The 57,671-nt window shown below is 70.3% G+C and carries 44 protein-coding genes and 1 pseudogene (2 of these 45 cut by a window edge); 14 read left to right on the forward strand and 31 right to left on the reverse strand.

Going from position 1 to position 57,671, the window contains the following annotated elements; genetic code table 11:
• The 6 genes and pseudogenes from ACYQ77_RS27660 to ACYQ77_RS27685 form a co-directional block, all read right to left on the reverse strand.
• A pseudogene (locus ACYQ77_RS27660) lies at positions 1 to 294 on the reverse strand (transposase); its annotated part reaches 21 nt to the left of the window's first position; the annotation flags it as partial.
• A 127-nt stretch (positions 295 to 421) separates the two neighbouring features.
• Positions 422 to 712: a transposase gene (locus ACYQ77_RS27665; RefSeq protein WP_459716316.1), complete on the reverse strand. Its 291-nt coding sequence runs from the start codon at positions 710 to 712 to the stop codon at positions 422 to 424.
• Positions 713 to 840: 128 nt separating this feature from the next.
• A complete protein-coding gene (locus tag ACYQ77_RS27670; RefSeq protein WP_459716317.1) occupies positions 841 to 1,074 on the reverse strand; it encodes a hypothetical protein in 234 nt (77 codons plus the stop codon).
• Positions 1,071 to 1,973, reverse strand: a complete 903-nt coding sequence (locus ACYQ77_RS27675) for a hypothetical protein (protein ID WP_459716319.1) — start codon at positions 1,971 to 1,973, stop codon at positions 1,071 to 1,073. The genes ACYQ77_RS27670 and ACYQ77_RS27675 overlap by 4 nt, the downstream gene beginning before the upstream one ends.
• On the reverse strand, positions 1,973 to 2,242 hold the full coding sequence (locus tag ACYQ77_RS27680) for a WXG100 family type VII secretion target (protein ID WP_459716320.1): 270 nt from the start codon (positions 2,240 to 2,242) through the stop codon (positions 1,973 to 1,975). The genes ACYQ77_RS27675 and ACYQ77_RS27680 overlap by 1 nt, the downstream gene beginning before the upstream one ends.
• Positions 2,243 to 2,266: 24 nt before the next feature.
• On the reverse strand, positions 2,267 to 5,899 hold the full coding sequence (locus ACYQ77_RS27685) for an FtsK/SpoIIIE domain-containing protein (RefSeq protein WP_459716322.1): 3,633 nt from the start codon (positions 5,897 to 5,899) through the stop codon (positions 2,267 to 2,269).
• 381 nt (positions 5,900 to 6,280) lie between these two features.
• Here ACYQ77_RS27685 and ACYQ77_RS27690 point away from each other — a divergent pair, with 381 nt between their 5' ends.
• The 4 genes from ACYQ77_RS27690 (at position 6,281) to ACYQ77_RS27705 (ending at position 10,281) form a co-directional block, all read left to right on the forward strand.
• Positions 6,281 to 6,958 carry an NADase-type glycan-binding domain-containing protein gene (locus ACYQ77_RS27690; protein WP_459716324.1) on the forward strand — a complete coding sequence of 226 codons (678 nt, stop codon included), beginning with the start codon at positions 6,281 to 6,283 and terminating at the stop codon, positions 6,956 to 6,958.
• A 44-nt stretch (positions 6,959 to 7,002) separates the two neighbouring features.
• Positions 7,003 to 7,743, forward strand: coding sequence for a hypothetical protein (locus ACYQ77_RS27695; RefSeq protein ID WP_459716325.1), 741 nt, complete (start codon positions 7,003 to 7,005; stop codon positions 7,741 to 7,743).
• Positions 7,744 to 7,967: 224 nt separating this feature from the next.
• Positions 7,968 to 9,296, forward strand: coding sequence for an endo-1,4-beta-xylanase (locus ACYQ77_RS27700; protein ID WP_459716327.1), 1,329 nt, complete (start codon positions 7,968 to 7,970; stop codon positions 9,294 to 9,296).
• 151 nt (positions 9,297 to 9,447) lie between these two features.
• The gene (locus ACYQ77_RS27705; protein WP_459716329.1) at positions 9,448 to 10,281 is read left to right on the forward strand and encodes an alpha/beta fold hydrolase; all 834 of its coding nucleotides are present in this window, start codon (positions 9,448 to 9,450) and stop codon (positions 10,279 to 10,281) included.
• A 485-nt stretch (positions 10,282 to 10,766) separates the two neighbouring features.
• Here the strand turns inward: ACYQ77_RS27705 and ACYQ77_RS27710 are convergent, their stop codons facing one another.
• The 3 genes from ACYQ77_RS27710 to ACYQ77_RS27720 form a co-directional block, all read right to left on the reverse strand.
• Positions 10,767 to 11,411 carry a lytic polysaccharide monooxygenase auxiliary activity family 9 protein gene (locus ACYQ77_RS27710; RefSeq protein ID WP_459716330.1) on the reverse strand — a complete coding sequence of 215 codons (645 nt, stop codon included), beginning with the start codon at positions 11,409 to 11,411 and terminating at the stop codon, positions 10,767 to 10,769.
• A gap of 27 nt (positions 11,412 to 11,438) precedes the next feature.
• Positions 11,439 to 12,806 carry a glycoside hydrolase family 6 protein gene (locus tag ACYQ77_RS27715; RefSeq protein WP_459716332.1) on the reverse strand — a complete coding sequence of 456 codons (1,368 nt, stop codon included), beginning with the start codon at positions 12,804 to 12,806 and terminating at the stop codon, positions 11,439 to 11,441.
• Positions 12,807 to 13,138: 332 nt separating this feature from the next.
• The gene (locus tag ACYQ77_RS27720; RefSeq protein WP_459716334.1) at positions 13,139 to 14,089 is read right to left on the reverse strand and encodes a glycoside hydrolase family 6 protein; all 951 of its coding nucleotides are present in this window, start codon (positions 14,087 to 14,089) and stop codon (positions 13,139 to 13,141) included.
• A 200-nt stretch (positions 14,090 to 14,289) separates the two neighbouring features.
• Between ACYQ77_RS27720 and ACYQ77_RS27725 the strand changes: the two genes are divergently transcribed.
• Entirely contained in the window at positions 14,290 to 15,270 is a 981-nt protein-coding gene (locus tag ACYQ77_RS27725) for a LacI family DNA-binding transcriptional regulator (RefSeq protein ID WP_459716336.1), read from the forward strand.
• Positions 15,271 to 15,326: 56 nt separating this feature from the next.
• On the opposite strand, the gene ACYQ77_RS27730 is transcribed toward ACYQ77_RS27725, so the two are convergent.
• The gene (locus tag ACYQ77_RS27730) at positions 15,327 to 17,918 is read right to left on the reverse strand and encodes a glycoside hydrolase family 9 protein (protein WP_459716337.1); all 2,592 of its coding nucleotides are present in this window, start codon (positions 17,916 to 17,918) and stop codon (positions 15,327 to 15,329) included.
• Positions 17,919 to 18,134: 216 nt separating this feature from the next.
• On the opposite strand from ACYQ77_RS27730, the gene ACYQ77_RS27735 reads away from it, so the two are divergent.
• Positions 18,135 to 19,169: a lytic polysaccharide monooxygenase auxiliary activity family 9 protein gene (locus tag ACYQ77_RS27735; RefSeq protein WP_459716339.1), complete on the forward strand. Its 1,035-nt coding sequence runs from the start codon at positions 18,135 to 18,137 to the stop codon at positions 19,167 to 19,169.
• A 27-nt stretch (positions 19,170 to 19,196) separates the two neighbouring features.
• Here the strand turns inward: ACYQ77_RS27735 and ACYQ77_RS27740 are convergent, their stop codons facing one another.
• A complete protein-coding gene (locus ACYQ77_RS27740) occupies positions 19,197 to 19,622 on the reverse strand; it encodes a hypothetical protein (protein WP_459716340.1) in 426 nt (141 codons plus the stop codon).
• Between the two features lie 248 nt (positions 19,623 to 19,870).
• On the opposite strand from ACYQ77_RS27740, the gene ACYQ77_RS27745 reads away from it, so the two are divergent.
• The 4 genes from ACYQ77_RS27745 to ACYQ77_RS27760 all read left to right on the forward strand — a co-directional run bounded on the left by ACYQ77_RS27745 (position 19,871) and on the right by ACYQ77_RS27760 (position 27,255).
• Complete coding sequence (locus tag ACYQ77_RS27745) at positions 19,871 to 21,817, forward strand: glycoside hydrolase family 9 protein (protein WP_459716342.1); 1,947 nt, start codon at positions 19,871 to 19,873, stop codon at positions 21,815 to 21,817.
• Between the two features lie 141 nt (positions 21,818 to 21,958).
• A complete protein-coding gene (locus ACYQ77_RS27750; protein ID WP_459716344.1) occupies positions 21,959 to 24,910 on the forward strand; it encodes a glycoside hydrolase family 48 protein in 2,952 nt (983 codons plus the stop codon).
• 175 nt (positions 24,911 to 25,085) lie between these two features.
• Positions 25,086 to 26,414, forward strand: coding sequence for a cellulase family glycosylhydrolase (locus tag ACYQ77_RS27755; protein WP_459716345.1), 1,329 nt, complete (start codon positions 25,086 to 25,088; stop codon positions 26,412 to 26,414).
• A gap of 271 nt (positions 26,415 to 26,685) precedes the next feature.
• On the forward strand, positions 26,686 to 27,255 hold the full coding sequence (locus ACYQ77_RS27760) for a dihydrofolate reductase family protein (protein WP_459716347.1): 570 nt from the start codon (positions 26,686 to 26,688) through the stop codon (positions 27,253 to 27,255).
• Between the two features lies 1 nt (position 27,256).
• On the opposite strand, the gene ACYQ77_RS27765 is transcribed toward ACYQ77_RS27760, so the two are convergent.
• The 17 genes from ACYQ77_RS27765 to ACYQ77_RS27845 all read right to left on the reverse strand — a co-directional run bounded on the left by ACYQ77_RS27765 (position 27,257) and on the right by ACYQ77_RS27845 (position 49,799).
• Positions 27,257 to 28,273 carry a LacI family DNA-binding transcriptional regulator gene (locus ACYQ77_RS27765; protein WP_459716348.1) on the reverse strand — a complete coding sequence of 339 codons (1,017 nt, stop codon included), beginning with the start codon at positions 28,271 to 28,273 and terminating at the stop codon, positions 27,257 to 27,259.
• Positions 28,270 to 29,178, reverse strand: a complete 909-nt coding sequence (locus tag ACYQ77_RS27770; RefSeq protein WP_459716350.1) for an ABC transporter ATP-binding protein — start codon at positions 29,176 to 29,178, stop codon at positions 28,270 to 28,272. The genes ACYQ77_RS27765 and ACYQ77_RS27770 overlap by 4 nt, the downstream gene beginning before the upstream one ends.
• Positions 29,178 to 30,128, reverse strand: coding sequence for an ABC transporter ATP-binding protein (locus ACYQ77_RS27775; protein WP_459716351.1), 951 nt, complete (start codon positions 30,126 to 30,128; stop codon positions 29,178 to 29,180). Before ACYQ77_RS27775 ends, ACYQ77_RS27770 begins: the two co-directional genes overlap by 1 nt.
• Positions 30,128 to 31,072, reverse strand: coding sequence for an ABC transporter permease (locus tag ACYQ77_RS27780; protein WP_459716354.1), 945 nt, complete (start codon positions 31,070 to 31,072; stop codon positions 30,128 to 30,130). Before ACYQ77_RS27780 ends, ACYQ77_RS27775 begins: the two co-directional genes overlap by 1 nt.
• The gene (locus ACYQ77_RS27785) at positions 31,069 to 32,061 is read right to left on the reverse strand and encodes an ABC transporter permease (protein ID WP_459716356.1); all 993 of its coding nucleotides are present in this window, start codon (positions 32,059 to 32,061) and stop codon (positions 31,069 to 31,071) included. The genes ACYQ77_RS27780 and ACYQ77_RS27785 overlap by 4 nt, the downstream gene beginning before the upstream one ends.
• 10 nt (positions 32,062 to 32,071) lie before the next feature.
• Entirely contained in the window at positions 32,072 to 33,796 is a 1,725-nt protein-coding gene (locus tag ACYQ77_RS27790) for an ABC transporter substrate-binding protein (protein WP_459716357.1), read from the reverse strand.
• A gap of 15 nt (positions 33,797 to 33,811) precedes the next feature.
• On the reverse strand, positions 33,812 to 35,695 hold the full coding sequence (locus ACYQ77_RS27795; protein ID WP_459716359.1) for a glycoside hydrolase 5 family protein: 1,884 nt from the start codon (positions 35,693 to 35,695) through the stop codon (positions 33,812 to 33,814).
• Positions 35,696 to 35,857: 162 nt separating this feature from the next.
• Entirely contained in the window at positions 35,858 to 36,631 is a 774-nt protein-coding gene (locus tag ACYQ77_RS27800) for a CPBP family intramembrane glutamic endopeptidase (protein ID WP_459716361.1), read from the reverse strand.
• A gap of 248 nt (positions 36,632 to 36,879) precedes the next feature.
• Complete coding sequence (gene mmsB, locus ACYQ77_RS27805; RefSeq protein WP_459716363.1) at positions 36,880 to 38,109, reverse strand: multiple monosaccharide ABC transporter permease; 1,230 nt, start codon at positions 38,107 to 38,109, stop codon at positions 36,880 to 36,882.
• On the reverse strand, positions 38,106 to 39,632 hold the full coding sequence (mmsA, locus tag ACYQ77_RS27810; RefSeq protein WP_459716365.1) for a multiple monosaccharide ABC transporter ATP-binding protein: 1,527 nt from the start codon (positions 39,630 to 39,632) through the stop codon (positions 38,106 to 38,108). The genes mmsB and mmsA overlap by 4 nt, the downstream gene beginning before the upstream one ends.
• On the reverse strand, positions 39,632 to 40,747 hold the full coding sequence (gene chvE, locus ACYQ77_RS27815) for a multiple monosaccharide ABC transporter substrate-binding protein (RefSeq protein WP_459716367.1): 1,116 nt from the start codon (positions 40,745 to 40,747) through the stop codon (positions 39,632 to 39,634). The genes mmsA and chvE overlap by 1 nt, the downstream gene beginning before the upstream one ends.
• Positions 40,748 to 40,764: 17 nt before the next feature.
• Positions 40,765 to 42,264, reverse strand: coding sequence for an L-arabinose isomerase (gene araA, locus ACYQ77_RS27820; protein ID WP_459716370.1), 1,500 nt, complete (start codon positions 42,262 to 42,264; stop codon positions 40,765 to 40,767).
• A gap of 20 nt (positions 42,265 to 42,284) precedes the next feature.
• A complete protein-coding gene (locus ACYQ77_RS27825) occupies positions 42,285 to 42,932 on the reverse strand; it encodes an L-ribulose-5-phosphate 4-epimerase (protein WP_459716372.1) in 648 nt (215 codons plus the stop codon).
• Positions 42,929 to 44,596: a ribulokinase gene (gene araB / locus ACYQ77_RS27830; protein WP_459716374.1), complete on the reverse strand. Its 1,668-nt coding sequence runs from the start codon at positions 44,594 to 44,596 to the stop codon at positions 42,929 to 42,931. The genes ACYQ77_RS27825 and araB overlap by 4 nt, the downstream gene beginning before the upstream one ends.
• A 188-nt stretch (positions 44,597 to 44,784) precedes the next feature.
• A complete protein-coding gene (locus ACYQ77_RS27835; RefSeq protein ID WP_459716472.1) occupies positions 44,785 to 45,771 on the reverse strand; it encodes a LacI family DNA-binding transcriptional regulator in 987 nt (328 codons plus the stop codon).
• Between the two features lie 87 nt (positions 45,772 to 45,858).
• Entirely contained in the window at positions 45,859 to 47,316 is a 1,458-nt protein-coding gene (locus ACYQ77_RS27840) for a family 43 glycosylhydrolase (RefSeq protein WP_459716376.1), read from the reverse strand.
• Positions 47,316 to 49,799, reverse strand: coding sequence for an alpha-L-arabinofuranosidase C-terminal domain-containing protein (locus ACYQ77_RS27845; protein WP_459716377.1), 2,484 nt, complete (start codon positions 49,797 to 49,799; stop codon positions 47,316 to 47,318). The genes ACYQ77_RS27840 and ACYQ77_RS27845 overlap by 1 nt, the downstream gene beginning before the upstream one ends.
• Before the next feature lie 261 nt (positions 49,800 to 50,060).
• Here ACYQ77_RS27845 and ACYQ77_RS27850 point away from each other — a divergent pair, with 261 nt between their 5' ends.
• The 4 genes from ACYQ77_RS27850 to yjfF are packed head-to-tail and all read left to right on the forward strand — an operon-like array spanning position 50,061 to position 54,486.
• Complete coding sequence (locus ACYQ77_RS27850; protein WP_459716474.1) at positions 50,061 to 50,978, forward strand: ABC transporter substrate-binding protein; 918 nt, start codon at positions 50,061 to 50,063, stop codon at positions 50,976 to 50,978.
• A 3-nt stretch (positions 50,979 to 50,981) separates the two neighbouring features.
• Positions 50,982 to 52,505, forward strand: a complete 1,524-nt coding sequence (locus tag ACYQ77_RS27855) for a sugar ABC transporter ATP-binding protein (RefSeq protein ID WP_459716380.1) — start codon at positions 50,982 to 50,984, stop codon at positions 52,503 to 52,505.
• Entirely contained in the window at positions 52,502 to 53,482 is a 981-nt protein-coding gene (locus ACYQ77_RS27860; protein ID WP_459716381.1) for an ABC transporter permease, read from the forward strand. Before ACYQ77_RS27855 ends, ACYQ77_RS27860 begins: the two co-directional genes overlap by 4 nt.
• Positions 53,479 to 54,486, forward strand: coding sequence for a galactofuranose ABC transporter, permease protein YjfF (yjfF, locus tag ACYQ77_RS27865; protein ID WP_459716382.1), 1,008 nt, complete (start codon positions 53,479 to 53,481; stop codon positions 54,484 to 54,486). Before ACYQ77_RS27860 ends, yjfF begins: the two co-directional genes overlap by 4 nt.
• A gap of 106 nt (positions 54,487 to 54,592) precedes the next feature.
• On the opposite strand, the gene ACYQ77_RS27870 is transcribed toward yjfF, so the two are convergent.
• The 3 genes in view from ACYQ77_RS27870 to ACYQ77_RS27880 are tightly spaced (at most 5 nt apart) and all read right to left on the reverse strand, a layout consistent with a single transcriptional unit that may run on beyond the window.
• Complete coding sequence (locus ACYQ77_RS27870) at positions 54,593 to 55,621, reverse strand: branched-chain amino acid ABC transporter permease (RefSeq protein WP_459716384.1); 1,029 nt, start codon at positions 55,619 to 55,621, stop codon at positions 54,593 to 54,595.
• Positions 55,618 to 56,490, reverse strand: a complete 873-nt coding sequence (locus tag ACYQ77_RS27875; RefSeq protein ID WP_459716386.1) for a branched-chain amino acid ABC transporter permease — start codon at positions 56,488 to 56,490, stop codon at positions 55,618 to 55,620. The genes ACYQ77_RS27870 and ACYQ77_RS27875 overlap by 4 nt, the downstream gene beginning before the upstream one ends.
• 5 nt (positions 56,491 to 56,495) lie before the next feature.
• On the reverse strand, positions 56,496 to 57,671 hold the 3' portion of the coding sequence (locus tag ACYQ77_RS27880) for an ABC transporter substrate-binding protein (RefSeq protein ID WP_459716388.1). 66 nt of this gene lie beyond the right edge of the window; 1,176 of the gene's 1,242 nt are visible here — the last part of the coding sequence; its start codon lies off the right edge, out of view; the stop codon is at positions 56,496 to 56,498.

Here is a 57,671-nt window from a genome sequence, read left to right on the forward strand (position 1 = left end):
GTTCTTGCGGTGACGGAGCTGGTCGACCGGTTGTGGAATGGTGGCCGCGATACCCCCTTCTCGCAGGTAGGCGCGGTTAGCGCGGGAGGAGTAGGCCCGGTCAGCCAGCACCCAGTCCGGGGTGGTCCGCGGTCGACCGCCACCGGTGCGGGGCACCCGGATCCCCGCGATCACGGCCCGGAACTGGGGACTGTCACCCCGCTGTCCCGCGGTCACCACCAGCGACAGCGGTTTCTGTCCCTGCTCGGTGGCCAGGTGGGTCTTGGTGGTGAACCCGCCCCGCGACCGGCCCAACGCGTGATCGTCGGGTTCGGTGTCAACCCCGCCCGGTGGCTCGTTCTGCAGATCCCCCTTTTCCTCGCGCCGGCCGCATGCTGATGCGCCCGCGAGATCGTCGAATCCACGCTCACGTCCCAGCAGATCACCCCGCCGCGTCCGCGCGGGCCTGCAACCCGGTCAGGATCCGTTTCCAGGTCTCGTCCCGCTGCCAGCGCCGAACCAGCCCATACACCGTCTGCCAGGGCCCATACCCCCGCGGCAGGTCCCGCCACGGCGCACCCACCCGCACCCGCCACCGGATCCCATTGATCAGCTGCCGCTTGCTCCACTTCGGCGGACGTCCTGACTTGTTCCCGACAGGCAGCAACGGCTCCAACACCGTCCACTGCGCGTCGGACAGATCAGCACGCCCCGCCACCACTACCCTGGCCACGAGGTCCCGGTAACACTGGTCTTCTTGGTCGTTGACCGATCTACCGGAGACCTCACCTATCTGATCAACGACACGCCGACACCACCCACGACGACCCGATCACCCAGCACCCAGCTTTGAAACACGCGCTAGGGGTCGGTGCCGAGGCTCCGCAGCCCGCGGAACACCGCGTCCACCGTGCGGTCCGCGCTCTCCACCGCGGCGAGCAGCCTGGTGGTCGCCGTGTCGACCGGCGTCGCGAACCGGTCGCGGAACGCCGCGCAGTGGCCGTCCCGCCACACGGAACCCAACCGGGACACCGCGGCCGAGAACGACGCGCGCGACGCGGTCACCGCCGCGGCGACCGCCGCCAGCTCGCTCACGGCCGGACCCGGGCAGGCAGCCGGTCGATGCCGAGCCGGCCGGCCAGCCAGATGCGGTGGTAGCCGTTGATCACCGTGAGCGTGCCGTCCGGCCCCGGCGCCAGCGTGATGCAGGTGTCGCCGAAGAACGCCTCGTAGACCCGGACGTGCGACACGGGAGCACCCACCCGTCCCGTCAGCTGGTCCAGCTCCCGCATCCGCGCATGCCCCGCACCGGAGCGCACCTCCGGCAGGACCACGCGTTCGAGCAGCAGGAGCCCGTCCCGCATCTCCTCGAACGGGACGTGCTGGAAGCTGCCGGGGCCTGCCACGCCGGAGTCCGACACGTCGATGTCGGCGAGGTCGACGACGACGTGGCCGACCGGCCCGGCACGCTCCGGCGCGGACGGACCGGCCGCGGCCGCCGGGCGTGCCGCGGCCGCGCCGGTCACGCCACCGCGCCCGAACGCGGGCGGCGCACCGAAGCGGGCCAACTGGGCGCGGAACGCGGCGTCGGCGCCGGTCAGCTGGTCCCAGAACCGGCCGAGCCGGTCGACCGCCTTCGGGGCCAGGTCCTCGACCGCGCGGGCGTGGGCGCCGACCGCGCGGGCCATCTCCTGGAGCGCGTCGTGCAGCTGCCGCCGCAACGCGACCGCCTGGTCCCGCCGTGCGACCGCGTCGCGGAGGCGGCGTTCCGCGTCGGCCCGCGCGCGCGGGTCCTGCGCGCCCGCCAGCGCGGCCTCGGCGGCCGCGACCTGGGCACACAGCCCGTCGATGGCCCGGTCGACACGGTCCCGCAGCCGGGCGGACGCCGGCCCGACGGCGTCGCGCGCACCGCGCACCGCCGTGGCGTGCGCGGCCAGCGCCGCACCCATCCTCGGCAGTTCGCCGGGATCGGTGAGGGTGATCGTCCCGGCCATCACCGGATCCGCATCGCGCGCAGGTCCTGCGCGAGCCTGCGCAGCGAGTCGGCTTGCCTGCCCACCTCCTCCGCCTGCTGCTGGATGGCGCGCACGAGCCGGTCGACGTCGCGTTTGAACCCGTCGGCGGCCTGCCCCCGGAAGGTCGTGAGCCGCCCGACCCCCGACCGCATCGCCGCCGCGCCGTTCGTGAGCTGGTCCCGGGTCTGCCGCAGTACGGCGGCGGCCCGGTCCAGTTCGTCCGGGTCCGCCTGGATCATGCCTGCCATGGCTCCTCCTCCGTCTCGGATGTGTCAGTCGCGGGTGGCGGCGGCCACCCACGCCGGCGCCGGTGACGGGAACGGGCGCACGGTCTCGCGCCGGTGGTCCTCCGGCTCGTCCAGGAGCGCGTACGCCACCCCGAGCTTGCTGGCGGCGGCCGAGCCGAGCACCCGCTGGGAGGTGTCCTCCGAGCACTGACCGAGCAGCCGGGCGCCGAAGTGCTCGAGCGTGCCGGGACCGAGCCGCCGCTCGATCGTCTCGACCGAGTCGGCGGTCACGAGCACGTGCACGCCCACCTCCGACCCGTCCGCGAGCACCGCGAGCAGGTCGTCCCGCGGCGAACCGGTGGTGTCGTAGGACGGCTCGCCGTCGAGTTCACGCGCGCGCTGGAGTGCGTTCACCACGACGAGCCAGGGCTGGGCCCCGTAGTCGTCGTCCTCGACGCGCCTGCGCACCTCGGCCGCCGCCGCCGCGAGGGTGCCGGCGAGCGCCTTGCGCCGCCGCCCCCACGTCACCGCACCGCGCCACGCGGCGAGCGCGCGCAACTCCTCGGCGTGGTCCTCGTCGTCGCCGAGGCATTCGACGATCGTCACCTGGGGCGGCACCGCGCTCGAGCGCACCGCGGTCACCGTGGCGACCATGGCCGCACCGGTGGCGTACGAGGCGTCCCGGTGCACGACCGCGAGGTGCCTGCCGCCTCGCCGGGACAGCTCCACGGCGCCGGATCCGCCGATCGCCACCGGCATCCCCACGTGCAGGCGGATCGACTTGCGCGCGGGCGTCGCCCGGCCGTCCAGCCACGCGGCGACCTGCTCGTCGTCGTCGACGGTGATCTTCCTGGTGCCGTCGAAGACCAGCGGCCGCCGGGTGAACCCCGCGGCGTCGGCCTGCTCACGCGACTGCCGCACGACGGCGCCCCGTGCCTCGTCGGTGGTGAACGCGACCTGGAACTCGACGTTGCCCTCCGGGCGGCCACCGTCCGCGTTGAAGATCGCCTCACCGCGCCGGGACAGGCGGGCGCCCGCCGGGTTGTCGTCGGCCAGGAAGAGCCGGGAGTCCGACTCGCCGGTCTTGAGGACGATGCGCACGGCGACCTGGTCCAGGGTGCTCCGCAACAGGCTCATGGTGCCCTGCCCGCGCAGCGTCTGCGTGCCGAGCACGGTGTGCAGGCCGAACGCGCGGCCCTGCCGGACCACGTGGTCGAGCAGCCGCGCGCACTCGTGCGCGAGCGCGTCGTCCTCGGAGAAGAGCACCTGGAACTCGTCCACGACGACCAGCACCCTCGGCAGTGGCTCACCCGTCCTCGCCCGGTGCTCGGCGAGGTGGTCCGACCCGGTGGCGCGGAACAGCGCGGCCCGCCGGTCGATCTCGTCCCGCAGGCCCCTGAGCACCGACAACCCGAAGTCCCGCTCGCTCTGGACCGCGACGACCCTGGCGTGCGGGAGCGCGCCCTCCGCGTAGGGCTGGAACTCCACGCCCTGCTTGAAGTCGAGCAGGTACATCTCGAGCTCCTCCGGCGAGTACCGGCGGGCGGAGGAGGTGATGAGGGTGTGGAACAGCGTCGACTTGCCGGAGCCGGGCAGGCCGCCGACCAGCACGTGCTGCGCGAGGTCCTTGCCGAGCCGCAGGTCCACCCGCGTCCCCCGGCCGCGCACGCCCAGCGGTATGTCCACACTGGACTGGGTGGTCGACGCGCCGTCCTCCTCGGCGGCGAGGCTGCCGGAGTGGATCACCACGTCGTCGACCTTGCCGCTCTCGAGCGCGTACCCGTTGACGATCTCGCTCGCCGCCGCGGCCGTGAAGACGGGGAACTCGCACCGCGTCCACGCGGAACTGTCCGGGCCGACCGTGATCGGGGCGTACGGACCGCCCGCGTGCCCGACGACCCAGATGCCGAACGGGAACGTGGCCGCGCCCCACCACGGCGGCAGCCCGGCGCGGTACTGGTTGACCCGGCCTGCGAACACCGGGTACGAGTGCGCCTTGGACACCGTCATGCCCAGTTCCGACCGGGCGGCCGGGTCGAGGACCGTCACCACGGAGATCCCCAGCCGGGCGCCCTGTTCGGTGATCTGCTTGAGCCGCTGCGCCGACTCCTCGGTGAAGCCGCGCGGGAAACCCGTCACGACGACGATGTGGTACGGCTCCGCGAGGGAGCCCGCCTTCTCGTTGTAGCTCTCGAGGTCGTCGAAGGTGTCCTTGAGGAAGCGCTGTTCCAGCTCGCTCATGCGGTCGCTGACCTTGCGCAGGGCGGTCGCGATCTCGTCGGGCTCCGACCACACCTTCTCGTCGATGAGCGACTTGTCGCCCTCGAGCAGTTCGAGGAACGGGCCGGCGCTCTGGCCCCGGCCGACGGGGTCGATCCAGGTGAGCAGCAGTTGCCCCGGCGCGGTCCTGGACATCTTGTCGAGCACCATGTTCCGCGCGCCTGTGCACGCCTGCTGGTACGGCAGGTCCTTCTCGTCGCTGAACAGCACCACGTTCGGGTGCTTGTTGGCGAGCTGGGGCAACCGCCAGTCCGCGTCCTCCAGCAGGATGTTCGTCCACAGCGTGTGCGGCGTCCGTTCGGACCCACCGCGCTCGGCGAGCACACGGCCGATGTAGGTCTGCTGCGGCCGCAGCTCGTCGGGCACCAGCGAGTACGGTCCCGGCGCGAACAGGTCGAGCGCCCGGGACAGCTCCCGCAGCACCTGCTCCCTGCGCGCCCGCGCTTCGGCGACGGCGGTGCGCGCCTGGTTGACCTTGTTCCGCCACAGCTTCGTGATGCGCATGCGCTCGGCGGAGAGATCACTGTCCGCCGCACCCATGACGAGCCGCTTCCACATGCCGCTGCGCTGGTACTCGGCGCGGTGGGCGATGACCGCCTTCAAGCCGGCCAGGGTGATCCCCGCGGCGGACAGCATCGACTCGGTGGCGGCGCTGAGTTTTCCGTTCTCGAGGTCGTTGAGGATGGCCGATGTCGACTCGGCCATCCGGTCGTGCTGCTCGGCCCGCGCGGCGATCTGCTCGCGCAGCCGGATCTCCGTGCGGACGATCTCCTCGGCGAGGTCGTTCGGCCACTCGTACCCCGCCGGTCTCGCGGCGTCGCGCGTGACCGTGCCCCGTTCCAGGTCACGCCACACCGGCTCCGGGGCGTTCACCGCGTGCGCCGCGACGCACAGCACGCGCAGCACCTTCATGAGGTCGTCGGTGATCGGGCCGCCGCCGAGGTACCTGTGCACCGCCGTGATCGAGGTGACCACGCCGAACACCGCGGCGCGCTGCCCCGCCGTGTCGAAGTGCTGGTGCTGGGGCGGCCGCGGGATGCCGCGCTTGTCGAACGACGCCAGCACCGCGTCGCCGTAGTCGTCCGGATCTTTCGAGAACGGGTCGATGACCGAGTACATCCAGTGTTCGGTCAGGTGCGGCAACATCTTCGTGCGATTCTCGGCGCCGGCGAATTCCAGGACGTCCAGCACGACCGTGAGCGCGTGGGCGATCTTGAAATAACAGCCGGCGTCGTCGAGCCAGCCGACGCGGTCGGCGAATCCCGCCCGCCATTCCGCGGCGAGCACCTGCTCGGAACGGTCCCGGAATTCCGCGCGCAGGCTGGTCAACGCGTCGGTCAGCGTCGCGGTGATCTCCCTGACCACCGCCGCCGGGATCTGCTTGTCGTCGTCCTGCACAGGGTCTCCTCGACATGACTGGGTGGGGTAGCCGGGCACGAACGACGTATCGAGAATGGGCGGGACGCCGTTAATGAACTCTTGATAACGGTCCGGACAACGTCCCACCGCGCGGATTTCCTGGCGTCAACCGGTAACGGAAACACGCGCCGCCTCGACGGATCAGCAGTCAGCCGAACCGGTCCGGAAGGAAATCACGCGATGCCCGAATTCTGTGCGACCTGCTTGCGCAGACGCGGCGCGGACGGGTGCTCGTGCACCGCGGCCGGCACGGGCCACACCGTCGCGTTCGCACCCCAGCCAGTCGCCGACCCGCGGCCACTCCCACCGGTGGTCGCGGTACTCGACACGCCTCCCCCGTTCCACTCCGGGAAGCGGCGGATGACGCGCGCTCTGGTGCTCACCGGTGTCGTGACCCTCGTCGTCGCGACGGCCGTGACGGCGGGCGTCCTGCTCGCACGCGACCGCACGGCGCCGGCCGGTGCGCCGTTCGCCGCGGGGGTGGTGGACACGCCCGCGGGCGGGGACGCCGACGACACCCCCGCCGCGGTCCCGCCGCTGAACAGCGGAGCACCGGCGGCCTCGGTCGTGTCGATCGCCGGCGCGACGGCCACCTGCACGTCGGGGCCCGGTGTGGACTCGGCGGGCAACCCGTTCACGTACGAGGCCACGAACGCGGTCGACTCCCGTGTGGACACCGCGTGGCGGTGCGACGGCGCGGGCACCGGGGCGCGGTTGCGGATCACGTTCGCCCAGCCCGCGCAGATCAGCTGGATCGCCGTGGTGCCCGGGTTCGCCAAGACCGATCCCTACGACGGGACGGACCGGTACGTGCAGGGCCGCAAGATCTCCGCGGCGCGGTTCGTGTTCGACGACGGCACGTACGTGGAGCACACGTTCGCGACGTCGTCGACCTCGCGCGAGCCGCAGGAGCTGCGTTTCCCGCCGGTCGTCACGGCGCACGTGGACCTGGTCGTCCTCGCGAGCGTGCCGGGCACGCCGACGAACGGCTTCACCGCGACCGACAAGATCGCGGTGTCCGAACTGGCGGTCGGCTGATGACCTTCTGCTCCCGTTGCTCCCGCCGCGAACCGTGCCTGTGCGTGCCCGAACCGCCGGCCGGGCCACCGCAGGCACGCGTGCCCGAACCAGAGCCCGCGTACTCGATGACGGAGCGGTTGCTGCGCCGCCGCAGGAACCGGCAGTTCCTGCTCGCGGCCACCGTCAGCGCGGCCGTGGTGCTGGGCGGCGTGGCGTTGTCGGCCGGCATCGACGACGCCGGACAGGACCCGGGGTTCGACGACGCGGGCGCGTACGCCTACCCGCCTGCCGCCGACCCGGCGACCGGTTGGGACACCCCGGTGACGTCCGGGCCCGCGCCGGACGGCGGCCTGCCCGGCGCGGGACTCGCACCGTCCGGCACCGCGTTCCCGGACTCGACCGCGCCGCTCGACAGCACGTCCGCCGACGCGGGCACACAGCTGCGGGAGCTGGCGGACGCCGACATGCCGGTCCTGCTGTCGGGTGTCGAGGGGCAGTGGGTGGCACAGCTCAGCTCGAAGCGGTTGGGCATGGTGGTCGACGGCGTGCGGTACGACGACGACGCGATCCTCGACGACCACATGGCGCTGCGCGCGTCGTACTCCGACGTCCGCCTGCTCTGGAGCGGCGACTGGGCCACGTTCTCGAGCACCGACTTCTGGGTGACGATCGTCGCGGTCCCGTACGCCACACCGGAGGCGGCCAACGCCTGGTGTGACGGGCAGGGGCTGTCCGCCGACGCCTGCTACGCCAAGCGCGTCGGCATGAGCGGCGGCGGGGACGGCAACACGTTACCCCGATAGTTTCACGAAACTCTCGGCTTTCGATCACGGCCCGATCGGCCTTGTGAAACAACAAAGGAACTTCTCGCAGCAGCCGAAACTTTCCGATAATGTTCCGGAAATCCATGATTGACAGCTCTTCGCTGGCGCACGCACAATCAGTTCAGCTGTAGCCGATCGCGATCGATTCGTTGCTCAGCGTTGCGCGGAAACCGCATCCTCTCACCGCCAGGAAACGAGCAGTCATGATCAGACAAACCGCCAGGAAGGTCCTGGTGCTGGCCGCCGCGGGCCTGGTGGCCTGCGCCGGGGTGGTCGTCATGTCCACCTCGGCGAGCGCGGCCACCACGCTCGGCGCGGCGGCCGCGGCGCAGGGCCGGTACTTCGGCACCGCCGTGGCCGCGAACCACCTCGGTGAAGCCGACTACGTGAACGTGCTGAACACCGAGTTCAACTCGGTCACGCCGGAGAACGAGATGAAGTGGGACGCGGTCGAACCGTCCAGGAACTCGTTCAACTTCGCGAACGCCGACCGCATCGTCACGCAGGCGCGCGGCCGGGGCGCGAGCGTGCGCGGGCACACGCTGGTGTGGCACCAGCAGCTGCCCGGCTGGGTCTCCGGGCTCGACACGGCGAACCTCCGCTCGGCGATGGTCAACCACATCAACGGGGTCATGGGCCACTGGAAGGGGCAGATCCACTCCTGGGACGTGGTCAACGAGGCCTTCGAGGAGAACGGCACGCGGCGCCAGTCGCCGTTCCAGCAGCGGCTCGGCAACGGCTACATCGAGGAGGCGTTCCGCGCCGCCCGGGCCGCCGACCCGGCCGCGAAGCTCTGCTACAACGACTACAACACCGACGGCCAGAACGCGAAGAGCAACGCCGTCTACGCCATGGTGCAGGACTTCAAGAGCCGCGGCGTGCCGATCGACTGCGTCGGCTTCCAGTCGCACTTCAACGCCCAGTCCCCCGTGCCGTCCGACTACCGGGCGAACCTGCAGCGCTTCGCGAACCTCGGCGTCGACGTGCAGATCACCGAACTGGACATCGAGGGCTCCGGCGCCGCGCAGGCGAACAACTACCGCACGGTCACCGAGACCTGCCTCGCCGTCTCCCGCTGCAACGGCATCACCGTCTGGGGTGTCACGGACAAGTACTCGTGGCGGCCGAACGGCACGCCACTGCTGTTCGACGGCAGCTACAACAAGAAGCCCGCGTACACCGCGGTGCTGGACACCCTCAACGGCGGCACGACCGACCCGCCGGACGACCCGCCGCCGACCGGCGCGTGCAGCGCGACCGTCGCCACCAACCAGTGGCAGGGCGGGTTCGTCACCACCGTGAAGGTCACCGCGGGCACGGCCGCGATCAGCCGCTGGACGGTCGCGATCACCCTGCCGTCCGGCGCGGCCATCGTGAACTCGTGGAACACGACGAGAACGGGCAGCAGCGGCGCCGTCCAGTTCGCCAACGCGGCGTACAACGGCGCGATCGCCCCGGGTCAGTCGACCGAGTTCGGCTACCAGGGCACCGGCACGGGCACGGGGGTGACACCCAGCTGCACGGCGTCCTGACCGGGGACGACCGCGGTGCGGGGGTGGGTCTGCCGCCACCCCCGCGCCGCGGCGTGCGCTGCGTCACGTCCCGGAATGCCCCGGTCGGCGACGCGGTTGTGCCGGACAGTCGGAGAACATCGGTTCTCCCAGGTCCGGTAAGGAAAGCGCGATGCCGTACATCACCGTCGGGACCGAGAACGACACGAACATCGATCTCTACTACGAGGACCACGGGAGCGGCAGGCCCGTCGTCCTGATCCACGGCTATCCCCTCGACGGCCACTCGTGGGAGAAGCAGAGCGCGGCGCTGCTGGCCGCCGGCTACCGCGTCATCACCTACGACCGGCGTGGTTTCGGCCAGTCGAGCCAGCCCACCTCCGGCTACGACTACGACACGTTCGCGCACGACCTCAAGGTCGTCCTGGACACGCTGGACCTGAACGACGTCGTCCTGGTCGGGTTCTCGATGGGCACCGGCGAGGTCGGCCGGTACCTGGGCACGTACGGCTCGGCGCGCGTCGCGAAGGCCGCGTTCCTGGCGTCGCTGGAACCGTTCCTGCTCAAGACCGACGACAACCCGGCGGGTGTGCCGCAGGAGGTCTTCGACGGCATCCTCGCCGCGGTGTTGGCCGACCGGTACGCCTACTTCACCGACTTCTACAAGAACTTCTACAACACCGACGAGAACCTCGGGACGCGGCTGTCGGAGGAGGCGCTGCGCAACAGCTGGCACGTGGCCGCGGGCGCGTCCTGGTACGCGTCGTCCGCCGCGGTGCCGACGTGGGTCACCGACTTCCGCGCCGACATCCCCAAGGTCGACGTGCCCGCGCTGATCCTGCACGGGACGGCGGACAACATCCTGCCGATCGAGTCCACGGCCCGGCGCTTCCGGGAACTCCTGCCGAACGCGACGTACGTCGAGATCGAAGGCGCGCCGCACGGTCTGCTGTGGACACACGCGGACGAGGTGAACGCCGCGCTGCTCGAGTTCCTGAAGGGCTGATGGTTGCCGGGAGGAGCCCGGGTGTGGTTCCTCCCCTTCCTTTACCTCCTTTTGCATCCCGTCGACCTCCCTGCCCGGGCCATCACATCGCGTCCACGGCTCGTCGCTTCCGGGAGCTGCCGCCGGATCGCGACGTACGTCGCGATCGAGTGCGGTCTTCTGTGGACACACGTGAACGACGTGAACGCCGCTCTCTCAGATTCCTGAAGGCTCATCGGTTCGGGGGAAGCCACGGTGTGCGGTCACACCGTGGCTTGTCTCTTGTTCGTGCCGCTTTCGCGACGGTGGGCTCTGTCCTCGCCGGACGGGCGTCCTCGCCGGAGGGGGTGGTCTCCGGGATGGCGGGGGGTTGGGCACGGGGTTGGGTTGGCAAGGACTGGTGTCCGTGGCTGCCTGCCATCCCGTCGACCTCCCGCCGCCGCTTCTTGTGGAGCGGCCACCTTCTCGCCATGGGGCGGGAAGGTGGCCGCTTTCCTTTCGGGGTGTCAACCGGTGATGTTGACGTCACTGCAGAAGTAGTACGACTGGTCCAGGTGGCTCGCCTGCCAGATCGTGTACACGATGTGTCTGCCGGTGCGGTTGCCCGCGTTCACCGGGATCAGGGTGTTGCTCTGCGGCGGTGTTCTGCCCACCGACGTGACCAGCTCCAGGTCCGCCCACCGCAGTGGCTGCGTGCGCGGGTCGAAGCCCTGCCTGGTGATGTACACCCGGTAGTAGTCGGCGCCGTGGAGGGCCTGGTCGTAGACGTTGACCGTGAAGTTCCTCGGCTTGTTCACCGCCTTCCAGTCGCCCACCGCGTCCATCGCGGCGTATCTGCCGTTCTGGGTGCGGCCCGCGGAGCACAGCTGGCCGTCGGGGATGGCGGCCTGGTGGTTGCCGCCGACGTTCTCGCGGTACAGGCCGTTCCAGTTCCACATGGCGTTCGTGTCGGCCTGCCATGCCTGCCAGCACATCGGGTCCTGTGTCGCCATGGCCGGGTTCTGGAAGTCGCTGCCCCAGCGTTGCCAGCAGCCGTAGTTGCGCGACGGCGGGTCGGTCGCGTTGCCGTGCGCGGACGCGGGCAACGCTCCCGCGACCACCATCGCGGCCGCCGCGGCCAGCACCGCCGCGGCACGCAGTCGGATGGACATGTCTCCTCCTTCACTCGCCGCGGCGCCTCACAGCGGCGGGTACGCGTTCGCCATCAGCTGCTGGAACTGGGCGGAGAACCAGTGCCCGGACAGCGGCGCGTCCGGCAGCGCACCGGACGGGTTGTTGCCGTTGAGCGGGTTGCCGCCGTAGGTCGGGTCGCACATCCGGTCGAAGCCCTTGCCCTCGTCGTTCGGGATCTCGCGGCTCGCGCCGTCGGACTCGCCCGGCGGCTTCATCCACACGTACGCGTCGATGCCCGCCGCGGGCGCCGCCGTCGGGCGCTCGCCGAGGCCCGCGCCGGACTGGTTGCACCAGTTGCCCTTGTGGATGCGGCGGTCGATCCGGCCGCCGTTCACGTACTCGTCGACCGACGTGCGCGGGCCGGGACCGGCCGGCCGGGCGCTGCCGCCCCAGCCGTTGCGCGAGGTGTCGATGAGCATGCCGACGCCCGGGTCGAACCCGGCCTGCACGAGCCGCTGGCGGAACGCCTGCGCGAAGGACAGCTCGTCGACGTACCGGTTCCAGTCCACCCACTTCGACTGGCGGACCGACGTGCCGTTCACCGTGTCGTCGATGGTGTAGTTCGGCTCGCGGGTCGGCGAGTAGTTCGCCGTGTTGGTGATGAAGCCGTGCACGTTGGCGGTCGTGCTGCCCTCGGCCCTGGCGGCCTGCGCGAACAGGTCGGCCGACGGGCCGAAGTTGTCGTCCCAGCCGATCCAGCCGTGGTGCGCTGCGTCGAGGTAGTTGTAGACGTTCTCGATGGGGCCGAACTTGGACAGCGCGTAGCCGATGCCCTTGACGTAGTTGCCGTTCTGCTTCATCACGTCGCACGCGGGCACAGCCGTCGGCCTGCCGGAGGTGTTGGTGACCAGGTTCGGCAACGAGTCGATCTCGACCACCGTGACGATCCGCAGGTTCGCGTACGCGGGGTCGGCGAGGATGGCCGCGATCGGGTCGATGAACTCCGACTTGTACCTCGGCAGGTCGTCCGGGCCCAGCTCACCGTTGGAGGCGAGCGCGGAGCAGTCGCGGCCGGGCAGGTCGTAGATGACGAGCTGGATCACCAGCGGCCGGCCGCCGGACTGGCTCACCGCCTCGTCGAGGTGGTCGCGCAGGCCCATCCCGCCGTTCACGCCCTCGATGGCCGCGATCCGGTCGAGCCACACCCCGGTCGGCTGGTTCGCGACCCGGCTGCCGCCCGGCTCGGCGGCCGCCTTGGCGGACCACTCGGGGTTCACGTACACCTTCGCGCCGGCGTACGGGTTGTCGACGCGCGGGGCCGGTGCGGCGGTCGCCGGGCCCGCCGACAGCGACACCGACGCGAGCGCGGCGGCGACGGCGGCGGCCACGGCCAGGCCCTTGCGCGGGGCGCCTCGTACCGAGGCAGAACGCATGATGACTCCTTTGTCACGGGAATTTCCGGGAGATTTTGGGAACGCTCCCAACATTCGACCTTAACGATGCGGTCGGCATTCGTGAAGGTCGTTGGACCGTCCGTGACGCGCCGCGCGCACGGAACGTGGTTCCGCTGTCTGGTAATACCTTTTCCCATTGCTCCGTTCAGGAGCCGTTCAGCGATCCCTGCGCACGGTACGAGCGGTTCCCGCGCGCCTGCGGCCGTTCGCCCGGCGATCTTAGGCCGATTGTGCGAACTTGGTCGAATTCCACCGGAACGAAATACCGGCGGCCGCCCGGGCAGGCGACCGCCGGTATTTTCGCTCGTATTTCAGGAGGTGGCGAGTTCGTACGCGCGCTGCGGCACGAACTGACCGGCCGGCGCGATGCAGCCGTCCGCCTCGCCGGGCAGCTTCACCCACAGGAACGCGTCGATCTGGCCGTCACCGGTGCTGGTGGTGCTCGGCGTGCCGATCCGGCGGCCCGCCGGGTCGCACCACTCGCTGCCCAGCGGCCCGTTGCCGTTGCGGCTCGTGTCGATGACCGCGTGCAGCCTGCTGTCACCGACGTTCGCGAGCACCGCCTTGGCGAAGGCCACCTCGTCGGCCGTGCGGCGGTAGTTCGACACGTTGGTCGAGATGCCGTCCGCGCTCCCCGAGATGTCCGCGGCCCGCAGGCGCGCGGCCGCCTCGCCCGGGGACAGCCACGCGGAGTGCCCGATGTCGAAGTACACCCTGGCCTGCGCGGACCCGGCCTTGAGCCGCTTGCCCGCGTACGCCATGGACGCACGCGTCTCCGCCTGCTGGTTCGCGTCCTGGCAGTTGGTCATCAACGGCAGGACGTCGGGTTCGAGCACGATGTACGCCGGCCGCCCGGCGAGCCCGGCCGCCACCTGGTCCACCCACGCCCGGTAGGCGCTGTGGGACGGGGCGCCGCCGGAGCTCGCGCCGCCGCAGTCCCGGTTGGGGATGTTGTAGACGACCATGATCGGGATCCGGCCCGCCGCGGCCGCCGCGCCGACGAACGCGTCGACCTCACCGCGGACCGTGCTGGTGTTGGTCGTGGTGAACCACCGCGCCTGCGGCACGTTCGCGATCCGGTCGCGGATGACCGCGGCCCGGCCGTCGTTGGGGTTGGCGGCGACCCAGCGGGCCGCGCTGGTCTGCGGGTCGACGTAGAACCCCGTCGGCGCGGCCTGCGCCGGGCCGGGGCTCACGGGGACCAGCGCCACCGCGGCGATCGCCACCACCCACGTTTTGCGTAAGTACTGCCTGAGCACCATCCATACCTCCGGAGAAATCCGTGTGGAACTGGATGGGAGCGTTCCCAAATGTACCCGCTGCCACAGTGTGCTCGGTCCGCCACGCCCAGTCAAGGAACCTCCGGGTGGGAAGGCTCCCAGTATCATGGCGGAATGCGGGAGTGTGCGGGGTGAGCGAGGGACGACGGTCGCGGGCGAGCGGGCGCCCGACTCTGGAACAGGTGGCGATAGAGGCGAACGTGTCACGCGGGACGGCGTCCCGCGTGGTGAACGGCTCGCTCGAGGTGAGCCCGTGGGCGCTCAAGGCGGTGCAGGACGCGATCCGCAAGCTCGGGTACGTGCCCAACCAGGCGGCGCGCAGCCTGGTGACCCGCCGGTCGGACACGGTGCTGCTGGTGGTGTCGGAGTCCGAGGACCGCGTGTTCGGCGAGCCGTTCTTCGTCAACCTCGTGCGGGGGCTGAGCCAGGAGCTGTCCTCCACTCCCTTGCAGCTGAACCTGATGATGGCCAACACCGCGCGGCAGCACGGCAAGGTCGAGCAGCAGGTCCGCAACGGCCACGTCGACGGCGTCATCCTGATCTCGCTGCACGGTGACGACCCGCTCCCCCGCAACATCATCGCCGCGGGCGCCCCGGTGGCGCTGAACGGCAGGCCGATGTCCGACGTCGGCGCGGTGCCGTACGTGGACGCGGACAACGAGTCGGGCGCGCGGACCGCCGTCGAGTACCTCTACCGGCAGGGCCGCCGCCGGATCGCGACGATCACCGGCCCGCAGGACATGGCCGCGGGCATCGACCGCCTCGCGGGCTACCGGGCGGCGCTGCGCGGCAAGCGGGGCGTGACCCGGCTGGTCGCGGCCGGTGACTTCGGCCAGGCCAGCGGCGAGTCGGCGACCAGGGAGCTGCTGGCGAAGGACCCGGACCTGGACGCGGTGTTCGCGGCGAGCGACCTGATGGCCGCCGGCGCGCTGAAGGCACTGCGCGCGGCGGGCCGCCGCGTCCCGGACGACGTGGCGGTGATCGGCTTCGACGACTCCGACCTGGCCCGCAACACCGACCCGATGCTGACCAGCGTCAGCCAGCCGATCCAGCAGATGGGCCGCGAGCTGGCGAAGCTGCTGATCACGCAGCTGCGCGACCCGGACGCGAAGCTGAGCCCGGTGATCCTGCCGACCGAACTGGTGTGCCGCGAGTCAGCCTGAGCCGATCGCGGGCGGTTCACCAGCCACTTCCGGCCCGGTGAACCGCCCGCGCCCGGTCAGGTGGTGCACCGCTCCCCGTTGACGGTGAACGCCGTCGGCGGCACGTGGGTGCCGGTCTTGCTCGCGTTGAAGCCGACCGTCACCGAGGTGCCCGGTGCCACGCGCTTGTTCCACGAGACGGCGTCGCCGCGTACCGCCTTGCCGGACTGCGACCACGTGGCGCTCCAGCCGTACTGCAGCCGTTCGTCACCGGAGAAGCCGAACTCCAGCCGCCAGTTGTCCCACGCGGTGGTGCCCGTGTTCGTGATCGTCAGCTGGGCGGTCAGCCCGGTCTGCCACGCCGACGCCGAGTAGCCGACCTTGCACCCGGCCGCCGACACCGGGGGCACCGCGTGCTCGGCGGTCCAGTTCGACAGCCACGCGAGCGCCGAGTTCCAGTTGACGGTCACCTCGTTGAGCGAGTACGCCTCGATGTGGTCGACCCAGCACCGCTGCGCCGGGCAGCCCTGCAGCATCCGCTGCGCCACCGGGTCCTGCAGCGCGCTGTTCGGCCCGCCCGACAACGCGCCCGGCGGTGCGATCGGCAGCGACGGGTCCAGCTGGTTCGCCCAGAACCGGTGGTGCACGTTGCGCACCGGCTGGTCACCCCAGCCGGACACGTAGGAGTGGTTCACCGGGTTGCGGCCCAGCAGGTAGTCCATCGCGGCGAACGCGCCGTCGCGGTACTTCGGGGCGCGGGTCAGGTCGTAGGCGAGGCCGAGCACCATGCCGTTGTTGGCGACGAGGCCGTTCGACCCCCACTCGTACCCGCCGTCGGCGGTCTTGTACGGGGCCGGGTGCCCCATGGTCGCCATGTTCGCCAGGTGCGCGTCCGCCGTGGACACGACCGCCGTGCGGATGGCGTCGGTCGACAGGTCACGCGGGGTCAGCAGCAGCGACACGTCGCCGAGCGGGCCCGTCGAGCCCCAGTCGAAGCCGCGCACGTCCAGGCTCTTCCCGCCGAACAGCGGGGACCCGGTCACGTCCGCGCGGTAGCGGCCCGTGGTCACGAACAGCTCGGCCGCCGCCCAGTAGAACTCGTCGGTCAGCGTCGCGTCGCTGTAGGCGCCGCCACCGGTGCCGTCGTTCGGGTCGGCGATCCGGTTCGGGTTGGCCTTCGCCGCCGCGTACGCCTTCTCCGCCGCGGCGAGCGTGCGGGCCGAGAACTCCGCGTCGTACGGCGCCCACAGCCGGGACGCCTGCGCCGCCACCGCCGCCAGGTTCAGCGTCGCGGCCGTGCTGGGCGCGGACAGCCGCCGGGGCTGCGCGTCCTCGTGCGGCAGCGTCGGCAGGCCGGTCCACTGCTCGTCGTGGATCTTGTGGTGGGCCATGCCCGCGAGCGGCCGCCCGTCGGGGACCTGCATGCTGAGCAGGAACTCGACCTCCCAGCGCGCCTCGTCCAGCACGTCCGGCACGCCGTTGGCCCGCTCGGGGATCGCGAGGGTGCCGTCGCCGAGCGCCGCGTCGTCGCCGATCAGCGCCGCGCGCTCGTAGCTGTTCTGCAGCTGCCACGCGGAGATGCCGCCGTTCACCACGTACTTGCCGTGGTCGCCCGCGTCGTACCAGCCGCCGCGCACGTCGAGGGTGTACCCGCAGTTCAGGTCGGCGCGGCACGGCACGTCGTCGTCACCGCGGTTCGGCGCCACGTTCACGTGCCCGGCAGGCCGCGCGTACTCCGCACCCACGTACTGCGCCTCGATCGGGGTGCCGCTGCGCTGGTGGTAGAAGAACGCGAGCGAGTCGTACCGCAGGTCGGTCATCGCGGTCGCGGAGATGTCGAACGGGTGGCTGACCACGTCCCCGACGGCCAGCGTGTAGCCGCTGCCCGGCCGGTCGTACGCGGAGAAGTCGATCACGTGGACGTTCTCGTCCGACAACGCGTCCCGGCCGAGCGGGGTGGTCCGGCCGGTGGCGACGGACGTGCCCGCGCTGTCGCGCAGCGTCCACGTCTGCGGGGTGGTCGACGTGGTCGCGAGGCTCGCCTTCTTGGGCAGGCCCGGCACGTAGCCGACCTGGTTGACCCGCAGCGGCGCGGCCGGTTCCAGTCCTCCCGGCGGCAGCACGCCGCCGACCAGCGACACGTTGTCGACGCAGACCGTGTTGTCGAACGACTGGCCGCCGAACCAGAACGCGAACTGCCCGTTGCCCGCGGCCGGGAAGTCCAGTGTGGAGTCGAAGGTGAACGTGAAGGTCTGCTTCACCGGCGTGACGGTCACCTCGGTGCGCGCGATCTGCCGGTACGGCTCGACGGCCTCCCCCGCCACCGCGGAGATCGGCTGCGTGACCGTGGCCCGCGCGTCGAACCTCAGCGTGTAGGACTGTCCCGCCTCGTAGGGCACGCCGTTCTGGCCGGACAGCGCGTCGTAACCGTTCACCGTGCCGCCGGTGACGTCGACGCAGAGCTCCCCGCCCGTCACCGCGCCCCGGGTGTTCGGCCCGTTCCACCACGGGTCGGCGGTACCGGCGGAGAAGTCGCCGTTCACGAGCCGCTCGTACTCGGCAGCGGTCCCGGCGGGCTCCGACGCCGCCGAGGGCGCTCCCGGAGCCACGGCGACGACCGCGCCGATGACAGCAGGCAGCAGCACGCGCCGCCAATTCTTGATCACCACGTCGTGATCCTTTCGGAGTCCGATTCTTTGGGAGCGCTCCCACAATGTAGCCGGGCACCCGACGACTGGGAAGTCTGTTACGGAGAATGACCTGTCACGGGAACTTTCTCACTCGTTTGGCCGCGTTCGCCCGATGTGGACTCCACGCTATGGTGCCGGGACTGGGAGCGCTCCCAGTGCTGTCAGAAAGAAGGCACCATGACACGCAGAAAGGCAATGACAGCGGTCCTGGCCGTGGTCACCATGATGGTGGCCGGCCTGGTGACCGCAACACTGAACCCACAACCGGCCGCGGCGCACGGCGCGATGATGAAACCCGGGAGCCGGACGTTCCTGTGCTGGCAGGACGGGCGGACCAGCCAGGGCAACATCGTGCCGAAGAACTCCGCGTGCGCGGCGGCGGTGGCGCAGAGCGGGGACAACTCGCTCTACAACTGGTTCTCGGTGCTCCGCTCGGACGGGGCGGGCCGCACGCGCGGCTTCATCCCGGACGGCCAGCTCTGCTCGGGCGGCAACCCGAACTTCTCGGGTTACGACCGGGCGGGGAACTGGCCGCGGACCCACCTCACGTCGGGTGCGAGCTTCAGCTTCTCGTACAACGCGTGGGCGGCCCACCCCGGCTGGTTCTACCTGTACGTCACCAAGGACGGGTACGACCCGAGCCGCCCGCTGCGGTGGGACGACCTGGAGGACCAGCCGTTCCTGACCGCGGACCACCCGCCGATGACCGGCTCCGTCGGCTCCGTCGACGCGCACTACTACTGGACGGGCAACTTCCCGTCCGGCAAGTCCGGCAAGCACGTCATCTACTCGGTGTGGAAGCGGTCCGACAGCGCGGAGACGTTCTACGGCTGCTCGGACGTCGTGTTCGACGGCGGCAACGGCGAGGTCACCGGTGTCGGCGAGGTCGACGACCCGCCGGACCCCGGCGAGCCGCCGAACGGCGCGTGCACGGCGACGTGGGCGACCACCGGCTCCTGGAACGGCGGTTACCAGGCCGAGGTCACCGTGCGGAACCCGGGCACGACGGCACTGTCCGGCTGGCGGGTCGGCTGGGCGATCCCGAGCGGCACGACGATCAACAGCGTCTGGAACGGCACGCTCACCACGGACAGCCTGGGTACCCAGGCCACGGTGGGCAACGTGGGCTGGAACGGCTCGATACCGGCGGGCGGCACCCGGTCGTTCGGCCTGACGGCCAACGCGACGGGCAGTACCGCGGCACCGGCGCTGACCTGCTCGAGCCCGTGATCCCCGGGCCCCATTGGAGCGGCGGCTTCAGTGGTGCCCGTGCTCCGGGTTCGCGAACACGCACCCCGCCACGTCCGAGGGCACCTGGTGGATGCGGGGGTCGGCGGTCTCGCACCGGAAGTAGAACAGCCCGAGCTTCGCGGTGCCGAGAAAACCCTGCGACACGGCGAACCCGTTGCCGAAGGCGAACGCCGGTCCCTCCGCGATCTCGCCCGCGCGCATCGCGTCGTGCCACGATTCCTGAAATTTTCGCTGCTCATCGCCACTGAACAGGATAAGTCCGACCACCGGAAATTCCGCGGATACGCGACAGGTCGCCCATTCCGCGACGTGCGGCGCCAGGCGCGCGGCGATGTCCGGGCCGACGAAGTCGGGCAGCTCGTCGATCGCACGCGCCCTGACCTGGTCACATGCACCCGCCCGGGCGTCGATCCAGTCGACCAGCTCGTCCATTGTGGACATGTGAGCGCCCAGCGCGGCGGCCCCTCTGGTGGCCGTCGGCGCGGGCACGGAACAGGCCGCGAGCACGCTCGCAGAGATCAACAATGCGGTGGCGAGACGCCTCATACCTTTCTGCTCTACTCCGAATTCGCGCCGCGCACAACACTTTCCGCCCGATGGCGGAATCCGCTCTTCCCAAATGCACGGATCTGGCGTTACGCTTCTGGGAGCGCTCCCAGCCCTCAACGAGGAGGCACTCAGTGCGCACCCCTGCACCCCTGCTCGTGGCACTGGCCGTGCTGGCCGGTCTGCTCACGGCACCCGTGACCGCCGTGGCCGCGCCCGCGTTCAACTACGGCGAGGCGCTGCAGAAGTCGATCTGGTTCTACGACGCGCAACGCTCCGGCGACCTCGGCGCGGACAACCGCGTGAACTGGCGCGGCGACTCGGCGCTCACCGACGGCCGCGACGTCGGCATCGACCTGTCCGGCGGCTTCTACGACGCCGGTGACCACGTCAAGTTCGGCCTCCCGTTCAGCGCGAGCATGACCATGCTCGCGTGGGGCGCGCTGGAGGAGACCGCCGCCTACCAGCGGGCGGGCCAGCTCGCGCCGCTGAAGGCGAACCTGCGCTGGGGCATGGACTGGCTGATCAAGGCGCACCCGCAGCCCCAGGTCCTGTACGGGCAGGTCGGCAACGGCAACGCCGACCACCAGTGGTGGGGCCCGGCCGAGGTGATGCCGATGGCCCGCCCCGCCTACAAGATCGACGCCAACTGCCCCGGCTCGGACCTCGCGGGCGAGTCCGCCGCCGCGATGGCCGCCTCCTCGATGGTGTTCTCCGACGACCCCGCGTACGCGAACACCTTGCTCACGCACGCCAAGCAGCTCTACGCGTTCGCCGACCAGCGGCGCGGGAAGTACAGCGACTGCATCACCGACGCGCAGAACTTCTACCGCTCCTGGAGCGGGTACCACGACGAGCTCGTCTGGGGCGCGATCTGGCTCTACCGCGCCACCGGCGACGCGGCCTACCTCGCGAAGGCAGAGGCGGAGTACGCGAACCTGTCCAACGAGCAGCAGACGAACACCAAGTCCTACCGGTGGACGATCGCGTGGGACGACAAGTCCTACGGCGCGTACGTGCTGCTCGCCGAGTTGACCGGCAAGGCGCAGTACTTCACCGACGCCAACCGCTGGCTCGACTACTGGACCACCGGTGTCAACGGCCAGCGCGTCACCTACTCCCCCGGCGGCCTCGCCTTCCTCGACACGTGGGGATCGCTGCGGTACGCGGCCAACACCGCGTTCGTCGCGCTGGTGCACAGCGAGAACGTCACCGACCCGGGACGCAAGGCGCGCTACCACGACTTCGGCGTCCGGCAGATCAACTACACGCTCGGCCAGAACCCGCGCGGCGCCAGCTACATGGTCGGGTTCGGGCAGAACCCGCCGCGCAACCCGCACCACCGCACCGCGCACGGCAGCTGGACCGACAACATCCAGGAACCGGCGCAGAGCCGCCACGTGCTGTACGGCGCGCTGGTCGGCGGCCCGAACTCGAGCGACGGCTACACCGACAGCCGCCAGGACTACGTGGCGAACGAGGTCGCGCTCGACTACAACGCCGCCTACACCGGCGCGCTCGCGAAGCTGTACGACGAGTACGGCGGCGCCCCGCTCGCGAACTTCCCGGTCGCGGAGACCCCCACGGGCCCGGAGATCTACGTGCAGGGCGCGGCGACGCAGCAGAGCTCGACGTTCACCGAGGTCAAGCTGTACGTGGTGAACACGTCCGCGTGGCCTGCCCGTGCGGTGACCGGCGGGAAGGTCCGCTACTACTTCACCCTCGACGGCACCACGACGCCCGCGCAGCTGACCGTCACCACGAACTACAACCAGTGCGGCCCCGCGTCGGCGCCGAAGCAGCACGCGGGGAACGTCTACTACGTCGAGGTCGCCTGCCCGGACGCCATCGCGCCGGCCGGGCAGAGCAGGTACCGCAAGGAGATCCAGGTCCGCGTCACGAGCAGCGGCACCTGGGATCCCGCCAACGACTGGTCCTACTCGGGCCTGCCGTCCGGTGGCGCCCAGCCGGCGACCACCGATCGGATCGTGCTCACCAGCGCGGCCGGCGCCGTCCTGTGGGGCAGGGCCCCTGACGGCGCTCTCCGTGAGTCAGCGCCCGGTGGTCCCTCCAGGCGCTGACCGGCCTGGCGGGTCGCCGGTATGTGGCGACCGGCGACCCGCCCTCCAGCTCCACCAAGCCCCGGCTCGGGGTCGATGTGTGCCCGCGCGGCCCCGAGCCGGTCCCACCTGTTCGCAGTACAACCGCTCGAGGAGGACCCTGTGAGATCCCGACTACCGGCGCGCTTCGGCAGAGCGCGCCCTGTCACGGCGCTGACCGCCGCCGTGGCACTCACGGCCGCGGTCAGCAGCGGTGTCGAACCGGTGGCGTCCGACGTCGGTGCGGCGGCCGTGTCCTGCACCGTGGCCTATTCCGTCACGAGCGACTGGAACACCGGTTTCGGCGCTTCTGTATCGATTCGCAACGAGGGCACGGAGGTCATCCCCGACTGGAACCTCACGTGGACCTTCGCCGACGGCCAGCAGATCACCCAGCTGTGGAACGGGTCCTTCACGCAGTCCGGCGGCGCGGTGAGCGTGCGCGGCGCGGACTGGCAGCGCAACATCAACGCGGGCGCGTCCGTGTCGTTCGGGTTCAACGGCAGCAGGACCAGTGCCGGGAACCGGGCGCCGACCGACTTCAAGGTCAACGGTGTTGCCTGCGTCGGCCCGAACAAGGCGCCGACGGTCGCGGTCACCAGCCCGGCCAACAACACCGCCTACACCGTCGGCTCGGCGATCCCGCTCGCCGCGACCGCGGCGGACAGCGACGGTTCCGTCGCGTCGGTCGAGTTCTACGCGGGCACCACCCGGCTCGGCGCCGACACCACCGCGCCGTACCAGTTCTCGTGGACGGGCGCGGCCGCCGGTGAGTACTCGGTGACCGCGCGGGCGGTCGACAACCTCGGCGCGGCGACGGTGTCGGCGCCGGTGGCGGTGCGCGTGCTGTCGGCGCCCGCGGTCGTCGCGACCCCGTCGACGGTCCGGCTCCGGCAGGGCACGACGGCCACCGTGGACGTGAAGCTCGCGACCCAGCCGAGCGGCTCGGTCACGCTGACCGTGGCACGCACCGCGGGCAGCACCGACCTGACCGCCAGCCCGACGACGCTCACGTTCGACCAGACCAGCTGGAACACCGCGAAGCCGGTGACCATCACGTCGGCGAACAACGGCGGCGCACTCGCGTCGGCGACGTTCTCGGTGTCCGGCACCGGGCTCACCGCGGCCACGCTCGACGTGGCGGAGATCGACGCGAACGCGTCGGACTACCGGGCGGCGTTCCTGGAGCAGTACAACAAGATCAAGGACCCGGACAGCGGCTACTTCCGCAACTTCGGCGGGCTGCTGGTGCCCTACCACTCGGTGGAGACGCTGATGGTCGAGGCGCCGGACCACGGTCACCAGACCACGTCCGAGGCGTTCAGCTACTACCTGTGGCTGGAGGCGGCGTACGGCCAGCTCGAGGGTGACTGGGCGCCGTTCAACGCGGCGTGGGCGTCGCTGGAGAAGTACATCATCCCCAGCCACGCCGACCAGCCGACGAACGACAAGTACAACGCCGCCGACCCGGCGACGTACGCGCCGGAGCACCCGAGGATGGACCAGTACCCGGCGGTGCTGGACAACAACGTCCCGGTCGGCTCGGACCCCATCGCCGGTGAGCTGAAGAACGCCTACGGCACGTCGGACATCTACGGCATGCACTGGCTGATGGACGTGGACAACGTCTACGGCTTCGGCCACTGCGGTGACGGTTCCTCCGCCGCGCCGGTGTACATGAACACCTACCAGCGGGGTTCGAGCGAGTCGGTGTGGGAGACCATCCCGCAGCCGTCGTGCGACACGTTCGCGCACGGCGGCCCGAACGGGTACCTCGACCTGTTCACCAAGGACTCGAGCTACGCCAAGCAGTGGAAGTACACGAACGCACCCGACGCCGACGCGCGTGCCGTCCAGGTGGCGTACCTCGCCAACAAGTGGGCGACCGCGCAGGGCAAGGGCGCGCAGGTGGCCGACGTCGTGAAGAAGGCGTCGAAGATGGGTGACTACCTGCGGTACGCCATGTTCGACAAGTACTTCAAGAAGATCGGCAACTGCGTCGGTCCTTCGACGTGCCCGGCGGGCACCGGCAAGGACAGCTCGCACTACCTCATGTCGTGGTACTACGCGTGGGGCGGTGCGACGGACACGTCCGCTGGCTGGGCGTGGCGCATCGGTGACGGCGCCGCGCACCAGGGCTACCAGAACCCGCTCGCCGCGTACGCGCTCGCCAACGACCCGGCGATGAAGCCGCTCTCGGCGACGGGGGCGACGGACTGGGCGAAGAGCCTGGACCGGCAGCTGGAGTTCCTGCAGTGGCTGCAGTCCGCCGACGGCGGTATCGCCGGTGGCGCCACGAACAGCTGGGACGGCCAGTACGGCACGCCGCCGTCGGGTGCGTCGACGTTCTACGGCATGTACTACGACTGGCAGCCGGTGTGGCACGACCCGCCGTCGAACCGCTGGTTCGGTTTCCAGGTCTGGGGTCTGGAGCGGGTCGCCGCCCTGTACCAGCAGACCGGGGACGCGCGGGCGAAGAAGATCCTCGACAAGTGGGTGCCGTGGGCCATCGCGAACACGACGGTCGGCACGGGTGGCAACTTCCAGATCCCGTCCGACATGGAGTGGACCGGTCAGCCGGACACGTGGAACCCGTCGTCGCCGGGCAGCAACGCGAACCTGCGGGTGCGCGTGGTGAACCACAGCACGGACGTCGGTGTGGCGGCCTCGTACGCGAAGGTGCTGCTGAACTACGCGGCGAAGTCCGGGAACGCGGCTGCCAGGACGACCGGTGAGGGCCTGCTCAACGCGCTGCTGGCCCACACCGACTCGATCGGCATCGCGGTGCCGGAGACGCGGACGGACTACAGCCGCTTCGACGACGAGTACAACTCGTCGACCGGGGAGGGTGTGTACGTGCCGCCGGGCTGGAGCGGCGAGATGCCCAACGGCGACCCGATCGCCGCGGGCGCGGACTTCCTGTCCATCCGGTCGTTCTACGAGGACGACCCGCAGTGGCAGAAGGTCGAGAACTACCTGAACGGTGGCGCCGCGCCGACGTTCACCTACCACCGGTTCTGGGCGCAGGCCGAGATCGCGACCGCGTTCTCGCTGCACGTGCAGTTGTTCGGCTGAGCGGAGCTCGCGAAGCGAACATCGGTGCTGAGCGGAGCTCGCGAAGCGAACATCGGTGCCGGCCCAACACACGCGGTGCGTCCACACCGCCGTGAGCGCACCGCAGGCCCGGTCCCGCCAGCCGCCGCTGGCGGGACCGGGCCGCCCACTTTTTCGGCATAGCGGGAGGATGGAGATGCGAAAAGCTCTGACAGTGGTGGCGTTCCTGATAGCCGCGTTGTGCGTGCCGCTGAACGCCGCGGCGGCGCCGGCGGGGTTCTACGTGTCCGGCGGCAAGCTGTACGAGTCGAACGGCGCCGAGTTCGTGATGCGCGGGGTGAACCACGCGCACACCTGGTATCCCCAGCAGACTCGCGCGTTCGCGGACATCAAGGCGCTGGGCGCCAACACCGTCCGCGTGGTGCTGGCGTCGGGTCAGCGGTGGACGAAGAACGACACCGCGGACGTGGCGAACGTGGTGTCGCTGTGCAAGCAGAACCGGCTGATCTGCGTGCTGGAGGTGCACGACACCACGGGCTACGGCGAACAGTCGGGCGCGGCGACGCTCGCGCAGGCCGTGGACTACTGGCTGTCGGTGAAGAGCGCGCTGGCCGGCCAGGAGAAGTACGTGCTCGTCAACATCGGCAACGAGCCGTACGGCAACCAGGGCTACCAGACGTGGGCGTCGGACACGTCGACGGCGATCCAGCGCCTGCGGGCGGGCGGCATCACCCACACGATCATGGTGGACGCGCCGAACTGGGGCCAGGACTGGAGCTTCACCATGCGCGACAACGCGGCGACGGTGTTCCAGTCGGACCCGGACCGCAACACCGTGTTCTCCATCCACATGTACGGCGTCTTCGACACGGCCGCCGAGATCAACGACTACCTGGGGCGCTTCCGGACCGCGGGGCTGCCGATCGTGGTCGGCGAGTTCGGCCACAACCACTCGGACGGCAACCCCGACGAGGACACCATCCTCGCCACCACCCGGTCCATGGGCATCGGCTACCTGGGCTGGTCGTGGAGCGGCAACGGCGGCGGCGTCGAGTACCTGGACATGGTGACGAACTTCGACCCGGCGCAGCTCACGTCGTGGGGCCAGCGGCTCTTCAACGGCACGAACGGCATCAAGGCGACCTCCCGCGAGGCGACCGTGTACGGCGGCGGCAACCCCGACCCGGACCCGGAGCCCGAGCCGGGCGCGTGCACGGCGAGCTACCGCGTGGTGGGCCAGTGGCAGGACGGCTTCCAGGGCGAGGTCACGGTGACCAACCGCCAGACCACCGCCGTCGACGGCTGGCGGGTGCGGTGGACGTTCCCGTCCGGCCAGCGGATCACGAACATGTGGCACGCGGTCCCCACGCAGACGGGCGCGGAGGTGGTGGCGGCGAACGCGTCGTACAACGCCCGCATCCCGGCGGGCGGCTCGGTGACCATCGGCTTCACAGGCTCGTGGTCGGGCACGAACACGGCCCCGACGAGTTTCGCCCTGAACACGACCACCTGTACAGCGGCGTAGACCCCGCGGGCCGGGCGCGCAGGCCCGGCCCGCGAAGCGGGGCTCACACCCAAGACGGGCACAGCCCACCAGACCCACGACTAGCTGACCTCCCCGACCAGGCGAATCCCAGTCACACCGCGGCAATAGACCTGGCAGCAAACCCAGCCCCTCCCGACGACGAAGCCCTCGGAGGGAGATCCTGGAACACAACGTTCCGCGGCCGGTGTCGATCGGCGGTACTCCCGTTCGTAGCCAGGGTGAGAGACCCGCACACCCCAGGGAGCACGCCATGACCGCCACCTACACCTTCGACATCTTCACCACCCTCGACGGCTTCGCCTCCTACACGGACGACGGCGACTGGGGCGGTTACTGGGGCAAGCAGGGCCCGGAGTTCCTCGACCGCCGCCTGGCCCTGTACCGCGACGAACAACGCCTGGTCCTCGGCGCCACCACGTTCCGCCAGTTCCAGCAGGCACTGGGCCCGGCGGTCACCGACCCGGTGAACACCCGCATGAAGAACATGCCGACCACGGTGATCTCGTCCACGCTGCACAACCCGCTCGACTGGCCGGACGCGACGGTCGTCAGCGGCGACGCCGTCGACACCGTCGCCATGCTCAAGGCGGCGTCCGACGTCCCCCTGCGCTCACACGGCAGCCTCTCGCTGAACCGCGCGCTGATGGCGGCAGGCCTGGTCGACCGCGTCCAGGTGACGATCTTCCCCGTGATCAGCGGGCGGACCGGGGCGGAACCGGTCTTCCACGGCGCCGCCGACTTCGACCTCGAGCTGCTCGAGGCCCGCACCCTCGACGGCCACACGCAGGAACTCGTCTACCGGCCCACCCCGCACAGGTGAGTCATTCCGGCCGCGCGGTGCTCCCCCGCACCACCAACCGCGGGGGCGCCTGCTCCTCCTCCGTCACCACCTCGCCGTTCAGCAACGCCAGCAACCGGGCCGCCACCTGCGCCCCGTACGCGGTCACGTCCCGGCTGAGCGCGGTCAGCGGCGGGTGCGTGATCTCGCACAGCACGGAGTCGTCCCAGGCCATGAGCGACAGGTCGCCCGGCACGCGCACCCCCATCTCGTGCGCGACGGACACGCCGGCGACCGCCATCACGTCGTTGTCGTAGACGATCGCGGTGGGCGGCGACGCGGACGACAGCAACCGGCGGGTCGCCTGCGCGCCCTGCTCCGGGCTGTAGTCGGTCGAGATGGTCTCCGACCACGCCAGGCCGAGCCGCGCCGACACCGCGTCGAACGCCTCCGTCCGCAACTCGGTGTGCAGCATCCCCGGCAGCCCGCCGACCCGGGCGATCCGGCGGTGGCGCAGCGCGGCGAGGTACTCCATCACCATCACCATGGCGCTGGCGTCGTCGATCCACACCCCCGGCAGGGCTCCGTGGTGCCCGGGCCCGCCGACGACGATCGCGGGCAGCCGCAGTTCCTCCAGCACGGGCACGCGCACGTCGTCCTTGCACAGGTCGATCAGGAACACGCCGTCGACCCGCCGTTCCGCCCACCAGCGGCGGTAGGTCGCGATCTCGGCCTCGTGGTCGGGCACGACCTGCAGCAGCAACGCGGTCTGGGACGACGCCATCGCCGACTCCATGCCGGAGATCAGCTTCATGAAGAACGGCTCGATCCCCAGCGTGCTCGCCGGTCTCGCCAGCACCAGGCCGAACGCGCCTGCCCGCGCACCGGACAGCGCCTTGGCCGCGCTGTTCGGGTGCCAGCCCATCTCCAGCGCCAGCCGCAGCACCCGCTGCCTCGTCGTCTCCGACACGCCGGGCTGGCCGTTCAGGGCGTAGGACACCGCGCCCTTCGACAGGCCAGCCTTCTTGGCGACGTCGGCGATCGTCACTCGTTTGGTCACACTGACTCGCTCTTCCGTCCATGGTGGACACGCTCGGTGTCGAAGCATGCCACGAAGTGACCGCCGTCGACCTCGTCCATGGGCGCGTCGCACTCGTGGACGTCGGGCGACGGCACCGGCAGGTCCTCCCACCGGGTGCCCAGCCTCGGCACGGACGCCAGCAGCGTCCGCGTGTACGGGTGGCGCGGGTCGCCGAAGACCTGCTCCGTCGCGCCGCGCTCGACGACCGCGCCCCGCCGCAGGATCACGGTCTGGTCGGACAGGTAGTTGCCCAGCGACAGGTCGTGGGTGACGAACAGGACCGCCAGGCCGCGGTCCTTGAGGTCGGCCAGCAGGTTCAGCACGTCGATCCGCGTCGACGCGTCCAGCATGCTGATGATCTCGTCGGCCACCAGCAGCTTGATGTCCAGCAGCAGCGCCCTGGCCACCAGCATCCGCTGCAGCTGGCCGCCGGAGAGCTGGTGCGGGTACCTGCCGAGGACCAGGTCCGGGTTGAGGTTGACCGACGCGATCGCCTCGGCCACCCGGTCCCGCCACTCGCCGTCGGCGACGCGCGGGAAGTACGACCGGCGGATCGTGGCGAACACGCGGTCGGCCCGGAAGACCGGGTTGTAGGTGCTGAACGGGTCCTGGAACACGCCCTGCGCGTGCCGGTAGTACTCCTTCAGCCCCGCACCGGAGAGCCGTGCGATGTCGGTGCCGTCGAACGTGATCGTGCCGGCGGTCGGGCGGGTCAGCCGCAGGACCATCCTGCCGATCGTCGACTTGCCGCTGCCGCTCTCGCCGATCAGCGACGTCACCTCGCCCGGCCGCAGCTCGAAGCTCACGTTCCGCACCGCGGCCGTGGTGCCGCGGCCGAACGCGCCGGTCCGGAAGGTCTTGGACACACCCGTGAGCCGCAGCATCAGACCGCCTTCCAGCAGGCGACCCGGTGGCCCGCCGCGATCTCGACGAACGGGGGCTGCTCGGCGCACCGGTCGAACGCGAGCGGGCAGCGGTCCCGGAACCGGCAGCCCGGCGGCGGGTTCAGCAGCGCAGGCGGGCCGCCCGCGATGCCGGTCAGCCGCTTGCCCGAGTACCGCACCCCCACCTCCGGCAGCGACGAGATCAGCAGCTGTGTGTACGGGTGGCGCGGCGTCGTGACCAGCACGTCCGTCGGCGCCGACTCGGCGAGCCTGCCCGCGTACATCACGGTGATCGTGTCCGCGACCTGGTACACCAGCGACACGTCGTGGGTGATCACGATCATGCTGCGCACCAGGTCGTGGTCGCGGAACGACGCCAGCGCGAGCGCCACCGCGCGCTGCGTCGACACGTCCAGCGCCGAGGTGACCTCGTCGGCGATCAGCAGCGACGGGTTCAGCAGCGTGGAGATCACCATGACCATCCGCTGCTTCATGCCGCCGGACAGCTCGATCGGGTAGCGGTCGAGCACGGCCCGGTCGAGCCCGACGAGGTCGAGGCGGCGGTCCAGCTCGTCCCGCACCGAAGCGAACCTGATCTTCCGCGACTCGACCAGCTCGCGGACCATCTTCCCGATCTTGCGCGTGGGGTTCAACGCGCTCATCGCGTACTGCGGCACGATCGACACGTCGGTGAACCGGAAGCGGTTCATGGCCTCGGTGTCGCCGATCGGCAGGTCGGCGCCGTCGAGGGTGACCGTGCCGCCGACGTGCCTCATCCGGTTGTCCATCCGGATGAGGCTCTTGCCGAGCGTGGTCTTGCCGGACCCGGACTCGCCGACGAGCCCCATGATCTCGCCGTCGGCGACCGCGAACGTGACGCCGTCGAGCGCGCGCACGTCCCCGTCGAGCGTGCGGTAGTGGACCTGGAGGTCCTTGACCTGAAGCGCCATCACGTCTCCCGGAGCTTCGGGTTGAAGACCTCGTCGAGGCCGACGTTCATGATGTACAGCGCGCCGACGATCGTGGTGATGCCCAGTCCCGGCGGGACGAACCACCACCACAGGCCGAGGTTCATCGCGCTCCACTGCTTGGCCTGGTTGAGCATCAGGCCGAGCGAGGTCCCGTCGGCCGGGCCGAGGCCGACGAAGTCCAGCGTCGCCGCGAACAGCACCGAGCCGCCGAACAGCAGGATGAACACCATGAACAGGTAGGACGCCATGTTCGGCGCGATCTCGCGGAGGATGATCCGCCGCACCGGCATGCCGGACAGCTTCGCGAGGTCGACGAACTCGCGTGCCCGCAGGGTCAGGGTCTGCGAGCGCACCGCCCGCGCGACCCACGGCCACGAGAACAACCCGATGATGACGGCCTGGACCTCGACGTCGCGCACCTCCAGGTACGCCGCGATGATCATCAGCACCGCGAGCACCGGCAGCACCAGCACGATGTTGGTGATCATGGTGAGGACCTCGTCGACGAGCCCGCCCCGGTAGCCGGAGGTGAACCCGACGACCATGCCGAGCACGCCTGCGATGAGGGCCGCCACCGCGCCGACGAAGAACGACGACCGCAGGCCGTGCAGGAACTGCGCGAACACGTCCTGGCCGAACGTGGTGGTGCCGAGCCAGTACTCCGCCGACGGCGCCGCGGCGGGCGGCCCGACGTACGCGTTCGGGTCGCCGCCGAACACCAGCGGCCCGGTCAGCGCGGCCAGCAGGAACACGAGCACGACCGCGAACCCGCCGACGAGCTTGCGGTTGCGCACCGCGAAGTACAGCGCCTCCCGCCGCGCCGCGGCACCGCGGACGGTCGCGACGCCGGGCACGGCGGCGACATCCGCGGCGGCCGCGCTCGGTGGCGCCGTCTCCCCGGCGCCGGTCTTCGGTCGGGTCATGAGCCGCTCCCCATGCCGACCCGCGTGCGCGGGTCCACGAGCACGTAGACGACGTCGATGACGAAGTTCGCCAGCAGGACGCCGATGACGATGAACAGGAAGACACCCTGCAGCAGGAACAGGTCGCTCGACTTGATCGCCTCCAGCACCAGGTAGCCCAGCCCCCGGTAGTCGAAGACGATCTCGGTGACGACCGCGCCGCCGACGATCACGCCGAGCTGCAGCGCGAGCCCGGTCACCTGCGGCAGCACCGCGTTGCGGAAGGCGTACCGGCGCACCAGCTTCCCCGGTGCGCCGAGCGCGCCGAGGTAGTGCGCGTAGTCCGCTTCCAGCTCGTAGATGACCATGTTGCGCATGCCGATGGCCCAGCCGCCGAACATCACCAGGAACAGCGACAGGAACGGCAGGAACCAGTGGCTGATCAGGTCGGTGACGAACAGCCACGAGAAGGACGGCTCCAGTGAAGCGCTGAAGCTGCGGCCGACCGGGAACAGGCCGGCCACCTTGCCGAGTGCCCACGCGAGCAGGATCGCGAGCCACATGTACGGCGTCGCGGTCAGCACGTACCAGGCCGGCAGGACCGTGTTGTCGAGCACCTTCTTGCGCGCCGCGTACGCACCGAACCTGTTGCCCGCCCACCAGCTCAGCAGGATGGCGGGCAGCAGCAGGCCCAGCGTGTACGGCAGGGCCTCGAGGATGATCCCGGAGACCGACTTCGGGTAGGCCCACAGGCTGACCCCGAAGTTGCCGCGGAACAGCTCGCCCCAGAAGTTGAGGTACTGCTGCCACCACGGCAGGTCGAAGCCGAACAGCTCGGTGTAGTACTCGCGCATGGCGGCGACCCCGCTCGCGTCCTGCAACCCGGCGCGCGCCACCATGGTGCGCACCGGGTCGCCCGGCATGAAGCGCGGGATCAGCCAGTTGATCGTCACCGCGACCACGAAGGTCAGGGCGTAGATCGCGAGCTTCCTGCCGAAGTACCGTCCCATCGCGCGGCCGCTACTTCTCTTCCGGCGCGGGCTTCAGCTCGGCCAGCATCTTGATCGCGCCGCGCTGCAGGTAGCCACGCCACGTGCTCGGCAGGTACTTCGGCCCGTCGCCGTCGGCGGACGGCCAGTTCGTCCACACCTTGTTGCTGTACTGCGACCAGAGGCCGTTGTACCACAACGGGATCACCGGCATCTCGGTCAGCTGGATCCGCTGCAGCCGCGAGGTGATCGCCTTCATCCCGGCGAGGTCGTCGACCTTGGTCTGGTCGAGCCGCTGTGTGAGGTCCCACGCCTGCTTGTTCTCGTACCGGCCGTAGTTGACGGTGGTCTGCGACTCGAGGACCGGCAGGCCGAAGACGTACTCGTAGTACCGGAACGGCGTGTTGTCCATCTGCCGCTGGTTGTCGAGGATCAGGTCGAACTCGCCGGACTCGCGGATGTCCTGCACGACGGTGTCGGCCGGGGTCTCCGAGGTGAGCTTGATGCCCGCGGCCTTCGCGCTGTCGACGACCACGCGGGCGGCCTCGTTCCAGTCGGTCCAGCCGGACGGGGTGGCGAGCTTCAGGTCGATCGGCGAACCGTCCTTGTTCTCCACGAACCCGTCACCGTCCGCGTCGCGGTACCCGGCCTGGCTGAGGATCTGCTTGGCCGCGCCGGTGTCGAAGGTCGGGCCGACCTCGCTCACGACCGCCTTGTCGACATACTTGTCCCAGATCGGCAGCAGCCCGGTCGGGTCGGCCTTCTCCACGATCTGCCCGTACACCGAGTTCACGATCTTGTCGACGTCGATGGCGTTCGCGAGCGCGCGCCGGAACGCGGCGTCGTTCAGCGGCGCCTTCTTCGTGTTCGGCACCAGCCAGGTCGTGTTCGCCGACAGCATGTACGGCGCGTCCTGGTAGTAGGTCTGCAGCTGGTAGCCGCCCTTGACCAGCGACGCGATGCCGGGCAGGAAGTTGTTGGACAGGTCGATGTCACCCTGCAGCAGCTGGCCGAGCGCGGCCTCGTTGCTGGAGTTGACGATGTCGACGATGTAGGTGGGCTTGACGTCGAGGTCGAGCTTGTCGCGGCCCCACCACTCGTCGTTCTTCTTCCAGACCATGCGGTCCTGGTCGTGCGTCTCGTACAGGTAGGGCCCGGAGCCGACCGGCTTCTCGTTCGCGCCGGACGTCACGTCCTTCTCGGACTTGTTCTCCCACAGGTGTTTCGGCACGATCGGGTTGAAGTAGACCCAGTTCGCCCACTGCTGGTAGCGGGGCTCGGAGAACGTCACCCGGGTGGTCCGGTCATCCACCGCCGCCACCGACGAGATGAACTCCATCATCGGGTGGTAGGGCACGGTCTCCATCTTGCCGAGGTTGATGGTGAACACCACGTCGTCGGCGGTGACGGGCTTGCCGTCCGTCCACGTGAGACCGTCGCGCAGGGTCACCTCGTAGGTGGTGTCGCTGGTCCAGCCGCCCTGCTCGGCGAGCCACGGCTCGAACTCGTCGGTCAGCGGGTCGTACAGGAACAGCGTCTCGTAGACGTACCCGACCGTGCCGGTCGCGTACGTCCAGTTCATCACGGGGTTCCAGTTGGCGGGCGGCCCCCACTGCGTGCCGCTGGTGAACAGTGTCTGGTTGCGGGGGTACGAGCCGGGGGTGGCGGCCTGCTCGCCTCCGTCCACACCGGTGCACGCGGCGGCGAGCAGGCCCGCCGTCGCCAACATGGCCACGAACCTCACGCGGTTTCGCATGGCGCTTCTCCTCGCTCAGGAATCCTCGAGTGCCAGCACCCGCACGCCGTACGGGCGCAGTGTCACCTCATTCACGGGTTCCCCCGACGTGAGGTCGGCCAGCGGGCCCCCTGCCGGCTTGACCTCCAGTTCCCTCTCCGCCTGGCTGACCAGCCAGACGAACCGGCGACCGTCGGAGTGGCTCAGCCCGCCGACGTGGACGAGCGGATCGGCGACGGTCACCGGCCGCGACACACCCGCGATGACCGCGAGCGCGTCGTAGATCCGGTGTGTTGGCTCGGGGTTGACGCGTGGCAGCACCGCGGCCATCGCCTCGAGCGGGTAGGTGCAGAGGACGAGGTTCCCGTTGCGCACCAGGACGGGGTTCCCGTGCTGGTCGACGGCGACGACCTCGCCGTCGGTGGCGCGCACGGGCAGGAAGATCCGCTCGTGCTCGTTGCCGCCTGCGCGGAAGGTGAGCGTGGTGCCCGCGGCGAGCGGCCCGAGGTCGGTCGTGAAGGTCACGGCCACCTCGTCGTCGGTGACGGGGTCGACCATCCCGTAGCGGAGCTGGTGCTCGACGCCGAACATGCCGTTCAGGTCGGCGTGCCACAGGCCGCGCTGCGTGCTGTGGTCACCGGCGCTGTAGGAGACGTAGACGACCGCGCCCTGGTCCGCCAGCCGGCGCAGCTGCCGCCAGGTCGGCGCGGTGAGCTGCTTGGCGGACGGGACGAGGTAGAGCTTCGCGTCCTCGGGCAGCCCGTCGGCCTCCCGCGCCGCGCCGACGGACAGGTCGGCCGCGCGCGCGGTCACGTAGGCCTGCCGGAGCACGTCGAACAGGTGGCTGCTGTCGGCCGGTTCGGTGAACGGGTACCGGTGTTCCAGGTAGGACGGGACGACGAGCGCGACCTCGGGTGCCTGCCGCACGCAGTTCGGGAAGTCGATCGCCGCCAGGACGTCGGCGAAGTCCCGCACCTCGCGCAGCTGCGGTTTGGGCGCGCCGGTCACGTCGGTCAGCCCGAACCGCATCTCGAACGGGTGGTGCCGGTACGGGTCCTGCTCGTGGAGGTCGTCGAAGTCGGTGTTGTTCCAGGCGATCCAGCCGGTGGCGCCCGCGAGGAGCGTGTTGTGCAGGACCTGCCGGTAGTAGTGGGCGGCGTGCTCGGGCGAGACGAAGCTGTCCGTGACCCCGAACTCCTCGAGCACGACGGGCTTGCCCATCGCGGCCAGCAGGCAGATGAACGCGGCGGTCAGGTGCTGGCGGACGAGGTCGTTCTCCATGCGGTACACGTGCGGGCCGACGAAGTCGGTCAGTGCCGCCAGGTCGCGCACGGAGAACCCGTTGTCCCGCCCGGTGACCTCGATCCCCCAGGCCCCGTCCCCGATGGAGACGGGTTGCGTGCCGCCGCCTGCGCGCACGGCCTGGACCATGAGCTGCGCCCACGGTGTGACCTGCTCCCTCCGCGCGGGTTCGCCGTAGATCGGCATCTCGTTGGAGATCAACCAGCCCGCGACGGCCGGGTGGTCGTGGAACCGCGCCGTCATCCGCTCGACGAACCAGGCCTGCCTGCCCACCATCCACACGTCGGCGTACAGGTCACGCCCCTGCCGCCACACGGGGTCCCAGTTCTCCCCGGACATGTGCCCGACGATGAACGTCGGGATGGTGGCCATGCCGTGCTCGTGGTGCCGGTCGAGGAAGTCGCCGTAGCGACGGACCATCTCGTCGTCGATCCGGTCGGGTTCGGGGTGGAAGTCGGGCCAGTAGAAGAACGAGCGGGTGAGGTTCATGCCGTGTTCGCGCAGGACCCGCAGCTCCTGGGTGACCAGGTCCGGGTCGTAGTCCCGCCACATGAGCGGACCGCCGGACCGCGACCAGAAGTTGGCCCCGAGCCACGGCCGTCCCTCGAACAGAAGCATCGTCGCCTCCTCGCCTACTGAACCGCGTAAGTTCCGAAACCGGGGTCCAGTTGGTGTCGAGGCCGAAGAGTACGGCAGGTCTGGAGCGCTCCGCTAGCCCCAAAGTGAACCGGTTCAGTGAACGCTCTCGAATCATCACCGGTGACCGGGCATTTCAACGATTCAGCCGAGCACCGCGACGGCGACGACCCCGATCGTCGCGTCGGCGCACACGTGGGCGACGTACGGGGCGGCCATCCCGCGGCTGATCACCCGCAACACGCCGAGCAGCAGCCCCCACCCACCGCTCATGAGGACACCGGTCCACCCGGACGGGAAGCCGTGCAGGTGTGCGATGCCGAACGCGACCGCCTGGACGATCACCGCGGGCGCCGTCCCCCAGGCCGCGGCCAGTTCGGACTGCACGATCCCGCGGAAGAACGCTTCCTCCCACACGGAGTTGACGAGCGAGAACCCGACGACGGCGAGCACGAGCACCACCGGCGACGCACCGTCGAACGCGGTGAAGAACGGCGGCGGCGGCGGGTCGGCGAGCAGCGACCAGCCGACGAGCGCGGCCGCCGACCCGACGACCATCAGACCGAGCAGGCCCCACACGGCGGGGGTGAACCGCCCGGCGACGAGCCAGGTCCCTTCGGGAGCGAGTGCGGGCACCCGCGAGAAGAGCGGATAGGCCGCGAGGAGCGCGGCACAGACGAGCAGCGTGCCGGCCGCGGGTGGCAGACCTGAGTAGAAGATCGCGACGAGCACCACCGCGACGACACCGACCCGGAGCACCGCGGCCGTGCGCCACCACACCGCGGCGGCCAGCACCACGGCGAGCCCCGGCACCACCCACCACAGGTTGCCGGGCCGGACCGGCACCGCGACCAGCATGACGGCGGCCATGATCAAGAAGCCCGCGACGCGGACACGTCGGATCGCCGTCACCCCCATGATGCCGACCATTGTGCCGCACGCGCGACCACCACATCGTCGTGCTCCGGCGGTGTGACGGAGGGCTGATGCTCGACCGCGTCCTCGGGCGCCTCTCCCGAGTCCCGCGCGGCGGGAGCACGCGAGCAGCGAGGTGGCGGCTCGCCAGGGACCGTGCTGCCGCCACCTCGCGCGGGTGGGCGGAGCCACCACCGCCCACCCCCCGGGTGGCGGCGCGGGCGCACCCGACGAGCGCCCGCGCCGCCGGCCTACCGGACCGCGCCCGCTCGCCGCTTGGTCCACACGTCGTACGCGACCGCCGCGAGCAGCACCAGGCCCTTCACCAGCATCACGCGCTCCGACGGCGCGCCGATCAGCGACATCCCGTTGTTGATCACGCCCATGATGAGGCCCCCGGTGATGGCGCCGATGACCTTGCCGACGCCGCCCTGGACCGCCGCGCCCCCGATGAACGCCGCCGCGATCGCGTCCAGTTCGAACGCGTTGCCCGCCGTCGGTCCCGCCTGGTTGAGGCGGCCCGCGAAGATCACGCCCGCCAGCGCCGCCAGCACGCCCATGTTCACGAACACCCAGAACGTCACCGGCTTCACCCGCACGCCGGACAGCGTCGCCGCCTGCAGGTTGCCGCCCACCGCGTAGATGTGGCGGCCGAACACGGAACGGTTCGCCATCAGCGAGTACGCCAGCACCAGCGCCGCCAGCAGCACCAGCACCCAGGGCAGGTTCCGGAACCTGGCCAGCTGCACCACCACGAACAGCACGACCGCCGCCGCCACCAGGATCTTCGCCACGAACAGGGGGAACGGGTCGACCGTCTGGCCGTAGCCGAGGCGGGCGCGGCGGGTCCGCCACTGCACCGCCGCGAAACCGGCCACGACCAGCACGCCCACGATCAGCGACACCAGGTCCGCGCCGCCGAGCGGGCCGAGGCCGACGTTGCCGAGGTAGCCGCCGGTGAAGCCGTTGGCGAGGGTGCGGATCTCGTCGGGGAACGGGCCGATGCCCTGGTTGCCGAGCACCGTGAGGGTCAGCGCGCGGAACACCAGCATGCCGCCGAGCGTCACGATGAACGCCGGGATGCCGAAGTACGCGATCCAGTAGCCCTGCGCCGCGCCGATCAGCGCGCCCGCGCCGAGCGTGGCGAGCACCGCCAGCCACCACGGCAGTCCCCACTGGACGGTCAGCACCGCGCAGATCGCGCCGGTCACGGCGACCACCGAGCCCACCGACAGGTCGATGTGCCCGCTGATGATCACGAGGATCATGCCGATGGCGAGGATGAGCACGTACGAGTTCTGCACGACGATGTTCGAGATGTTCCCCGGCTGCAGCAGCGCCCCGTCGGTGAGCACGGTGAACAGCACGACGATCAACGCGAACGCGACGTAGATGCCGCTCTGCCGCAGGTTCAGCCGAAACCGCCGCCGCGGTCCCTCCGTCGGCGTGAGCACCGACGGCACCTTGACGTCGACACTCACGTCCGCACCTCCCGCGTCATGTACTCCATCAACCTCTCCTGCGTGGCTTCCTCGCGCGGCACCTCACCGGTGATCCGGCCTGCCGACAGCGCGTAGATCCGGTCGCACAACCCGAGCAGCTCCGGCAGCTCCGACGAGATCACCAGCACCGCCTTCCCCTGCTCGGCGAGCGAGTTCACGATCGTGTAGATCTCGTACTTGGCGCCGACGTCGACGCCGCGGGTCGGCTCGTCGAGGATCAGCACGTCCGGCTCGGTGAACATCCACTTCGCCAGCACGACCTTCTGCTGGTTGCCGCCCGACAGCGTCTGCGCGCCCGCGGTGACGGACGGCGTCTTGATCCGCAGCGCGTTCCGGAACCGTTCGGCGACCCGGAACTCCTCGTGCTCGTTCACCCACCCGCGCCGCGACAGCAGCCCGAGCCCGGCCGCCGACACGTTCTGCTTCACGTCCGCCACCAGGTTGAGCCCGTACCGCTTGCGGTCCTCGCTCACGTACGCGATGCCGTTGCGGATCGCCGACCGCACGGTCCGCACGTCGATCTCGCGGCCGTCCTTGTAGACCCGGCCGGAGATGTCGACGCCGTAGGACCGGCCGAACACCGACATGGCCAGCTCGGTGCGGCCCGCGCCCATCAGCCCGGCCAGGCCGACGATCTCACCGCGCCGCACCGACAGCGTCGCGCCGTCGACGACGACCCGCCCCGGGTTGGTGGCACTGTGGACGGTCCAGTCCTCGATCCGGAACACCTCGTCGCCGATCGACGGGGTGCGCGGCGGGAACCGGTGCTCGAGGTCGCGGCCGACCATCCCGGCGATGATCCGCTCCTCGGTGACGTCCGACGCGTCGAGCGTCTCGATCGACCGGCCGTCCCGCAGGATGGTGATGGTGTCGGCGATCGCGGTGACCTCGCTGAGCTTGTGGGAGATCACGACGCAGGTGATGCCGTCGTCCCGCAGGCCGCGCAGCAGGTCCAGCAGGTGCGCCGAGTCGTCGTCGTTCAGCGCGGCGGTCGGCTCGTCCAGGATCAGCAGCCTGACCTCTTTGGACAGCGCCTTCGCGATCTCGACGAGCTGCTGCTTGCCGACCCCCAGCTCGCCGGCGGCGAGCGTCGGGTTCTCGTGCAGCCCGACGCGGCGCAGGTGCTTGCCCGCCTCGTGGTTGGTGCGGTTCCAGTCGATCAGCCCGCGCTGCGCGATCTCGTTGCCGAGGAACAGGTTCTCCGCGATCGACAGCTGCGGCACCAGCGCCAGCTCCTGGTGGATGATCACGATGCCGCGGGCCTCGCTGTCGCGGATGCCCGCGAACCGGCACTCCGCGCCGTCGAAGACCACCTCCCCGGAGTACGACCCGTGCGGGTGCACCCCGGAGAGGATCTTCATCAGCGTCGACTTGCCCGCGCCGTTCTCGCCGCAGATCGCGTGGATCTCCCCGCGCCGCACCGAGAACGCGACGTCGCGCAGCGCGGTCACGCCGGGGAACGACTTGGTGATCCCGCTCATCGACAGGATGTCGTCGGTCATCACTTCAGCTGGTCGGCGGTGTAGTACCCGGTGCCGATCAGTTCCTTCTCGTAGTTCGTCTTGTCGACGATCACCGGTTCGAGCAGGTACGCGGGGACGACCTTCTCGCCGTTGTCGTAGTCCTCGGTGTTGTTGACCTCGGGCTTCTCCCCCTTGGCCACCGCGTCCGCCATCGAGACGGCCACCTTCGCGAGCTCGCGGGTGTCCTTGTGGATGGTGGAGTACTGCTCACCGGCGATGATGGACTTCACCGACGCGACCTCGGCGTCCTGCCCGGTCACGATCGGGTACGGCTGCCCGGCCGTGCCGTAGCCGCCGCTCTTGAGCGCCGACAGGATGCCGATCGACAGGCCGTCGTACGGGGACAGCACACCGTCGACCCGCGCGCTGCCGTAGGTGGAGGTGATCAGGTCCTCCATGCGCCGCTGCGCGGTCGCGGGGTCCCAGCGCAGGATCGCGATGGTCTTGAAGTCGGTCTGGCCGCTCTTCACCACGAGCGTGCCGTCGTCGACGTACTTCTTCAGCACCGACATGGCGCCGTCGAAGAAGAACGTGGCGTTGTTGTCGTCCGGCGACCCGGCGAACAGCTCGATGTTCAGCGGTCCCTTGGCGGTGCCGGGGCTGCCGTCGGCGTTGATGACCTTCAGCCCGGTGAGCAGCGACGTGGCCTGCTGCACGCCGACCTTGAAGTTGTCGAACGAGGCGTAGTAGTCGACGTTCGGGCTGTTGCGGATGAGCCGGTCGTAGGAGATCACGGGGATCTTGTTGTCGGCGGCCAGCTGCAGCTGCGAGGTGAGCGCGGTGCCGTCGATGGACGCGATGATCAGCACCCGTGCGCCCTTGGTGATCTGGTTCTCGATCTGGTTGGCCTGCGTGGGGATGTCGTTCTCCGCGTACTGGAGGTCGACCTTGTACCCCTTCTCCTCCAGGGCCTTCTTGATGTTGTCGCCGTCGTGGATCCAGCGCTCCGACGACCGGGTCGGCATGGTGACGCCGACGAGCGCGCCGTCGGCGGACCGCGGTTCCTGGTCGACGGTCTTCTCCGACGAGCCGCAGGCGGTCAGTACCAGCGCCGAGGCGAGCGCCAGGCCTGCCGCGAGCCGTGGAAACCTCATCGTTTCTCCCTTTTTCTCTAGCGCAGGCCGTGCGCGAGGCGGTGGTAGGCCTGGTTCCAGCGCAGCCGGTCGGCGAACGCGTCGGTGGTCGTGTCGTCGTCGATGAGCACCAGCTCGGTGTCGGCCATGCGGGCGAAGTCCCGCAGCACGCCGGAGCCGACGGCGCTCGTGAGCACGGTGTGGTGCGGCCCGCCCGCGGTGAGCCAGCACTCGGCGGAGGTCTGCAGCGACGGCGCGGGCTGCCACACGGCCCGCGCGACGGGCAGGTTCGGCAGCGGCTCGTCCGGCGGCACGACCTCGATCTCGTTGGCCACCAGGCGGAACCGGTCGCCGACGTCGGCGAGCCCGACCACGACCGCAGGCCCTGGCGCGGCGTCGAACACGAGCCGCACCGGGTCCTCGCGGTCACCGATGCCGAGCGGGTGGATCTCGCAGGACGGCGTGTCCGCCGCGATCGACGGGCACACCTCCAGCATGTGCGCGCCGAGGATCTTCGGGGTGCCCGGCCCGAAGTGGTAGGTGTAGTCCTCCATGAACGACGTGCCGCCCTGCCCCATGGCCTTGACCGCGGCGAGCAGCGCGGAGGTCTTCCAGTCGCCCTCGCCGCCGAAGCCGTAGCCGTCGGCCATGAGCCGCTGCACGGCGAGGCCCGGCAGCTGCCGCAACCCGCCGAGGTCCTGGAAGTTCGTGGTGAACGCGCCGAACCCGCCGTCGGTGAGGAAGGCCCGTAGCCCGGCCTCGATGCGCGCCGCGTACCGCAGCGACTCGTGCCGTTCCCCGCCCTTCGCCAGTTCCGGCGCGAGGCGGTAGGCGTCGGCGTAGTCGGCGACGAGCAGGTCCACCTCGGCGTCGGTGACCGCGTCGACGACCGCGACGAGGTCGTTCACGCCGTAGGTGTTCACGGACACGCCGAAGCGCAGCTCCGCCTCCACCTTGTCGCCCTCGGTGACGGCGACGTCCCGCATGTTGTCACCGAACCGGGCGAGCCGCAGCGATCTGAGGTGTGCAAGGCCGGTCGCGGCCCGCGCCCACTCGTCGACGCGGGCGGCCAGCACCGGGTCGGTCGCGTGCCCGGCGACGGTCTTGCGGGCGACGCCGATGCGGGTCTGGATGTAGCCGAACTCGCGGTCGCCGTGCGCGGCCTGGTTGAGGTTCATGAAGTCCATGTCGATGGACGCCCACGGCAGCGCCTCGTTGAGCTGGGTGTGCAGGTGCAGCAACGGTTTCCGCAGCACGTCCAGCCCGGTGATCCACATCTTGGCCGGCGAGAACGTGTGCATCCACGCGATCACGCCGACGCAGGCGGGGTCGGTGTTGGCCGCCAGCAGCAGGTCGCGGATCGCGGCCGAGTCGGTGAGCACCGGCTGCCACACGATCTCGGCGCCGATCGCACCGGAGTCGGTGAGCATGCGCTGGATCTGCTGTGACTGGCTCGCGACCTGTTCGAGGGTCTCCGCGCCGTAGAGGTGCTGGCTGCCGGTGAGGAACCAGACCTGTGGCTTGGCGGCAGACGACATGTGGTGACTCCTTGCCCGGGTTATTGCCCGTAGACGTTCTGGTACCGGGCGTAGAGCCGGTCCACGTGCTGCTGGTCGATCACGTCCGGCGTGCCGAGCTGCCGTGCGAAGTGGACGGTGCGGGCCACGTCCTCGAGCATCACGGCGGCCTTCACCGCGGCGCGGGCGTTCGCGCCGACGGTGAAGGGTCCGTGGTTGCGCATGAGCACGGCCGGGGACCGGCTGTCCCGCAACGTGTCGACGATGCCGCGACCGATCGAGTCGTCCCCGATCAACGCGAACGGCCCGACCGGGATCTCGCCGCCGAACTCGTCGGCGATCATCGTGAGCACGCACGGGATGGGTTCGCCGCGCGCGGCCCACGCGGTCGCGTACGGCGAGTGCGTGTGCACCACCCCGCCGACCTCGGGCATGTGCCGGTACACGTAGGCGTGCGCCGCGGTGTCGGAGGACGGCGCGAGGTCGCCCTCGACGAGGTTGCCGTGCAGGTCGGTGACGACCATGGTGTCTGGACCGAGGTCGTCGTAGGACACGCCGGACGGCTTGATGACCATGAGGTCCTCGCCGGGCACGCGGGCCGACACGTTGCCCGCCGTCCAGATGACCAGCTCGTAGCGGGTCAGCTCGCGGTGCAGTTCGGCGACTTCCTTGCGGAGCTGGGAGATCATCGCGCCACCGCCGCGCGCCGCAGCGCCCGCAGCCGGTGCATGACGTCGTTGCCGCCGCGCCCGAAGTGGTCGTGCAGGTCGGCGTACTCCATGTAGAGCTTCTCGTACACGGCCACGTGCTCCGGGACGGGCCGGTACACGGCGGTGTTCACCGAGCCCATGGCGTCGGCGGCGGCCCGGATGTCCTCGTGGGCGCCGGCCGCGACGGCGGCGTGCATGGCCGATCCGAGCGCGGGGCCCTGGGCGGACCCGATGGTCGAGAGCGGCAGGTTCGTGACGTCCGCGTAGATCTGCATGAGCAGCTCGTTCTGCAGCAGCCCGCCCGCGACGACCAGCTCGGTGACCGGCACACCCGCCTCGGCGAACGCCTCGACGATGACCCGCGTACCGAACGCGGTCGCCTCCATGAGGGCGCGGTAGATGTCTTCCGGCCGGGTGGCGAGGGTCTGCCCGAGCACGACCCCGGACAGTTCGTGGTCGACCAGCACCGAGCGGTTGCCGCTGTGCCAGTCGAGCGCGATGAGCCCGTGCTCCCCCGGCTTCTGCGCCGCCGCCAGCTCGGTCAGGTACTCGTGGAGGTTCTTCCCCTGCGCGGCGGCGGCCTCGTGGTAGGCGGGCGGCACCTGGTTGTCGACGAACCAGCCGAAGATGTCGCCGACACCGCTCTGCCCGGCCTCGTAACCCCAGAGCCCCGGGACGATGCCGCCGTCGACGACCCCGCACATGCCCGGCACCTCGCGGAGTTCGGCGCCGTTCATGACGTGGCACGTGGAGGTCCCCATGATCGCCACGAGCCGCCCCGGTTCGACGGCCCGCGCGGCGGGCGCCGTGACGTGCGCGTCGACGTTCCCCACCGCGACGGCGATGCCCTCGGGCAGACCGGTCCAGTAGGCGGCGAGCTTGGTGAGGTTCCCCGCGCGGTCCCCGAGGTTGCCGATCGGGTGGTCCAGCTTGTCGCGCACGAAGCCCGCGAAGTCCGGGTTCAGCTCACGCAGGTAGTCCTCCGACGGGTACACGCCGTCCTGCCGGATGCCCTTGTAGCCCGCGGTGCAGGCGTTGCGGACGTACGTTCCGGTGAGCTGCCAGACGATCCAGTCCGCGGCCTCCACCCAGTGCGCCATGGCGGCGTAGACGTCGGGAGCTTCCTCGAGGAGCTGGAGGCCCTTGGCGAACTCCCACTCGGAGGAGATCAGGCCGCCGTACCGGGGCAGCCAGGTCTCCTTGCGCGCGGCGGCGACCTGGTTGATGCGGTCGGCCTGCGGCTGGGCGGCGTGGTGCTTCCACAGCTTGACGTAGGCGTGCGGGTTGCCCGCGAACTCCGGCAGCTCGCACAGCGGGGTCCCGTCCTCGGTGGTCGGGATCATCGTGCAGGCGGTGAAGTCGGTGCCGATCCCGATCACGTCGGCCGGGTCGGCACCGGCGTCCTTGATCGCGGCGGGCACGGCCGTGCGGAGCACGTCGACGTAGTCGCGGGGCACCTGCAGCGCCCAGTCCGGCGGCAGCGGGGTGCCGTCCGGCAGCGCCCGGTCGAGCACGCCGTGCCGGAACTCGTGGACCGCGGTGCCGAGCTCCGCCCCGTCCCGCACCCGCACGACGACCGCTCTCCCGGACAGCGTGCCGAAGTCGACACCCACCACCAACGCGTCATCGCGATCGCCAGCCATGCGAAGATTGTTATCGCTAACATTGCGCCCGTCAATAGCGTCCGGCCAGATAAGCGCCAACAGCTGGTGAACGCGCACATGCGTGCGTGGCGCGAGGTGGACAAGCTTGCGCAGGGCACCGCCAATGCCGTGAAAGGCGCGTTCGGGACGTCGAGCGTCCCGAACGCGCCTTTCCGGTCGTCAGGGCCTCAGGCCGGCGGGGCGGCCACGCTGTCGCGCTGCACGAGCGTCGGCGCGACCGTGCGGTGGGAGTCGCTCACCTCGCCCTCGCCGACCTGCGCGAGGAGCAGGCTCAGCGTTTCCCGTGCCACAGCGTCGAAGTCCGGCCGGATGGTCGTCAACGGCGGGATGAAGTAGGCCGCCTCGGGCACGTCGTCGAACCCCACCACGGAGACGTCCCGGGGCACGGACCGGCCGCGCTCGTGCATGGCGCGCAACAACCCCAGCGCCAGGTGGTCGTTGGCGGCGAAGACCGCGGTCACCTCGGGCATGCGGGCCAGCATCTGCCCGGCCCGGTACCCGGACGCCGCGCTCCAGTCGGCGGCCACCAGCGGCGGCACCTCCACGCCCGCGGACTCGAGCGCCTGCGTCCAGCCGCGCACACGCCCGGCGCTGTCGAACCAGTCCGGCGGCCCGGACACGTGCCACACCGTCGAGTGCCCGGCGTCGAGCAGGTGCCGGGTGGCGAGGAACGCCCCGGCCTCCTGGTCCACCGTGACCAACGAGGTCGCCCGGGCCGGGTCGCCGTCGACGGTCACCAGCGGCACCCCGGCCGGCACCTCCGCGAGGGCCTCGTTGGCCGACGCGGTCGGCGCGATGGCCACGATCCCCGCGACGCGCGAGTCCCGGTGGTGCTCGACCGCCGACGCGATGGACTCCCGGTCCAGCACCTTCACCCGCCGCAGGCTCACCGAGAACCCCGCCTCGGCCGCCGCCAGCTCGAACGCGCCGAGCAGCGACGACGGGCCGTACAGCGACGAGTTCTGCGCGATGATCCCGATCAGCTGCGACCGGCCCGTGACCAGCGCACGGGCGGCCTTGTTCGGCCGGTAACCCAGCTGCGCGATGGCCGCGCGCACCCGCAGCCGGGTCTGCTCCCGCACGTTCGGGTGCCCGTTCAGCACCCGGGACACGGTCTGGTGCGAGACCCCGGCGAGGCGGGCCACGTCCGTCATCGCGGGGTCACGCGAGACCTTCGCCGGGTTGTCCACTCGCTACCTCACCCTCACGTCGTAACCGGTGCTGGTCACAGTGTCCCACCGTCAGCGCACGACGAACGTCGCACGCGCCCGTTCGGCGCGTCCCCCGCCCGGCCGGGCCACCACGAGCCGCCCGCTGTCGTGCGCGAGGTACGCGCCGGGGTCGTCGAGCAGCCGCAGCGACACCCCCGCCGGGTCGGCGAGACCGGGGACCCGCACGAAGCTCGTCGCGCGGCCGTACGCGTCGGTGTCGGCGTACGGTTCGATCCGCGGCACGCCGTCACCGGCCGTGACGTACCGGTCCGGGAAGTTCACCGACCGCACCGCGACGGTGCCCGCGCCGAGGTGGCCGGGAGTGCACCGGAACCACGAGTCGGCCACCTCCCGCACGTTGCCCTCGACCCGCAGCCGGAACTCGGCGTGCCGGACGACCAGGTCCCGCGCGTCGTACGGGGACAGCTGCACGACCCGCCCGCCCGTGCCGACGGGGACCCCGAACGCGGGCGTCCCGTCCTCGTTCCAGTACAGCTCCTGCACCCGGGTGTGCCGGTTCGGGTCGAACAGCGGGTCACCGGTGATGTCGCGGTAGTCGCGGGCGTGGTAGACGAGCACGTCGGTGCCGCCCTGGACGGTGAACGAGTTGTGGCCGGGCCCGTACTGCCCGGTCTCGGCGTTGGTGGTGAAGACCGGGTTCGGCGATTTGGTCCACGACCGCGCGTCGAGCAGGTTCGCGTTCTCGCCGGCGGTCAGCAGGCCCATGCAGTACCGGGCGTCGGTCGCGGACGCCGAGAACGTGACGAACACGCGCCCGTCGCGGATCAGCACCGCGGGCCCCTCGTTGACGCGGAAACCCTGGACCTCCCAGCTCAGTGTGGGCACCGCGATCCGCACCGGCGCCGTCGCCAGCTCCGTCGGCGACGCCATCTCCGCGATGTACAGGTTGCTGTTGGTCGCGATGCCCGGCTCGCTCTGCGCCCACAGGAAGTACCGCGTGCCGCGGTGCTCGAAGGTGGTGGCGTCGAGGGTGAACGACTCCCACCCGGTCACCACCCGCTTCGGCGGCAGCCACCCGGACGCGCGCGGGTCGGCGTTCGGCGACTCGAGCACGTAGGTGCGGATGCGGAACGGGTCGTCGGAGTCGCCCGCCGCGAAGTAGACGTACCAGCGGTCACCGATCCGGTGCAGCTCCGGCGCCCAGACGTAGCCGCCCATGGGCCCGGACGCGGGCCGCCGCCAGATGGTGCGCTCGCGGGCGGTGGCCAGCCCGTCGATCGTGGCCGCGCCCCGCACCACCACCCGGTCGTACTCCGGCACCGAGCCCGTCAGGTAGTACATGCCGTCCACGGGCCGGGTGACAAACGGGTCGGCACGCTGCTCGACGAGCGGGTTGCGGGTGGTGAGAGCCGGTGCGGCGGGTGCGACGGGTGCGGCGGCCGCCGTGCCGGGCACCGCGGCGGGCAGGGCACTCGCCGCGGCCACCACACCACCGGCCTTGAACAGGGTTCGCCGGTCGATGCCCATCAGCTGCTCCTGACCTTGATGCGGACGAACGTCACCGAGTACGGGGGGAACGTGTGCGTGAAGGTGCTCGCCACGTCCATGCGCGACTCGCGCGGTGCGATCGGGGTCGTGTACTGGGTGTTCACGTCGTCCGGGTCGCCCTGCAGCGTGGTCACCCGCGCGCTGCGCTCGACGTCCGCGCCCGTCAGGTCGACGGTCGTGCGGGCCGCGTTCGCCTGCGCGTTGACGACCTTGACGATCAGCTCGCCCGTCGCGTCGTCGCGGGTCACGACCTGGCGGAACGGCTCGGCCTTCTGGCTGTCGGTGAACTCGCCCCACTTACGCCCGTCCAGGAACAGCGACACGGTGCGGCCGCGGACCGAGACCCGCACGTCGTAGGTCCGTCCGGTCTGGATGGTCGTGCCGTCCGAGATGAGCGTGGACTTGCCGCCGCCCTCGGCCTTCTCGACCGCGGACTGGGTGTTGTTCCAGCCACCCAGGTTCCACCAGTAGAAGTTGCCGGAGTCCTTGACACCGAACGCGACCAGGAACCCCTCGCGGCCGGACAGCTTGGTGGCCGTGACGTTCAGGTCGTAGTTCTGCCACGCCGGGTCACCCGCCATGACCATGGTGTTCTCGGCGGCGGTGTCGGACTGCACGTACGCGCCGCCGGTCACCGCCCACATGCCACGCCCGGCGATGTTCGTCCAGTTCGCGTCGCCCGCCGAGAAGTCGTCGGCGAACAGCCGCGTGCCGTCCGGGGTGGTCACGCGGACGTCGTCGTAGGACGCCGCGGTGCCCCACGTGGACAGTCCCACCGCGCCGGTGATCGGCAGGTCCTCCTGCGACGGTGTGCCGGTCGCGGTGCTGGGCACGACGCGGTCGCCGACGTTGGTCATGAACAGCCGCTGCGTCTCGTAGCTCGCCGAGCCCCAGGACGCGCGGTTGTTGAACCAGATCATGTCCGGCCGCCACTGCACGTAGTCCTCGTTGGCCAGCAGCGGCGCGTAGGAGGCGAGCCGGACGACGTCGGCGTTGCGTTCGAGGCCGGTCATGTAGGCGGCCTCGGACAACGCGTTGAAGAACCGGTTGTCCTGGGAGGCGTACTCCCCCAGGAACACCTTCGGGCCCTGCCGGTCGTAGGCGTCGTAGCGGTGGTTGTTCTGCAGGAACCAGGTCGGGCTGTTGTAGTAGTGCTCGTCCACCATGGCCACCCCGGCGTCCCTGTTGAGCTGCCACAAGCGGTCGAAGGTGGCGCCGGTGTCGTCCGGGCCGGCGTTGCTGATCACCGTGATGTCCGGGTACTTCGCCGCGATCGCGTCCCGGAACCGCGTGAACCGGGCGAAGAACGCGTCCGGCAGGTTCTCCTCGTTGCCGACCGCGAGGTGGGTGAGCCCGAACGGCTCCGGGTGGCCCATCCGCGCCCGCACCGCGCCCCACGTCGAGTCGGCCGGCCCGTTGGCGAACTCGATCAGGTCGAGCGTGTCCTGAACGTGCCGGGCCAGCAGGGCGGGGTCGTCGGTCGCCTGGTTCTGGCCGCAGCCGGTGACCAGCGCGGGCACGACCGGCAGCGGCATGGCGCCGATGTCCTCGGCGAACTGGAAGTACTCGTGGTAGCCGATGCCGTAGGACTGGTTGTAGCCCCAGAAGTTCGCGTTCGTGGCCCGGGTCTCGACCGGCCCGATCGTGTCCTTCCACTGGTAGGAGCGGCGCCGCTCGTAGTCCGGCGCGTCGTAGCCGTGGTGGCTGCCGGTGTTGACGAGGCAGCCGCCGGGGAACCGCACGAACCCCGGGTGCAGCGCGGCGATCTTCTCGGCGAGGTCGCGGCGCATGCCGTTCGGCCGGTTCTTGTAGGTGTCACGAGGGAAGAGCGACACCATGTCCAGCGCGAGCGTGCCCGCGCCCCCGCCGGACACGAGCAGCCGCCCGGTGATGCTCGCGGTCCGGGCCGTGACCGCGCCGGTGTACCTGGTCCAGGTCGCGCCGCGGACGGTCAGCCGCAGCGGGTCGGCCAGCGCGGTGCCCGCCGGGTCGGTGAGCGAGACGGTCAGCGGCGTCGACGCCCGGTCAGTGCGCGCCCAGACGGAGAAGTCGTACCGCTTCCCCTTCTCCACGCGGATCCCGGCGTCGTAGCCGGCGTTGATGATCGCGCCCGGCAGCGCCAGCTCGAGGTACCGGCGGTTGCGCTCGTTGAGGCGGCCCGCGTCGTCGACGACCCGCGGGTCGCCACTGCGCGGCGCCCACCCGGTGAGCGGGGTGTAGGACGCGTTGTCGGCGCGGTCGTACTCGAACGAGCGGTTCTGCACCAGCTCCGCGTACAGCCCGCCGTCGGCGGCGCGGTTGATGTCCTCGAAGAACACGCCGTACATGTGGTCGGAGATCGCGGGACCGGCCGCGGCGGTGTCGACGGTGACGCGGTAGTCGACCTCGGCCGCCTGCCCGGCGCCGGGCAGGGCCACGACCGTGGACGTGGCGAGCGCGGCGAGTACGAGGAGTGTCCGCATGGGGCGTCCTTCGAGGTCGGCGTTGACACGTCGGAAGAGTGCGGTCCGCTCGGGGTCGCGAGCACCCCGAAGTGAGCGTTAACATAAGACGGCTTCCGCACGGTCGTCAACAAAAACAACTTCTTGGCACCGGCATCTTGACGTCTGCGGTGTGAGCGTTCACTCTAGTGGCCCAGTGACACGGGTCACGCACGGTCCAACGGAGGAAGTGCAGTGCGCAAGACGATCACGACCGCGCTGGCCGCGGTCCTGCTGGCGGCCATGACCGCGTGCGGCAGCGGCGGCAGCGGTGCGAGCGGCGGCAACGACGGCACGATCACCATGGGGTTCGCCCAGGTCGGCGCGGAGAGCGGCTGGCGGACGGCGAACACGAAGTCGATCCAGGAGTCGGCGAAGTCGGCCGGGATCGAGTTGAAGTTCTCCGACGCGCAGCAGAAGCAGGAGAACCAGATCAAGGCGATCCGGTCCTACATCCAGCAGAAGGTGGACGTGATCGCCTTCAGCCCGGTGGTGGAGACCGGTTGGGACACCGTCCTGCTCGAGGCGAAGCGGGCGAAGATCCCGGTGATCCTCACCGACCGCGCCATCGACTCGGACGACACGTCGCTCTACAAGACCTTCCTCGGCTCGGACTTCATCGAGGAGGGCAAGAAGGCGGGCAAGTGGCTCGTGGAGAACACCACCGGCCCGGTGAACGTGGTCGAGCTGCAGGGCACGACCGGCGCGGCGCCCGCGATCGACCGCAAGGAGGGGTTCGCCGAGGAGATCAAGGCCCGGCCGGACATCAAGGTCGTCGCCTCGCAGACCGGTGACTTCACGCGGTCCGGCGGCAAGCAGGTGATGGAGGCGTTCCTCAAGTCCCAGCCGGACATCGACGTCGTCTACGCACACAACGACGACATGGGCCTCGGCGCCATCGAGGCGATCAAGGCGGCGGGCAAGAAGCCCGGTGTCGACATCAAGATCATCACGGTGGACGCGGTGAAGGACGGCATGACCGCGCTCGCGAACGGCGAGATCAACTTCATCGTCGAGTGCAACCCGCTCCTCGGACCGCAGCTGATGGACCTGGCGAAGAAGGTCGTCGCGGGCGAGGAGGTCCCGCAGCGCGTGGTCACCGAGGAGACCACGTTCACGCAGGAGCAGGCCAAGGCCGCGCTGCCGGACCGCAAGTACTGAGTCATGGACACAGCTCCACTGGTTGAACTGCAGGGCATCACCGTCACCTTCCCCGGGGTGAAGGCCCTCGACGAGGTCGACTTCCGGCTCCTGCCCGGCGAGGTGCACGCGCTCCTCGGCGAGAACGGGGCCGGGAAGTCGACCCTCATCAAGGCGCTCACGGGGGTGCACGCCACCGACGCCGGCGAGATCCGTCTCGCCGGCGTCCCGGTGTCCTTCCACGGGCCGGCGCAGGCGCAGGACGCCGGGATCAGCACCGTGTACCAGGAGGTGAACCTGTGCGTGAACCTGTCGGTCGCGGAGAACATCCTGCTGGGCCGGGAGCCGCGCCGGTTCGGTGCGATCGACGGCCGTGCCATGCGGGCACGCGCGCGGGAGTTGTTGTCCCGCATCGGTCTGCACATCGACCCGGGCTCCGCGCTCGGGTCGCACCCGATCGCGGTGCAGCAGCTCGTGGCGATCGCCCGCGCGGTCGCCGTGGACGCGCGGGTGCTGATCCTCGACGAGCCGACGTCCAGTCTCGACGCCGGTGAGGTCGCCGAGCTGTTCCGGATCGTGCGGGTGCTGCGGGACGAGGGCGTGGCGATCCTGTTCGTGTCGCACTTCCTCGACCAGGTCTACGAGATCTCCGACCGGATGACCGTGCTGCGCAACGGGAAGGTCGTCGGCGAGTACGCGACGGCCGAGGTCGGCAGGCTCGAGCTGGTGCGCGCCATGATCGGCCGCGACCTGAGCGTGCTCGACGAGGTGGAACGGCGCAGCGAGCGGCGCGTCCCGTCCGCCACTCCCCTGCTGCGGGCCGAGAACCTCGGCCGCACCGGGTCGATCGCGCCGTTCGACCTGGAGCTGCACCACGGCGAGGTGGTCGGCGTGGCCGGGCTGCTCGGCTCGGGCCGCACCGAGCTGGCGCGGCTGCTGTTCGGCGCCGACCGCGCCGACTCGGGCCAGGTGTACTTCGACGGGAAACCGTTGCGGCTGCGCGGTCCCCGCTCGGCGATCGCGCAGGGCATCGCGTTCACCTCGGAGGACCGCAAGGCCGAGGGCCTGGTCGCGGACCTGACCGTGCGCGACAACCTGATCCTCGCCATGCAGGCGGCACGCGGGTGGGCGCGGCAGGTGTCCCGCCGCACGGCCGACGAGCTGGTCGACAGGTACGTCGAGGCGCTGGACATCCGGCCAGCGAACGCGGACGCGATCGTCGGCACGCTGTCCGGCGGCAACCAGCAGAAGGTGCTGCTCGCGCGGTGGCTGGTGACGCGGCCCCGCCTGCTGATCCTCGACGAGCCGACGCGCGGCATCGACGTCGGCGCGAAGGCCCAGATCCAGAAGGTGGTCGCCGACCTCGCGGCCGAGGGCATGGCGGTGGTGTTCATCTCCGCCGAGCTGGAGGAGGTGGTCCGCGTGTCCGACCGGGTGGTCGTGCTGCGGGACCGGCACAAGATCGGCGAGCTGACCGGCGCCGAGGTCAACGTGGACGACGTGCTCGCGCTCATCGCGGCCGAGGCGGAGAAGGTGGTGCACACATGAGGAAGAGCCTGCTGTGGCCGCTGGTCGCCCTGGTGGCACTGCTGTTGCTGAACCTCGTGTTCACGCCGACGTTCTTCGCGCTGCGGTTCCAGGACGGGCACCTGTACGGCAGCCTCGTCGACATCCTCCGCAACGGCGCGCCGACGCTGCTGATCGCGCTCGGCATGACGCTGGTGATCGCGACGCGGGGCATCGACCTGTCCGTCGGCGCGGTCGCGGCCATCGCGGGCGCGGTGACGTGCACGCACATCGCGTCGACCGGCGACGCGGTCGGCGGGATGGCGCTCGCGCTCGGGCTGTGCGCGGTCCTGGGGCTGTGGAACGGTTTCCTGGTGTCCGTGCTCGGCATCCAGCCGATCATCGCGACGCTCGTGCTGATGACCGCGGGCCGCGGCATGGCGATGCTCATGACCGAGGGCCAGATCGTCACCGTCAACAACGACGTGTTCGCGAAGGTCGGCGCCGGGTTCCTGGTGCTGCCGATCGCGATCCTGATCAGCCTCGCCGTGCTCGCCGGGGTGGCGCTGATGACGAGGCGGACCGCGCTCGGCATGCTGATCGAGGCGGTCGGCGTGAACCCGGAGGCCAGCAGGCTCGCCGGGGTGCGGTCCCGCACGATCATCTGGACCGTCTACGTGTTCTCCGCGCTGTGCTCGTGCGTGGCCGGGCTGATGATCGCGTCGAACGTGAACGCGGCCGACGCCAACAACGCCGGGCTGTGGATCGAGATGGACGCGATCCTCGCGGTGGTCATCGGCGGCACGTCGCTCGCGGGCGGCCGGTACTCGCTGACGGGCACGCTGGTCGGCGCGCTCGTCATCCAGACGCTCACCACGACCGTGTACACGATCGGCGTGCCGCCGGAGACGACGCTCGTGTTCAAGGCCGCGGTCGTGATCGTGGTGTGCCTGCTGCAGGCACCGAAGCTCACCGGCACGCTGCGCGTCCCGGTCCCGCAGAAGGCAGGTGCCGCATGACCGCGCCCCCGCTCGCTCCCCCGGCCCGGCAGCGCGTGCCGGTCACGACGCGGGTGCCGTCCCGGTTCCTGCCGGTGATCGCGACGTTCGTGGTTTTCGTGCTGACCTTCGGCGCGGGCTCGATCCGCTACGACGGGTTCGCGTCGGGCCAGGTGGTCGCGAACCTGTTCATCGACAACGCCCACCTGATCGTGGTGGCCGTCGGGATGACGTTCGTGATCCTCACCGGCGGCATCGACCTGTCGGTGGGTTCGGTCGTGGCGCTGTCGACGATGATCGCCGCCGCCACGCTGCGCGCGGGCTGGCCGGCGTGGCTGGTGGTCATCGCCGTGCTGGCGACCGGGTCCGTGCTGGGCCTCGGCATGGGCGTGATGATCCAGCGGTTCGGCGTGCAACCGTTCATCGCGACGCTCGCCGGGATGTTCCTCGCCCGCGGCCTCTGTTTCGTGATCAGCGTGGAGTCGATCTCCATCAAGGAGGCGCGGTTCTACGACATCGCGACGGCGTCCATCCCCATGGGCGAGGTCAGCATCACCTACAGCGTGGTGATCGCGCTGGTCGTGGTGGCGGCGGCCGCGTACGTGCTGCACCTGACCCGCTTCGGCCGGACCGTGTACGCGGTGGGCGGCAACGAGTCGTCGGCGACGCTCATGGGTCTGCGCACCGCGCGGGTCAAGGTGGGCGTGTACGTGATCAGCGGCTTCTGCTCCGCGCTCGGCGGGTTGCTGTTCAGCTTCTACATGCTGTCGGGCTACAGCCTGCACGCGGTGGGCCTCGAACTGGACGCGATCGCCGCCGTGGTCGTGGGCGGGACGCTGCTCGCGGGCGGCGTCGGGTACGTGGTGGGTTCCGTGTTCGGCGTGCTGGTCCTGGGCACGGTGCAGACGCTCATCTCGTTCGAGGGCACCCTGTCGTCGTGGTGGACCAAGATCGTGATCGGCGTGCTCCTGCTCGCGTTCATCGCCCTGCAGCGACTGATCGTCCGGCGACAACCGGTCACGTAGTCCACCGCCACGGTTCCGTCGCCGTGCCCCGGCCGCGGCGGGCACGCCCGGCCCGGTGGCCTCCTGACAGGCGCGTTCATGTCGTCCAATGACCTGAACGCGCCTTTCAGGACACTGTTCTCCCCTGGGCGTCGGCCGGTTCCTTCGCCACCTCGGTCGGCGGGCCGGTCTCCGGCTGGTGGCGCGTGCGTGACCGGAGCAGGTGCCGTGCCGTGCCCCAGATGCCACGCCGGAACACGAGCACGGTCACCACGAAGATGGCGCCCGTGACGACACCGATCGCGTCGATGCCGGCGGTCGCCAGGTAGTCCTCCAGCACCACGATGATCCCCGCGCCGAGCACCGGTCCCCACAGGGTCCCCATGCCGCCGAGGATGTTCATCACCACGACCTTGCCCGACGTCGTCCAGTACACCTCCTGCAGCGACGCGAACCCGTGCCCGATCGCGTACACGCCACCGGCGATGCCCGCCAGGAACGCGGAGATCACGAACACCTGCACCTTGTACCGGTTCACCGGATAGCCCAGCGCCCTGGCGCGTGCCGGGTTCTCCCGGATCGCCACCATCACGCGGCCGAACGGCGAGTACACCACCCGCCACGCGACGAACAGGCCCGCGAGCAGCAGCGGCAGCGCGGCGTAGTAGAAGTAGAACGAGTCCGCCAGGTCCCACCCGAACGCCTCGCGCGGGATGCCCTGGAGCCCGTTCTCGCCGCCGGTGACCGAGCGCCACTGGTTCGCGACGAAGTAGATGAGCTGGGCGAACGCCAGCGTCACCATCGCGAAGTAGATCCCCGTGCGGCGCACGGAGAGCAGTGCGATCGGCACGGCGATCAACGCCGCCACGACCGCCCCGCCGAGCACCGCCACGTAGAACGGCAGCCCGGTCTCGATCGCGATGATGCCCGTCGCGTACGCCGACGAGCCCCAGAACGCCGCGTGGCCGAACGACAACAACCCCGTGTAGCCCAGCAGCAGGTCCAGCGCCACCGCGAACAGCGCCCACGCCGCGATGTCCAGCGCCACCGGCGGGTAGATCATCCACGGCAGCCCGAACGCCAGCACCAGCCCGATCACGAGCAAAGCGAGGCGCACCCACGGCGAACGGCCCGCGGCCAGCCTGGAGATGATCATGCGCGCACGCCTTCCTCACGACCGAACAACCCGGCGGGCCGCAGCAACAGCACCAGCGCCATCAGCACGAACACCAGGCTCTGGGAGAACGCCGGGATGTAGAGGTTGCCGACCGCGGACAGCATGCCGACGAGGTAGCCCGCGGCCACCGAACCGAACACCGAACCCAGCCCGCCGATGACCACCACCGCGAAGATCACGATGATGAGGTCGGCGCCCATGCCGGAGTTCACCGCCCGCATGGGTGCGGCGAGCACCCCGGCGAGCCCGGCCAGCGCGATGCCGAACCCGAACACCGGGGTGACCCACCGCCGCACGTCGATGCCCAGTGCCCTGGTCAGCTCCGGCCGCTCGGTCGACGCCCGCACGATCACGCCGACCCGCGTCTTCGTCAGCACCAGCCACACCAGCACCGACACCACGATCGAGAACACGAACACGAACACCTGGTACTTCGGGTAGTCGAACAACCCGAGGTTCACGGACCCGTCCAGCAGCTCCGGCCGCGAGTACGGCTGCGACTGCACGCCGTAGCGCAGCCGCACCACGTCCTGCAGGATCAGCGCGATCCCGAACGTGAGCAGGAAGTTGTACAGCGGGTCGAGCCGCACCAGGTGCGCGACCAGCAGCCGTTCGAGGACCATGCCGACGAGCCCGAGCACCACCGGCACCACGAGCAGCGCGAGCCACCACGACAACCCGACGGTGTCCAGCAGCACGAACGCGCCGACCGCGCCGAGCATGTAGAACGCGCCGTGCGCGAAGTTGACCACGCCGAGCATGCCGAAGATCACCGACAGCCCGAGCGCGAGCAACGCGTAGAAGCTGCCGCTGACGAGCCCGTTGAAGAGCTGCTGGACCAATTCCATCGCTATCAGCCCATGTCGCAGCCGGTCGGCTCCCGGAACGCCTCGTCCGCGGGGATCGTCTTGACCATCTCGGTGAAGTCGAAGTCCTCCTTCACCTGGTCCGGCTCCTTCACCTGCACCAGGTACGCGTCGTGCACGACGCGGTGGTCCTCGGCGCGGATCTTGGCGTTGCGAGCGAAGAAGTCGTCGAACTCGGTGCCGTCCAGCTCCTCGCGCACGGCGTCCGCGTCGTCGGTGCCGGCGCGCTGCACGGCCTCCAGGTACTGCGTGGCGGCCGAGTAGTTGGCGGCGTGGTCGAACGTCGGCCGCTTCCCGGTGCGCTCGGAGAACTTGTCCGCCCACTCGCGGCTCTTGTCGTCCATGTTCCAGAACCACGCCGTCGTGTACAGCGTGCCCGCGAGCGACTCCACGCCGATCGACGCGATGTCGGTGTCGAACATCAGGCCCACCGCGAGGCCGACGCCCTTGTCCTTGAGGCCGAACTCGTTGTACTGCTTGACCACGTTCACCAGGTCACCGCCGGCTTGCATGGTGCCGAGCACGTCCGGCTTCGGGTTCAGGTTCGGCGCCTTGGTCATGAACGTGGCGAAGTTGTCGTTCGGGAACGGGGTCGGGTCCGCGACCGCGACCTTGCCGCCCGCGCCCTCGATGGCCGCGGTGAAGCTCTTGTTCATGTCCTGCCCGAACGCGTAGTCCGGGTAGATGATGTACCAGTTCTTCGCGCCCTGCTCGGTCACCGTCGTGCCGGTGCCGTGCGCCAGCATGTAGGTGTCGTAGGCGTAGTGGTACGTGTAGGGGTTGCACTGCCCGCCGGTCAGTTCCGTGGTGGCGGCGCCGATGTTGAAGTACATCTTCTTCTGCTGCCCGGCCACGGTGGCGATGGCGAGCGCGGCCGACGACGTCGGCACGTCGAAGATCGCGTCGACGCCGTCGCGGTCGTACATCTCGCGGGCCGCGGTGTTCGCGATCTCCGGCTTGTTCTGGTGGTCGGCCTCGCTGACCTCGATCTTCTCCGCCACGGCGTCGTCCTTGTGCCGCGCCTTGAAGTCGTCCACCGCCATCCGCACCGCCTCGACGGCGTTCTTCCCGGCCAGCTCGGAGTAGACGCCGGACAGGTCGGTGATGACGCCGAGCTTGATCGCGTCCCCGCTGATCTTGCCGCCGCCGCTCTGCGGGCCACC

The sequence above is a fragment of the Actinophytocola sp. KF-1 genome (assembly GCF_054661535.1).

Excerpts from the sequence above, each read along its gene's own strand:
- ACYQ77_RS27675 (WP_459716319.1), bottom strand. The coding sequence starts at position 1,973 with ATGGCCGGGACGATCACCCTCACCGATCCCGGCGAACTGCCGAGGATG.
- ACYQ77_RS27680 (WP_459716320.1), bottom strand. The coding sequence starts at position 2,242 with ATGGCAGGCATGATCCAGGCGGACCCGGACGAACTGGACCGGGCCGCC.
- ACYQ77_RS27690 (WP_459716324.1), top strand. The coding sequence starts at position 6,281 with ATGACGCGCGCTCTGGTGCTCACCGGTGTCGTGACCCTCGTCGTCGCG.
- ACYQ77_RS27700 (WP_459716327.1), top strand. The coding sequence starts at position 7,968 with ATGATCAGACAAACCGCCAGGAAGGTCCTGGTGCTGGCCGCCGCGGGC.
- ACYQ77_RS27705 (WP_459716329.1), top strand. The coding sequence starts at position 9,448 with ATGCCGTACATCACCGTCGGGACCGAGAACGACACGAACATCGATCTC.
- ACYQ77_RS27710 (WP_459716330.1), bottom strand. The coding sequence starts at position 11,411 with ATGTCCATCCGACTGCGTGCCGCGGCGGTGCTGGCCGCGGCGGCCGCG.
- ACYQ77_RS27715 (WP_459716332.1), bottom strand. The coding sequence starts at position 12,806 with ATGCGTTCTGCCTCGGTACGAGGCGCCCCGCGCAAGGGCCTGGCCGTG.
- ACYQ77_RS27720 (WP_459716334.1), bottom strand. The coding sequence starts at position 14,089 with ATGGTGCTCAGGCAGTACTTACGCAAAACGTGGGTGGTGGCGATCGCC.
- ACYQ77_RS27735 (WP_459716339.1), top strand. The coding sequence starts at position 18,135 with ATGACAGCGGTCCTGGCCGTGGTCACCATGATGGTGGCCGGCCTGGTG.
- ACYQ77_RS27740 (WP_459716340.1), bottom strand. The coding sequence starts at position 19,622 with ATGGACGAGCTGGTCGACTGGATCGACGCCCGGGCGGGTGCATGTGAC.
- ACYQ77_RS27755 (WP_459716345.1), top strand. The coding sequence starts at position 25,086 with ATGCGAAAAGCTCTGACAGTGGTGGCGTTCCTGATAGCCGCGTTGTGC.
- ACYQ77_RS27760 (WP_459716347.1), top strand. The coding sequence starts at position 26,686 with ATGACCGCCACCTACACCTTCGACATCTTCACCACCCTCGACGGCTTC.
- ACYQ77_RS27770 (WP_459716350.1), bottom strand. The coding sequence starts at position 29,178 with ATGCTGCGGCTCACGGGTGTGTCCAAGACCTTCCGGACCGGCGCGTTC.
- ACYQ77_RS27775 (WP_459716351.1), bottom strand. The coding sequence starts at position 30,128 with ATGGCGCTTCAGGTCAAGGACCTCCAGGTCCACTACCGCACGCTCGAC.
- ACYQ77_RS27780 (WP_459716354.1), bottom strand. The coding sequence starts at position 31,072 with ATGACCCGACCGAAGACCGGCGCCGGGGAGACGGCGCCACCGAGCGCG.
- ACYQ77_RS27785 (WP_459716356.1), bottom strand. The coding sequence starts at position 32,061 with ATGGGACGGTACTTCGGCAGGAAGCTCGCGATCTACGCCCTGACCTTC.
- ACYQ77_RS27790 (WP_459716357.1), bottom strand. The coding sequence starts at position 33,796 with ATGCGAAACCGCGTGAGGTTCGTGGCCATGTTGGCGACGGCGGGCCTG.
- ACYQ77_RS27795 (WP_459716359.1), bottom strand. The coding sequence starts at position 35,695 with ATGCTTCTGTTCGAGGGACGGCCGTGGCTCGGGGCCAACTTCTGGTCG.
- ACYQ77_RS27800 (WP_459716361.1), bottom strand. The coding sequence starts at position 36,631 with ATGGGGGTGACGGCGATCCGACGTGTCCGCGTCGCGGGCTTCTTGATC.
- mmsA (WP_459716365.1), bottom strand. The coding sequence starts at position 39,632 with ATGACCGACGACATCCTGTCGATGAGCGGGATCACCAAGTCGTTCCCC.
- chvE (WP_459716367.1), bottom strand. The coding sequence starts at position 40,747 with ATGAGGTTTCCACGGCTCGCGGCAGGCCTGGCGCTCGCCTCGGCGCTG.
- araA (WP_459716370.1), bottom strand. The coding sequence starts at position 42,264 with ATGTCGTCTGCCGCCAAGCCACAGGTCTGGTTCCTCACCGGCAGCCAG.
- ACYQ77_RS27825 (WP_459716372.1), bottom strand. The coding sequence starts at position 42,932 with ATGATCTCCCAGCTCCGCAAGGAAGTCGCCGAACTGCACCGCGAGCTG.
- araB (WP_459716374.1), bottom strand. The coding sequence starts at position 44,596 with ATGGCTGGCGATCGCGATGACGCGTTGGTGGTGGGTGTCGACTTCGGC.
- ACYQ77_RS27835 (WP_459716472.1), bottom strand. The coding sequence starts at position 45,771 with ATGACGGACGTGGCCCGCCTCGCCGGGGTCTCGCACCAGACCGTGTCC.
- ACYQ77_RS27840 (WP_459716376.1), bottom strand. The coding sequence starts at position 47,316 with ATGGGCATCGACCGGCGAACCCTGTTCAAGGCCGGTGGTGTGGTGGCC.
- ACYQ77_RS27845 (WP_459716377.1), bottom strand. The coding sequence starts at position 49,799 with ATGCGGACACTCCTCGTACTCGCCGCGCTCGCCACGTCCACGGTCGTG.
- ACYQ77_RS27850 (WP_459716474.1), top strand. The coding sequence starts at position 50,061 with ATGACCGCGTGCGGCAGCGGCGGCAGCGGTGCGAGCGGCGGCAACGAC.
- ACYQ77_RS27855 (WP_459716380.1), top strand. The coding sequence starts at position 50,982 with ATGGACACAGCTCCACTGGTTGAACTGCAGGGCATCACCGTCACCTTC.
- ACYQ77_RS27860 (WP_459716381.1), top strand. The coding sequence starts at position 52,502 with ATGAGGAAGAGCCTGCTGTGGCCGCTGGTCGCCCTGGTGGCACTGCTG.
- yjfF (WP_459716382.1), top strand. The coding sequence starts at position 53,479 with ATGACCGCGCCCCCGCTCGCTCCCCCGGCCCGGCAGCGCGTGCCGGTC.
- ACYQ77_RS27870 (WP_459716384.1), bottom strand. The coding sequence starts at position 55,621 with ATGATCATCTCCAGGCTGGCCGCGGGCCGTTCGCCGTGGGTGCGCCTC.
- ACYQ77_RS27875 (WP_459716386.1), bottom strand. The coding sequence starts at position 56,490 with ATGGAATTGGTCCAGCAGCTCTTCAACGGGCTCGTCAGCGGCAGCTTC.